Below are 54,731 nucleotides of genomic sequence, written 5' to 3' on the forward strand. Positions count from 1 at the left end.
GGCCTTACGGCAAGGGCGCGGAACCTAATCGGGCCGGCGGCAAAGTGCAAGCCCCCGCGAAAGCGATCTATAGATCCCTCCAACAACGGACTTGGGCGCCGGGCCAGGGGGTCGCTTCATAGACCCCGCGGGCCACAGCCCGGGCCAGGACATCGGCGGCCAGGGCGCCCAGGCGGGCAATGGTGAAGTCGCCTCCCTGCAGGGGCTGGCGGCCGGTGGACAGGGCGAAGACCACGTCTCCGTCGAAGGGGGCATGGATGGGCCGTATGGCGCGGGCCAGGCCGTCCTGGGCCATGATGGCCAGCCGTTTGGCCTGGGCCGGCGTGAGGGCCACATCAGTGGCGACGCAGGCGATGGTGGTGTTCATCCTCTGGCCGGGATCGGCCTTGGCCTGACCCCACTCATCCGGGGCGGCCCTGAGGTCTGAAGATCCAAGCCCCCCGAACTCATCGTCAATTTCATAGGGCGCCGCCCAGAAGCTGCGTCCGCCCGGGGCGACCACGGCGCCATAGCTGTTGACGCAGGCCAGGGCGCCGACGGTCATGCCGTCCACCGTGACCACCGAGGCGGTTCCGGTTCCGCCCTTCAGGCTGCCGGCCATGGCGCCATAGCCGGCGCCCACCGTGCCCTGGACGACATCAAGGCCCGCATTGATCACCGCCTCGCGGCCCAGCCGGCGATAGGGGGGCTCTTCAGCCCAGGCCTTTTCGCCGCCATTAGCCAGGTCATAGAGGATGGCGCCGGGAACCACCGGAGAGAGGGGCACGCCCGCACGCCCCAGCAGTCCATAGCCGCGCCCCTGCGCGCCCAGCCAGCCGACCACCCCGTCACCCGCCGCCAGGCCATAGACCGAGCCTCCGGACAGGACGATGGCGTCAATGGCTTCTACCAGGTTCTCCGGCGAAAGCGCGTCAGTCTCCCGGGTGCCAGGCCCGCCGCCGCGCACATCCACAGACGCTACGGCGCGGTCGTCTGGCAGGATCACCGTGACGCCCGTGCGGGCCGCCTCGTCCTGGGCCTGGCCCACCTTGAGGCCCGGCACGTCGGTGATGCTGTTGCGCGGGCCGGGCGCAGGCGCCGGAGGTCGGGTTTTGGGCGTTTGGCTCATAGGGGACCAAGAACATGCTGAGAGGATTGTTGTCCACGCGCAGTGACCATTTTCAGCCGAAGTGGCCACCGGTTCGGCGCGGAAAATGGTCACACCTCAAAAAGGAGAGATGAGGTTTTGATTACTGAAGATCAAAACCTCCTCGGGGACTATGGTGCGTTCAAATCTCAAACTGAAGCGTGGTTTTCCGTGTCGACATCCCGTTCCCTGAAGCTGGCCCTGTTTGCGGCCCTCACCCTTGGCGCCCTCCACAGCCCGGCGGAAGCCAGGACCAAGCCGCATCATGCTGCGGCAACTGCACCTGCAGCATCGAAGGGGATGGTGGCGGCGGCCAATCCGCTGGCGGTGGAAGCCGGGCTCAATGTCCTGCGCCGGGGCGGGTCAGCCGTCGACGCCGCGGTCGCCGTGCAGGCGGCCCTGGGCCTTGTGGAGCCGCAGAGCTCGGGCCTCGGCGGCGGGTCTTTCATGACCTATTACGACGCAAAGACCCGCAAGGTGGTGGCCTTCAACGGCCGTGAAAAGGCGCCCATGGGCGCCAGTTCCGACATGTTCATGGGGCCCGATGGCAAGCCCCTGCCCTTTGTCACCGCCGTGGTCAGCGGCCGGGCCACCGGCGTGCCCGGCGCCGTGGCCATGCTGCACATGGCCCAGAGCAGGTATGGCAAGTTGCCATGGTCCACCCTGTTCGTGGACTCCGAGCGCATGGCCGACCAGGGCTTCATTGTCAGCCCCCGCCTGGCCATGATGGCCAGCAGCCCCTTCCCCCAGGCCAACCAGCCCGACGCCGTAGCCTATTTCACCAAGCCTGATGGCAAGAAGATCCAGGCCGGCGACCTTCTGCGCAATCCGGCCTATGCCGCCACCGTCCGCAAGATCGCCGCCGAAGGCCCCAGGGCCCTGCTGGAAGGCTCCATCGCCGAGGCCATCGTCAAGCGCACCTCGGAGGGGACCCTGCCGGGAACCATGACCCTGGCGGACCTCAAGGCCTACAAGCCCATGATGACCGAGGCCCTCTGCCGGCCCTACCGGATCTATGTGGTCTGCACCCCGCCCGCCCCCTCCGGCGGCCCGGCTGTGCTCGAAGGCCTCGGCCTGCTGGAAAACACCGACATCGCCAGTCACGGCCCTACCACCGTCGAGGGCTGGTATCTCTTCTCCCAGGCCAGCCGGTTGATGTATGCCGACCGGGACCGCTATTTCGGCGACCCTGACTTCGTGGACGTGCCGGTGGCGGGTCTGCTGGACCCGGCCTACCTGAAGGCCCGGGCCGCCCTCATCAATCCCGACAAGGCCGGAGCGCCGCCCATGGCCGGCAACCCCAAGGGCGCCGGCATCCGCGGAACTGACCATACCCAGGAGCCAGGCGGCACCACCCACTTCGTCATTGTCGACGCCGCGGGCAATACCGTGTCCATGACCACGACGGTCGAGAGCATTTTCGGCACGGGCCGGATGGTGGGCGGCTTCTTCCTGAACAACCAGCTCACCGACTTCTCCTTCTCGCCGACTGAAAAGGACGGCGTGGCCGCCGCCAACGCCGTGGCGCCCGGCAAGCGCCCCCGCTCATCCATGGCGCCGGCCATTGTGCTGGACCGCAAGGGACGCCTCTACGCCGCCGTCGGTTCTCCGGGGGGCAATTCCATCCTCGCCTATAACCTCAAGGCCCTGGTGGGCGTGCTGGACTGGAAACTGCCCATGCAGGACGCCATCGCCCTGCCCAACCTGATCGCCCGCGGCGCGCCCTACAATTCAGAGCCCGACAAGTTCGCCCCCGGCGTGGTCGAAGGCCTTGCCGCCAAGGGGGTCAATCTCACCGCAGGTGGCGGCGCGGAAGGCTCGGGCCTGCACGGGGTCCTGATGACGGACAAGGGCCTGACCGGCGGTGCTGACCCCCGCCGGGAAGGCGTGGCCAGGGTCCCCTAGGACGGCGCCTTCGCCCGCCGCCTCCTGGGCTTGTCCAGGGGCGGCGCGAAGCCGGGCAGGCGCAGTTCGAAGCTCGTCCCCTCGGGGCCAGTCGATGCCAGGATGAGGTCACCGCCATGACCCTGGGCAAGCTCCCGGGCGATGGCGAGGCCCAGTCCCGCGCCCCCGGGTCGGCTGGACCCGGAAAAGGGCTGGAACAGCCGCTCCTGGGCGCGCTCCGGTATGCCGGGGCCATTGTCGCTGATGGTCAGTATGGCCTGGGCAGGCTCCTGGATGAAGACGACCCTCACCACACCGCCCGCAGCCGGCGCATGCTGTTCCAGGGCCTGACGTGCGTTGCGCATCAGGTTTGACAGTATGCGGTGCAGCTGGTCGGGGTCGGCCATGACCTGGGCGAGGGTATCCACCTCGGTGATCAGACGCACAGACCCGCCAAGCCGCGCCTCTTCGGCCGCCGCCTCCAGGGCGGGCAGGAGCGGGGCAGGACGGGCGTCAGGCGCGGCCTCCTGGGTCTTGCCATAGGTCAGGACGTCCGAGGCCAGCTTGACCGCGCGGTTCAGCGCCCGCTCCAGCCGGGGCACGGCCTGGGCGACGGTCGGATCGCGGACCGACGCCAGGCGCTCGGAGGCCAGCTGGGCGCTGGTCAGCATGTTGCGCAGGTCGTGATTGATCTTGGCCACCGCCTCGCCCAGGGCCGCAAGACGGGCGCGGGAGCTGAGGGCCGTGCGCAGGTCGGCCTGCATGAGGTCCAGCTCCACCTCGGCCCGACCGACCTCATCGCGACGGCCGGAGGGCTCGATGTGGGCGGCGGGATCGTCCGGATCGGCCCTGAACCGCTCCATGGCTATGGTGATGCGCTGCATGGGCCGGACAAGGAAATAGTTCAGCGACAGGAAGACCAGCAGGCCGGCGAGACCCGCGACCGTCGCCGTGGTCAGGACCAGACTCCAGAGATTGCGCGACAGTTCCTTGCGCAACTCGGCGTCCGGAGCGACCACCTCGATGAATTCCGCCTCACGGAAACGGGGCTCGGCGATCACTCGGACAGCCCGGCCCGGTCCGCCGGTGAGGGTCTGGAAAGGCGCCATCAGCCACGACAGGGTCGCCTGATGGCGCAGGTCGACCAGATAGGGCGCCTCGGCCCGCTTGGGACCCTGCAGGACCAGGCGACGCATGCCGTCAGACTGGATGGCGACCGTCTCGACCCCGGCGCCCACCAGCAGCTGGGTGGAGAGTTGTTCGGTGACCACCCGGTCGGGCGCCACTTCCGTGGCCAGGGAGGCCAGTTCCGCCGCCCGGACCCGGTCCAGGAGCCACTGCTCCTCCCGCGCCGCCAGGGCCGGGGGCAGGATCATGGCCCCCGCCAGGAGGATGAAGAGAGCCGTGAGGATCAGCAGGCGTGCGGACAGACCGCCGGGCCAGAAGAATCGGCGTCCGGACGTCCACTGCGTCACCGCAGACTTGGGGGCGTCAGCCATGACAATTCCCGTAAGCCATCAAGGGCCTATGGGCAATGACGGGGGCTGGCAGGTCTCTCATCAGGCTACTGGGCGCCAACAGCCTGGGCGACACCGGTGAAACCGTCAGCCTTCAACCGCGCCGCCAGATCCCTGGCGATGGTGGTCACCAGGCCTGGTCCCTTGAAGACCATGGCGGAATAGAGCTGGACCGCGCTGGCCCCTGCGCGGATCCGGGCATAGGCCTCGGCCCCTGAGCCGATGCCGCCAACCCCGATCAGGACCAGGCGCCCGGCCGCCGCCGCATGGAATTCCTTCAGCTTGCTCTGGGCCAGGTCCGTCAGGGGCGCGCCGGACAGGCCGCCGCTCTCGCTGGCGAAGGCCGAGCGCAGGGCTGGCCGCGACAGGGTGGTGTTGGAGACGATCAGGCCTGCAAGGCCCTGGGCGACAGAGGTCTCGACAATGGCTTCGATCTCATCGGCCTCGAGATCAGGCGCCACCTTGAGAAAGACGGGCGCCTTGCCTTCGGCCGGGAGGCTGTCGCGTTTTTCGGCCAGGCGGCCCAGCAGGTCCTCAAGGGCGGCGCGGGTCTGCAGCCCCCGCAGGCCCGGCGTATTGGGCGAGGAGATATTGACGGTGAAATAGTCCGCCATGCCCCACAGGCGCTCGAGGCCCGTCACATAGTCGGCGATGCGGTCTTCAGCTTCCTTGTTGGCCCCGATATTGGCGCCGACCACGCCAGCTCCGCGGCGGGCCAGCCGGGCGGCGAAGGCTTCAAGGCCCTCATTGTTGAAGCCCATCCGGTTGATCACCGCCTGATCCGGGGTCAGGCGGAAGAGCCTGGGCCTTGGATTGCCCGCCTGGGGCAGGGGCGTGACCGTGCCGCACTCAACGAAGCCGAAGCCTGAGGCGAGCATGGGGCCGAAGACCTCGGCGTTCTTGTCAAAGCCGGGCGCCAGACCGATGCAGTTGGGCAGGCTGATCCCGGCGATCTCGGTGGCGAGCATGGGGTGATGCGCCGGGGCGCGAGGACCCAGGCCCAGGGAAAGGCCCGCAATGGTGGCGCGGTGGGCGTCTTCCGGGTCCAGCAGGTGCAGGCCCCGGGCGATCAGATCGTGGGCCAGGGTCATGTGAGATCTCCCAGTTGCGGAACCCCATCCTCGCCCAGGGGCGCATCCCGCGCCTCCAGCACACGGCCACAGTCGAGGGCGCCGTAGAGGTGGGGAAAGAGGTCTCCGCCCCGGGACGGCTCCCACTTCAGGTCCGGGCCAAGGTCGTCCGCCTCCACGACCAGTACGGCGAGATCAGGCTTGCCCGCGAAATAACGGCGGGCGGTTTCAAGGGCCTGGGTCCCGGTGGAGAAGTGGATATAGCCGTCGGCGTGGTCGATGGCCGAGCCTTCGAACCGGCCCCTGGCCTGGGCCTCCATCCATTCGGTGCGGGGCAGGATCTTGTAGATCAGGGCCATGGCTAGCGCCGGTCCCGGGGATAGAAGAGCCCGTCATAGGTCGGCTGGCCGTTATCATTGATCAGGAAGACCGCCGCCCCCGCGGTGGGCAGGCCGGTGCGGATCCGGCTGATGGCGGACGACGGCGCCCCACCTTCGATCAGCATGCGGGTCGCCAGGTCCTGCAGTCCCGGATTATGGCCGACAATCATCAGGGTCTGGCACTTTGCGCCGCGCAGGGTGATGACGCTGCGCAGGAAGCCGGGCTCTGCGAGATAGAGCTCCTTCTCGAACTGGGGCTGTAGCCCGGGAAAGCTCCGGGCGACCTCCTCCCAGGTCTCACGCACCCGCACGGCGGCGGAGGCCACGACCAGGTCGGGTATCAGGCCCATCTCGTTGAGGGTTTGACCGGCGCCTTCGGATTCCCGACGCCCCAGATGGGTGAGACGCCGGTCGAAGTCATCGCCGCTTTCTGCGTCCCGTTCCGCGTCGCCGTGACGCAAGAGGATCAGCCTGTTCATGCTCGCTCCGTAAGCCCGAACCCTACATAGCCGGGGTTGCCGCTGACGCGAAGCGGTTGACAGACAAAGTGCTTGGCGCTCCAAGCGGGGCGATGCCCAAGTCCCTGCCCGCCATTACCGAAGTCGAGTCCCGAGGGGGAATCTGGCGCTTTCCGGCGGATCAGCCCCTGAAGCTGGATTCCGGCGCCGAATTCGCGCCCCTGGAAATGGCCTATCAGACCTATGGCGTGCTCAATGAGGACCGGTCCAACGCGGTCCTGGTGTGCCATGCCCTGACTGGCGACCAGCACCTGGCCTCGACTCACCCGGTGACCGGCAAGCCGGGCTGGTGGATGCGGGTGGTCGGCCCTGGCCTGCCCCTGGATCCCGAGCGGTACTTCATCATCTGCGCCAATGTGCTGGGGGGCTGCATGGGCTCATCCGGTCCGGCCTCGACCAATCCCGCGACCGGCGAGGTCTATGGCCTGTCCTTTCCGATGATCACCATTGGCGACATGGCCCGGGCGCAGTCCATGCTGGTCAAGGCCCTGGGCATCGACACCCTGTTCGCCGTGGTCGGGGCCTCCATGGGCGGGATGCAGGTCCTGCAGTGGGCGGCGGACTTCCCGGACCGGATCTTCTCGGCCGTCTGCATCGGCGCAGCGCCCCGGCACTCAGCCCAGAACATCGCATTCCATGAGGTCGGCCGTCAGGCGATCATGGCAGATCCGGACTGGCAGGGCGGCGCCTATGTGAAGGCCGGGGTCCGCCCGGAAAAGGGCCTGGCCGTGGCCCGCATGGCCGCCCACATCACCTATCTGTCCGAAACCGCCCTCCAGCGGAAGTTTGGCCGGGAACTGCAGAGCGACGGTCTGAGCTGGGGCTTCAACGCCGACTTCCAGGTGGAAAGCTATCTGCGGCACCAGGGGGCCAGTTTCGTCGACCGCTTTGACGCCAACTCCTATCTCTACATCACCCGGGCCCTGGACTATTTCGACCTGGCCTCCGAGCACGAAGGCGTCCTGGCCAAGGCCTTCCAGAAGGCCCGGGACGTAAGGTTCTGCGTCCTGTCCTTCTCGTCGGACTGGCTCTACGCCACCTCCGAAAGCCGCGACATTGTCCGGGCCCTGAACGCCGCCGGCTGCCGGGCCAGCTTTGCTGAAATCCAGACCGACAAGGGCCATGACGCCATCTTCCTGGAAGAGCCGGCCCTGGACTCGGCCTTGCGCGGCTTCCTGGCTTCGGCTGCCGAGAAGCGGGGCCTGAAGTGAGCCAGGTGCGCGAAGACTTCCGGGAGATCATCCGGCTTGTGGCGCCCGGCAGCCGCGTCCTCGATGTGGGCTGCGGCGAGGGCGAACTGCTGGAAATGTTGACCCGGGAAAAGCAGATCGACGGACAGGGTCTGGAAATCTCCAGCGAGGGGGTTTCAGCCTGTCTCGCCCGGGGACTGGCTGTGGTGCAGGGGGACGGCGACCGCGACTTGGACCATTTCCCCTCCAAGGCCTTTGACTACGCCATCCTCTCCAAGACCCTGCAGCAGATGCGCGACCCGCGCCACGTACTGTCGGAACTCCTCAGGATCGCTGACGAAGCGGTGGTTTCGGTGCCGAACTTCGGCCACTGGCGGGTGCGGTGGGCCCTGCTGGCCCGGGGGCGCATGCCCGAGACCTCCGCCCTGCCGGACCCCTGGTGGGCGACAGCGAATATCCACCTGTGCACCCTGCATGACTTCATCGCCCTGTGCGATGACCTGGACATCCGCATCGAAGCCTGCGCCGCCCTGTCCGAAGGTCAGCCCGCCCGGCCGATCAATCCCAAGCGGGCCATTGAAAACTGGCGGGCCGAGACAGCGCTCTTCCTGCTCAGCCGTCGCTCGCCCAGATAGGCTAGCCGGCGATGGCGGCGGCGTCGGTGTCGCCGGTGCGGATGCGCAGGGCCTTTTCCAGATCCAGGACGAAGACCTTGCCGTCGCCGATCTTGCCGGTATTGGCGGTCCGGGCCACAGCCTCGACAACGGCGTCGGCGATATCGGTGGGGACGGCGATCTCCAGCTTCACCTTGGGCAGGAGTTTCACTTCGTACTCTGCGCCGCGATAGACCTCGGTCTTGCCCCGTTGCCGGCCATAGCCGCGAACCTCGGTGACAGTCAGGCCAGAGGCTCCAGCCTCGGTGACCGCTTCCAGCACGGCGTCGAGGCGGCTGGGCTTTATGACCGCAATGATCATCTTCATGGGAGGTCTCCGCTTTAGGGATGAAGGAAGGCTAGGGCGATCCGAACCGGACTCCAAGTGTGTCTATGCTGATCAATCCCGACCATCCTTGATTTAGGCCTAAAGGTCGTCATTCGACCGGCCCAGGGACACTGGCGCCCGCCCGACGGGCGCCGGGCTGAGGACGGGGCGGGACAGGGGCGCACGAACACGCTGGCCGCGGGGCTTGACGGCGAAGGTCTGCTTCACCGCTTCCATCAGGACCAGACCCGAAAAGCTGGGCCAGACCCGCGAGCCGGCCTGCTCAAAGCCCTCGGCCCAGCCGACCATCCATTCAATGGGCGGCGCATAGAGGGCGCGGGTCCAGCCCGACGGCTCAAGTTCTGCGTCCCTCAGCAGGTCCGCCAGCTGATGACGGCTGAAGGGGCGGCCATGGCCAAAGGGCGTGGACTCTGAATTGGCCCAGGGACCGTTCCGGGCGGCGACCACAACGACCACGCGGCCGGAAGGCGCCATGACACGCCAGACCTCCCGCAGCATGGCCAGGGGATCGGGGCTTTCCTCAAGGGCGTGGACCAGCAGAATCCGGTCAAACATCGCATTTCGGAATGGCAGGCTGTCCTCACCTGTCAGGGCCGCCAGATTTGGCGCGCGTCCAGGCCAGACCTCCACCCCCTGCTGGGCGGGCATGGCGGCGATCACCCGACGGGCGCTGTCCTTGAGGGGGCCCAGAAACGGGGTGGCGTAGCCGACTCCAAGGACGTCGAGGCCCCGGGCGCCATCCCAGATTTCCGCAACCTTGCGCGCCGTCATTTCCCGGGCGATCCGGCCCAGGCGTGAGGCGTAGAACTGGCGGAGCTCAAGGACATCGCGACGCATGCCGTAGAGTTAGGCCTAGTCGAGGCCGTTCGCGAGCCTTACCTAGGAGATTAATTGCAATCCGCCGAGGCGACCATGTCGATCACTGTCTACCAGTTCCCCTGCCTGTCCGACAATTACGGCTATCTGGTCCGCGACGACGCCACAGGCCTGGCCGCCTGCATCGATACGCCGGACGCCAAGGTCATACTGGGGGAACTGGACAAGCTGGGCTGGAAACTGGCCCTGATCCTCAACACCCACTGGCACGCCGACCACGCGGGCGGAAACGAAGAGATCAAGGCGGCTACGGGCTGTGAAGTGGTCGGCCCGGCCGAGGTGGAGCGCCTGTCGCCGGTCGACCGCAAGGTCAGCGGCGGAGATACGGTCACACTCGGTGAAACCACCTTCCAGGTCATCGAATCCGGTGGCCACACCCTGCAGCACGTGGCCTTTTATTCTGCCCCTGACCACACGGCCTTTGTGGGAGACACCCTGTTCGCCCTGGGCTGCGGCCGGATGTTCGAAGGAACGGCGCCCCAGTTCTGGGACAGCCTCCAGCGCCTGGCCGCCCTGCCCGATGACACCAGGGTCTACTGCGCCCACGAGTATACGGCGTCCAACGCCCGCTTCGCCCTGTCAGTGGATCCGGATCCGGCCGTGAAAGCCCGGACGGACGAGATCTTCGACAAACGGAGCCGGGACGAATGGACTGTCCCCAGCACCATCGGGATCGAAAAGGCCACCAATCCCTTCCTGCGGGCGCCGGTCCTGCGTCCCGGGCTTGCACCGCACGAGGCCTTTGCGGCCATCCGGACGGCGAAGGACAACTTCAAGGGCTGAACCCCTGGATCAGTGACCCTCTGCGGTCGCAATGATCCTGTCGGAGGATGGCCGGCCAGCCAGGCCGTCCCGGGGTGACACTGTAATCTGGACAACGCCGCGGCTGATCTGCGCCTGGGCCTTACGGCCCTCCACAAGGCGGACCTTGCCGATTTTCGAAAGGACCACCTTGGCGTCCGGGCGCTTGGAGATCCGGATAATGGCCTCGGCGGCGATCATGGCTGCGTCGGCGGTCAGGGCTGAAGAGCCAGGCGAGGCGTCGGCTTCAAAGGGAATCAGACGGCGGGCCGCCCGGGTCGCCCGGGCGCTGGCCTGGGCCAGGCGTTCAAGCAGTTGCTGAGGGCCCAGCTGGGCCAGGCGCAGGGTCTGCCCTGCCCCAGCCGCGGCGGCGGCGGTGCCGCCAGGCCTGTCATTGGTGAACAGGGTCAGGCCGCCGAGACGGGTCGCCCGAAGGACCGGTTCGCCCAGATCATTCATGTAGAGGACATCGCCGCGAGGGGCGAGCTGGGGACGCAGGACCCAGACCTCCGGATTGTCGTCGAACTTCAGGAGCGGGCGCGGCTGGCTGCGATCCAGGACAAAGACGTCGCCCTCCTGGCTGACATAGCGCGCCACAGGCTGGGCCGCCCGGGGATCCGCGGCTGAAGGCCTGGCGCCGAACAGGCTTTCGCGCAGGGCGCCGGGCTCCAGGGCGTTGGCTGACGACCCAAGGCACACGGCGGTGAGGGCGGCGAGCGCCGCCATCCGTCGGGCCGGATATGTCGAGGGGACAGACATCAGGGGACGGCGTCTAGTCTTTGACTTGGGCGGTTTTTGGACCCCGGTCAAAGAATCTAGCCCGCCATGTATTGCCCGCCGTTCAGGGACAGGGTGGACCCCGTGACATAGCCTGCGTGCTCGCCGGCCAGGAAGGCCACCATGTCGGCGATCTCGTCGCCGCGCCCCAGACGCCCGACCGGGATCTGGCCAATAATGGCGGCCAGAACGTTCTCCGGCACGGCCTGAACCATTTCGGTGTCGATATAGCCGGGGCAGATGCAGTTCACGGTCACGCCCTTGCGGGCGTTCTCCAGGGCCAGGGCCTTGGTGAAGCCGATCACGCCGGCCTTGGCGGCCGAATAATTGGTCTGACCCATCTGGCCCTTCTGGCCGTTGATGGACGAGATGTTGATGATCCGGCCCCACTCACGCTCACGCATGCCTTCAATGACGTGACGGGTCATGTTGAAGACCGAGTCCATATTGACCCGGATCACTTCGGACCATTGCTCGGGGCGCATCTTGTGGAAGACGCCGTCCCGGGTAATGCCGGCATTGTTCACCAGCACATCCACCGGACCCAGTTCCGCCGTCACCGCCTCGATGGCGCGGGCGCAGTCGTCGAAATTACCGACATTGCCCTTGACCACCATGACGCCAAGTTCCTTTGCACAGGCGGCGGCGGCCTCCTCATTGCCGGAATAGCCGGCCGCAACCGCCATGCCATCGGCCTTGAGACGCTCGCAGATCGCCCGGCCAATGCCACGCGTTCCGCCGGTAACAAACGCAACCCTGCCCATGTCGTCGCTCCCAATCTGTCTGTTGTTGTCGCCGAGACGGCCCTAGAGCGCCTCGATACACATGGCCACGCCCATGCCGCCGCCGACGCAGAGGGTCGCCAGACCCTTCTTGCCGCCCGAACGCTTCAGCTCGTGGACAAGGGTAGTGAGGATGCGCGCGCCCGAGGCGCCGATGGGGTGGCCGATGGCGATGGCGCCGCCGTTCACATTGACCTTGGCGGGATCGAGACCAAGGTCCCGGACCACGCAGATGGACTGGGCTGCAAAGGCTTCGTTGGACTCCACAAGGTCCAGGTCGCTGACGGACCAGCCGGCCTTTTCCAGGGCCTTGCGGCTGGCGGGGATCGGGCCCGTTCCCATGATGTCGGGCGCAACGCCTGCCGAGGCCCAGGAGGCGATGCGGGCCAGGGGCGCAAGGCCACGGCGGGCGGCTTCATAAGCGCTCATCAGCACCAGGGCGGCGGCGCCGTCGTTGAGGCCCGAGGCGTTGGCGGCGGTGACAGAGCCTTCCTTGTTGAAGGCCGGGCGCAGGCCCGACACACTGTCGAGGGTGGCGCCATGTCGGATGTATTCGTCCTGATCGACCACCACGTCGCCCTTGCGGCCCTTGATGGTGACCGGGGCGATTTCGCCGGCGAACTTGCCGGCCTTCTGGGCGGCCTCGGCCTTGTTCTGGCTGGCGACGGCGAACTGGTCCTGCTCTTCCCGGGTGATCTGCCAACGCGAGGCGATGTTCTCGGCGGTGACGCCCATGTGATAGCCGTGGAAGGCGTCGATCAGGCCGTCGCGGATCATGGTGTCGACCATGGCCATGTCGCCCATCTTGGTCCCGACCCGCAGGCTGGCGGCGTGGGGCGCCTGGCTCATGCTCTCCTGACCGCCGGCAATGACAATGCTGACCGAGCCGTCGGCAATCTGCTGGGCGCCCAGGGCGACAGCCCGCAGACCCGAGCCGCACAGCTGGTTCAGGCTCCAGGCCGGGCTCTCAACCGGAATGCCGGCGTTCACGGCTGCCTGGCGGGCGGGACCTTGGCCGGCGCCGGCCTGAAGGACCTGGCCCATGATGACTTCATCGACGTCCGCGGCGGCGATGCCCGCCCGGTCAATGGCCGCCAGGATCGCGGTCTTGCCCAGTTCGTGGGCGGGCAGGGTGGAGAGGGCTCCGTTGAAAGAACCGACCGGCGTACGGGCGGCCGAGACAATGACGACATCAGTCATGAGGAGATCCTTTTTGCGGTTCCCCCTATCTATTTAGAACCCCCGGGGAATGGGCAAGTGCGGGAATCCGACTTCTTGTTTTTCCCGCACTTTGCGAACGCGCTCGCATCCGCGATACTGCAGTGCAAGAATGGTCCCGATCGGGATGGAATCTCAAGAGGAGCAGCCATGGCGGACCCAAAGACCGGCAAATCGCCCGACGATCGCGTCGTCATCAAGAAGTACGCCAACCGCCGTCTCTACAATACGGCGTCCAGCTCCTATGTGACCCTCGACCATCTGTCCGAGATGGTGAAGCAGGATGTCCACTTCGTGGTCTATGACGCCAAGACCAATGAGGACATCACCCGCTCGGTCCTGACCCAGATCATCGTGGAAGAGGAAGGACGGGACGGTCAGAACCTCCTGCCCATCCAGTTCCTGCGTCAGCTGATCGGCTTCTATGGCAATTCCATGCAGGCCTTCCTGCCCTCCTATCTGGAACTGTCCCTGTCGACCTTCGCCGAGCAGCAGGAGCGCATGCGCAGCCAGTTCTCCGGCCTCAGCCAGACCGGCGGTCTTGGCCTCTATGAGGAACAGATCCGTCAGAACATGGCGCTGTTTGACCGGGCCATGAAGATGTTCAGCCCCTTCACGCCGGGCCGCTTCGACGCCGCATCGCCCGCCAAGGCGCCTGAACCCGCTCCGGCGGCCCAGACCGACGACACCCTTTCGGATCTGAAGCGCCGCATGGAGGAAATGTCGGCCCAGATTGAAAAGCTGGCTTCGAAGTCTTGAGGTCGAGGGACTTTTAACCAAACACCGTCAGGGTCTGCTGCGATGACGTCGCCCATTGATCCCATCCGGAATACCGGCCGCTCCCGGCGAACCCTTCGCCCGAAGCGCGACGCGGTGGAATCCGCCAATGAGGTCGCAGAAGACCGCAGCCTGCCCGTGGTCACGGGCCCGGTGGTCACCCATGAGCCGGAACAGGCCACGGACAGCGCTTCGGTGTTCAAGGCCCAGCTGATGGGGCAGGACGGTCAGAAGCGCGGCCTGCGCGGCGGTCCACAGGTGATCGGCGCCGCCCATACGGCTTACGCCTCCACGGAATGGTCGGGACCTGTCGACCGGCGCACCCGCAAGGGCGGCGTCAAGAAGACCGACGTCTAGATCGCCTGGGAGGCAATTTTGCCGCCGTCGGTCCCGATGGGCCCGGCGAAAAACGCCTGATCCGCCTTGATCCCGGCCTGAGAGGGGCTTCATTCCGGCCCCTGGGCCTGGCCTGCCCGTTGGCCCGAGTCTTGCTGTCTCCCTTAGCGAACCTTCGCTTCGGGACACCCCATGGCCGCTCTCATCACACGGATCATCGATATCGCCGTGGTCACCCTGATCTTCACGGCCTTTACCTAGGGCGCGGCATTATCCCCGGTCATTGTTGAAGTCGATTTCCCGTCGGGCGGTCGAGATGGTCACGATGAAGCCGGCCAGCACATCCAGGACCACCATCAGGGTGAGCAGGAAGAAGGTCGAGGTCGCGAAGGCCGGAGCCAGCAGGAATTCCACCAGGCAGGCCACAAACAGCAGCATGGACAGGGCGTGATTGACGATCACCACCTTGTGGCTGGTGGTCGACTTCAGCAGTTCGATGAAGAGCACGATCAGGGCCACAGCCAGGACCAGATCCCCCGAGCTGATCGGCCATTCCACCCGACTGGTCATGGAAATGGAAAACAGGGGCTGGGTCAGCCGTGAACTGGCGTCCGCCGCCTTGAACCCCTGGGTGAAGGTCAGGGCCAGCAGATTGTAGATGACCACCGGCAGGGCCAGAAGGGGAAACGCCGCAAACATCCGTGAGCCTCTGAACCGAGGGTCCAATCCTTGAAGCGCGCGATCACGCTCCGTTCAAGCCATAGGGTTACCTGTTTTGCGGCCGGCCGCAAACGGGGTCAGAGTTCGGTGACATCCCTGGGGTTCCGCGCACGGCTCTGCAGCCACATGACGCCGAACAGGTCTGACAGCGAGGCCCACAGACGGCCCAGATTTGTGTACTTCGAAGCGCCCGTCTGGCGATGGCGATGGTTCACCGGCAGGAAGGCCACTTCATAACCCTCCCGCAGCATCAGGGCCGGAATGTAGCGGTGGATGTGATCAAAATAGGGAAGCCGCAGGAAGGCCTCCCGCCTGAAGGCCTTGAGGCCGCAGCCCGTGTCATTGGCCGTATCCTTCAGCAGGCGTTTGCGCACGCCATTGCCGAACCGCGAGGCGAACTTCTTGGCCAGGCTGTCCTGCCGTTTGACCCGCTCGCCGCCCACCAGGGCCAGGTTCGCTCCGCCCGCCAGCAGGGCGTCGACCAGCTTCGGACCATCAGCCGGGTCATTCTGTCCGTCGCCGTCCAGGGTGACGATCACGGCGCCCCGGGCCCCCAGAATGCCGGTGCGGACAGCGCGGCTCTGACCACTGTTGGCCTGGTGGGCCAGGACCCTCAGCTGGGGAATCTCGGCCTTGAGGTCGGTCAGGACCTTCCGGGTCTGGTCCCGGCTCCGGTCATCGACAAACACCATTTCATAGTTCCGCCCGGCGAAGGCGGCGGCGATTTCCCGCGCAAGATCCGGCGCAGCGCCTTCTTCGTCAAACACCGGGACGACAACAGAGATGTCGATTTGATCAGCAGGGGTCGATTTAGCCATACTACCTAATAGCGCAAACATGGGCGGACGAAAGGATCGTGCTATCAAGCGGTCCATGGGATTGATGAAATTCTTCGATGACTATGACCTGGCCGCCGCCCTTTCGCGGTGGAGCCGCAGCTGGCGCGGGCCGACCCTGGCCGCCCTGATCGCCCTGGTCGCCGGACTGCCCGGTCTCCTGGCCATGCCGCCCCTCGACCGGGACGAAAGCCGGTTCACCCAGGCCACAACCCAGATGCTGGAGCAGAACGACTTTGTCGTGATCCGCTACCAGGACCAGCCCCGGTTCAAGAAGCCGGTGGGCATATACTGGCTGCAGGCGGCCAGCGTTTCCCTGGTCTCATCGCCGGAGGCCCGCCAGATCTGGGCCTACCGCCTGCCCTCCCTGCTGGGCGCCATGATCGCCGCCGCCGCCTGCGCCTGGGGCGCCGCCGCCTTTTTCGGCGATCGGGCAGGATTGATCGCCGGCGCCCTTCTGGCCTCGGGCTTCCTGCTGTCTACAGAAGCCTTCATCGCCAAGACCGATGCGGTCCTGGCTGGCGCCACCACCCTGGCCCTGGCCTGCCTTGCCCGCCTCTACGCCGCCGAGCACGGAGGGCCTGCAGCCCGCCGCGGGACCAGAATCCTCTTCTGGACAGCCATGGGGCTCGGAACCCTGGTCAAGGGACCGATCACGCCCATGGTGGCGGGCCTGACCCTGCTGGCGCTCTGGGCCTGGGATCGCAAGGCCGGCTGGATCGCCCGCCTGGGATGGGCCTGGGGCCTGATCCTGTTCTTTACCATCGTCGGGCCCTGGGCCTGGGCGGTGACCGTCGCCACGGACGGCGCCTTCTGGAATGCGGCCATAGTCGGTGATCTGGCGCCCAAGCTGGCGGGTGGACAGGAAAGCCATGGGGGCCCGCCCGGCTATCACACCCTGGTCGCCTTCATTCAGACCTTCCCGGCGACCCTGCTCCTGCCGGCGGCCCTGGCCCTGGGATGGCGCGCCAGACATGAGCCGGGGGTCCGCTTCGCCCTCTGCTGGCTGGTCCCGGCCTGGCTGGTCTTCGAGCTCACGCCCACCAAGCTCTCCCATTACGCCCTGCCCTGCTACGGCGCCCTGGCCTGGCTGGCGGCTGCGGCCGTGACCCGGCCCATGGGAGCCCTGGCCCAGCGCCTTGGCGCAGGACTGCAGGCCCTGATCGGTGTCCTGCTGGCGGCCGTCGTCCTCTATCTGGCCAAGCTCTATGGCGATCCCGGCGACATTCCCTTTGTCTTTGCCACAGCCCTCCTTCTGGCGGCGGCTGGCCTGATCGGCGGCTGGGCCATGCTGCGCGGTCCTGCGGTGAAGGCCCTGGCCCTGTCCCTGCCCCTTGGCCTTCTGGGGCATGCGGCCCTGGTGGGAACCCTGGCGCCCAGGCTCGAACCCCTGCTCCTGTCCCAGAGAACCGAGGCCATGCTGGCCAGCGCCCATCTCCTGCCCCGTCAGGGCGTCTATCCTGGACCTGTCGCGGTTGCAGGATATGCTGAACCCAGCCTGGTCTTCGCCGTCGGCACCCGCACCCAGCTGGGGGACGCAAAGGAAGCTGCAGAGGCCCTGGCCGAGAACCGCCCGGCCGTGATCGAAGCCCGGCAGCAGGCGGCCTTCGATACCCTGGTAAAGGCCGCACGCCTGACCCCCCGGAAGATCGGGGAGATCAAGGGTCTGGACTATTCCAATGGCGACGACATGACCCTGACCGTCTATGCGCCCCAACCGGAGACAAGGCCGTGAGCCGTTTCATCGAGATTGTTGAAGTCGGCCCCCGGGACGGCCTGCAGAACGAGAAGACCAGCCTCAGCCCGGAGCAGAGGGTGGCCTTTATCCGCCGCCTGGAGGCTGCAGGCGCCCGGCGGATGGAAACCGTCTCCTTCGTGAACCCCAAGCGGGTGCCGCAGATGGCCGGCGCCGAAGAGGTGTCTGCAGCCCTGGCTCCCGATGTGAACCACAGCCGCATAGGCCTGGTCCTCAACATGCGCGGCTGGGAGCGGGCCGTGGCCGCCGGCTGCGACGAAGCCAATGTCGTGGTCTGCGCCACCGACGGTTTCGGCATCCGCAATCAGGGCGCCTCCAGCGCCGAGCAGATGACCGCCCTGGCCGAAATCACCGCCCGCCGTGCGGCGGAGGGCGGCCCGCCCATCACCGCCACCTTCTCGGTCGCCTTTGGCTGCCCCTTTGACGGCGAGGTCAGCCAGGACCATCTGGTCGCCCTGGCCCGGGATGCAGCGGCGACCGGGGTTTCTGAAATCGCCCTGGCCGACACCATTGGCGTCGCCGACCCCTGGACGGTCCGCGCCCGGGTCGAGGCCGTTCGCAAGGTCACGGGGGACATCCCACTGCGCCTGCACTTCCACGACACCCGCAATACCGGCCTGGCCAACGCCTTCGCCGGGATCGAAGCCGGGGTGACCATTCTGGACGCCAGCTGTGGCGGACTGGGCGGCTGCCCCTTCGCCCCCGACGCCACGGGCAACATCGGCACCGAGGATCTGGTCTACATGCTGGAACGGGCCGGCTTCGAAACCGGCTATGACATCTCCGCCCTGATCGAGACCTCGAAATGGATGGCGGAGATCCTTGGCAAGGCGCCGGCCGCCTCGGTCACCCGGGCGGGACTTTTTCCCGGCTAGGTAGCTTTCGATTCATCTTGGCGTGTGCGGTGATTTGTCGCACATTGGCTGCGGGAGGCCTGATCCATGGCCCTGCGCACCGTGGCTGTCATCGCTCGCAAGGGCGGAGCCGGAAAAACGACCGTATCGATCCACCTGGCCCTTGCAGCCTATCTGCGGGGCCAGCGCACCCTCCTTGCCGACATGGATCCCCAGCGTTCCGCCCTTGAGGTCTTCAAGGCGAGGAAGCGGGCAGGTCCCGACCGGATGGAATCCACGGGCGCCAAACTCTTTGCTCTGAAAACCAACGCGGCCCGTCAGGGTGTCGACACCCTGGTCGTCGATACGCCTGCCGGCGATGAGGCCGAAATGGCCAGCGCCATCGCCCTGTCAGACCTGTGCGTGATCGTCGTACGACCGACCTATCTGGACATAGCCTCCGCCCTGCAGAGCGTTGAGGTCGTACGGCGTCTGCGCAAGGCGGCCGTCCTGGTGGTCAATCAGGCCCAGTCTCCACGCAGGGGCGTCGAGCTGCCCGCCATGGAGCGGGCCAGACGCGCCCTCGAACTTCTGGGCCTGCCGGTCTGCCCGGTCATGCTGAGAACCCGCGCCGCCTACCAGAACGCCCTGGAACGCGGCTTCTCGGTTGAGGAGAGCGATGATCCGATCGCCAGGCAGGAAATCGGCGAACTCTGGCGGCGGATCGATCAGATGGTCACGGCGAACCTGATGTGCGCCCAGTCCCCGGTCAGGCCACCCGTCCCCGAACCCGCCACATCAAGGGCCGGATAACCGCCGTAAACACGATCAGGGGCGAGAGCACCCAGGCCGCCAGGGTCTGACCGCCCGTGCTGGCCCGCTTGCGGAAGAACCGGGCAAGACCCACTCCCTTGTGGAACTCCACCCGGATCGGGCTGGCGCGGCTGGTATGGCCCAGGTGGACCACCTCGGCCTTGGGCTGGAACAGGACGACCCCGCCGGCCTGACGCACCCGCCAGCAAAGGTCCACGTCCTCCACGTGCAGGAAATAGCTCTCGTCAAAGCCCTGGACGGCCTCGAAGTCTTCCCGGCGCATGCAGAAGCAGGCGCCTGAAATGGTCGGGATCGAGGTCACGCCCTCTGGCGGCAGTTCCTGCTCCCAGTGCACCTCATAACGCCGCCAGGCCGGGATCTTCTTGGCCAGGTGGCTGAGGCTCAGCAGGGCGCTCATCAGGGTGATGTCCCCCCGACGGGCGCCGCGCTGTTCAGAGCCGTCAGCATTCAGCACCCGGCCGCCGACGATGCAGGGTACGGGCCGTCCCTCGATGGCCGAGATCAGCTCGCCGACGCAGCCCGTCTGAAGGAAGGCGTCGGGGTTCAGGAAGATCAGGACATCGCCGGTGGCCCGTCGGGCGCCGAGATTGGCGCCCCTGGCGAAACCCACATTGCCCTGGCCATTGACCAGCACCACCCGGGGATCAGTTTCCGCAAAGCCCCTCAGCCGCGCCGCCTCGATGATCGACGACCCGTTGTCGACCACGACCAGCTCGTCCACCCGGGAATCGGCCAGGACACAGGCAAGACTCTCCGTCATGGCCTCGCCGGTCATGTAGATCACCATGACCACCGAGACTTTTGGCTTCGAGCGCTCAGTATCCTGGGCGATGTCGGCGACGATCGGTGCGGCTATGCCGTTCATCAGGCCTCCTCAGTGACCGCTCCGGAGGGGGCGGACCCTGAAATGATCGCGTTGCGGGCAAGATCAGGCGGCAAGGCTTCGCTGGCAAGTGACTTAACGGCTTCGGCCAGGGAAAGAATGGTCTGACCATCCGAACCCAGGCGCCGCAGGGCCACCTTGCCCTCCTCGGCTTCCCGACGTCCAACCACCGCAATGACCGGAGCCTTGGCCAGGGAGTGCTCACGGATCTTGTAGTTGATCTTCTCGTTGCGAAGATCGACCTCGACCCGCAGGCCTGCCGCGCGCAGTTCCGCCGCCGCCTTTTCCGCAAACTCCGCCGCATCCGACGTAATGGTCGCCACCACCACCTGGGTCGGCGCAAGCCACAAGGGGAAGGCCCCGGCATAGTTCTCGATCACCACGCCGATGAACCGCTCCATGGAGCCGCAGATCGCCCTGTGCAGCATGACCGGCCTCTGCTTGGAGCCGTCCTCCGCCGTGTATTCGGCGTCCAGACGCTCTGGCAGGACGAAGTCCAGCTGGTGGGTGCCGCACTGCCAGGTCCGGCCGATGGCGTCGCGCAGGTGGAATTCCAGCTTGGGGCCATAGAAGGCGCCTTCGCCGGGCAGCTGCTCGACTTCCATGTTCACCGCCTGGCGGGCGGCGCGGTCCAGCTTGGATTCGGCAATGTCCCAGATCTCGTCCGTACCGGCCCGCAGGTCCGGCCGCAGGGCCAGTTTGACGCTGTGCAGCTGCAGGTCGAAGTCGGCATAGACCGAGTTGAGCAGGCGCACGAACTTGGTCGTTTCCTCCTCGATCTGGTCCTCGCGGCAGAAGATGTGGGCGTCGTCCTGGGTAAAGGCGCGCAGGCGCATGATGCCGTGCAGGGCGCCCGACGGCTCGAACCGGTGGCAGGCGCCGAACTCGGCCATGCGCAGGGGCAGGTCCCGATAGCTCTTCTGGCCATAATTGAAGATCTGCACGTGACCGGGGCAGTTCATCGGCTTGACGGCCAGCTCTTCGCCCTCCGTCGTCTCGCAGGTGAACATGTTCTGGCCGAACTTTTCCCAGTGGCCGGATTTCTCCCACAGGCCACGGTCCATGATCTGCGGCGCCTTGACCTCCACATAGCCGTCCACATCCAGCCGGCGGCGCATATAGGCCTCGATGGTCCGGTAGAGGGTCCAGCCCTTGGGGTGCCAGAAGATCATGCCCTTGGCTTCTTCCTGCAGGTGGAAGAGGTCCATGGCCCGGCCGATCCGGCGGTGGTCGCGCTTCTCGGCTTCCTCAATGCGCTTCAGGTGCGCCTCGAGGTCGGCCTCGGAGGCCCAGGCCGTGCCATAGATCCGCTGGAGCTGGGCGTTGCGGTGATCGCCCCGCCAGTAGGCGCCGGCCAGCTTGGTCAGTTTGAAGGCCTTGCCCACGTGCTTGGTCGAGGGCAGGTGCGGCCCCAGGCACAGGTCCTTCCACTGGCCCTGGCGATAGACCGTGATCACCTCATCGCCCGGCAGATCGGAGATGATTTCGGCCTTGTAGTCCTCGCCGATCGACTTGAAGTGGGCGATGGCCTCCTTGCGGTCCCAGACCTCGCGGACGATCTTCTCGTCCCGGTCGACAATCTCCTTCATCCGCTGTTCGATCTTGGCCAGATCATCCAGGCTGAAGGGCGTTTCGCGGGCGAAGTCGTAATAGAAGCCGTCCTCGATGGCCGGACCGATGGTCACCTGGGTGCCGGGGAACAGCTCCTGCACCGCTTCGGCCATCACATGGCTGGCGTCGTGACGGATGGTGTCTAGGGCCTCGGGGCTCTCCCGCGTCAGGATTTCAAAGGCGCCGCCGCCGGGCAGGGCCCGGTCGAGGTCATAGAGGGCGCCGTCCAGCTTGATCAGCAGGGCGCGCTTTTCGAGGGACTTGGCGATGGAGGCCGCCACGTCCCGGCCCGAAACGCCGTCTTCGAACTGGCGCTTGGAGCCGTCGGGGAAAATCAGATCAATCATGTTTCACACGTCCATGTCCGGGCGGAGGTCCCATCAGGAGTCTCACCGCGCGGCGGGGGAACCGGATCATAGCCCGATCCTCCCCAGGGATTACAGCGACACAGGCGCCCCGCCGCCAGCATGGAGCCGCGCCAGGGACCGTGCCGGATCAGGGCCTGCTCCGCATACTCCGAACAGGTCGGAAGATAGCGGCACTGGCGCCCGATCAGGGGCGAGAGCGTCAGCTTGTAGGCGCGTATGGCGCCCCTGACGCAGAGTTCGTAGATTTTCATGCCGGCTCGCGATTATCGTGGGTCGGGAGACCCCGATCAAGCGACGCCGGCGCGGCGAGTTCGGGTGCTGGCCTGACGAACAGCGTCCACCGCAGCCTCGAACGCCAGAAGGGTCGAAGCGTGTCGGGCAGGATAGTCCTTCACTGGGGCGAGCATTGCGAGATCCGAGAAACGTCCGTTGGGCGGAGGTCCGCCGCCGCGAAGCATAGCGGAAAACTGATCGCGGGCCAACTCCAGCTCCGCAAGGCTGGCGCCCAGCACGTTTGACCCCAGGATCGAGGCCGAGGCCTGGCCCAGGGCGCAGGCCTTCACGTCCTGCCTGAAGTCCGAAACCAGGCCGTCGGTCAGGGCCACGTCCACCACGATCCGGCTGCCACAGAGCTTGGCGATCTTCTCCGACGAGCCCTCAGGCGCCTCCAGCCGGCCAAGGTGGGGCAGGTTCGCCGCCAGCTTCAGCAGTTTGGCCGAATAGAGGTCGTCGATCACTAGCGTCCGCCGCCGTTCTGCCACTGGGCCTCGGCCCGGGCGGCCAGGGCCTCGCTCATGGCGGTGAAGCCCTGGCGGATGGCGTGGCGCTTGGTGCGGGCGGCGGCGGGGCCCAGCAGGCCCTCGAAGATCTCGCCGTTCGACACAATGCAGCTGGACTCGCTGAGGGCCTCGATCTCGATATAGCGGACGGTCCGCACCAGGCCACGGGCCAGGCTCAGGGTCCAGTGGATCTGCTCAAGCGGCACCCATTCCAGCAGGACGGGATTGATCACCTGGGCCGGCTCGCCGGGCAGTTCCAGGGTGAATTCCAGGGGAGACCCGATCCGCAGCTCTCCTGCCCCCTTGGTGTAGGTGGGGTTCCAGTCTGACCAGGTCGCAAAGTCCGAGGCGATCTCCCAGATCACTTCGGCCGGCGCCTTTATGCCGATCCGGCTCTCGATCTTCATGGGCCCAGCCCCGGCCTTTCCGCCGAACATGAAGCCGGCGCCCACCTTGAACATCTGCGGAGGATTGAAGCCCATCAGGTCTCTCCTAAAGACGGCGCCTTAATGCGCCAGGTTGCGCCCGTCGGATTGTCCATGACTTCTACGTTGAGGTCGGTGAGTTCGTTACGGATGCGGTCCGCCGCCGCCCAGTCCTTGGCCGCCCGGGCCGCGACCCGCTCGGCGATCAGGCCGTCGATCTTAGCCCGCAGGGCGTCGTCCACCCCGGCCTGGAACCAGGATTCCGGCTCGGCGAACAGGAAGCCCAGAAGGTTGGCCGAGGCCAGCAGCTCGCCCTTGGCATAGGCGCGGTCATCACCCTTCGAGGTTTCCAGGGCCGTGGCCATGGCGAACAGCTCGGCCATGGCGGCCGGGGTGTTCAAGTCGTCCTCCAGCGCCGCCATGAATTCCACATTGGGGCCGGTGGACTCGGCCGGCACATCGGCTGCCCGGCGCAGGGCGCCATAGAGCCGGTCCAGGGCCTTCTTGGACTGCTCGATCAGGTCGGCCGTCCATTCCAGGGGCGCCCGATAATGACCCACCAGCAGGGCCCAGCGCAGGGCCTCGCCGGGAACCTGGTCGATCAGCTCATGGACCAGAACCACATTGCCCAGGCTCTTGGACATCTTCTCGTCGCCGAAGTTCAGGAAGCCGTTGTGCATCCAGTACTTGGCATAGCCCACCGAGTGGTCCCCATGGGCGCAGACCCCCTGGGCCATTTCGTTCTCGTGGTGCGGGAACAGCAGGTCGATGCCGCCCCCGTGAATGTCGATGGGCAGGCCCAGGGTCTGCTCGATCATGGCCGAGCATTCGATGTGCCAGCCAGGACGGCCCGGTCCCCAGGGGCTGTCCCACACCGGCTCGCCGGGCTTGGACGGCTTCCAGAGAACGAAGTCGGCGGGGTGCTGCTTGTAGGGCGCCACATCCACCCGGGCCCCGGCGATCATGTCGTCCATGGGGTGGCCCGACAGCTTGCCATAGTCGGCGAAGGTCTGGGTGTTGAACAGGACATGGCCCTCGGCGGCGTATGCCGAGGCATTGTCCACCAGCCGCCCGATCATGGCGATGATGGCGTCCATGGTCTCGGTGGCGCGGGGCTGATGGGTGGGCGCCAGGGCGCCCAGGGTCGCCATGTCCTGGTTATAGATACCGAGATAGCGGTCCGTGATGGTGGAGATGGGCACGCCCTCGGCGGCAGCCTTGGCGTTGATCTTGTCATCCACGTCCGTGACATTGGCCGCATAGATCACGGCGTCCTGCCCATAGGTGTGGCGCAGCAGGCGGAACAGGACGTCAAAGGCCACCACAGGCCGGGCGTTGCCGATGTGGGCGAAGTTGTAGACCGTTGGCCCGCAGACATACATCGTCACCCGCTTGCTATCGACGGGAACGAAGGGTCGCTTGGATCGCGACAGGGTGTCGTACAGGTGAAGGGTCATGAAACTCTTTGAAAACGTGACGCTGAGTAAGTGTTGCCGGACAAGGCTTTGGCCCCATATACAGTTTGCCGGGCCGGGAGGCCACGGGGCTTTATCGGCGGTCGGCCAGCAAATCGACGGCCAGTTTCGCGTTTCCTTCTCGGGGCCCCCGCCCCGGCGCGATCAAGCCCACTTTGGAATGGATACGACCCCATGGATGCTCCGAGCCGCGACAGGTCCCTCGACGCCGTGAAGCGTCCCACCCGGGAAGAAGCCATGGAGGCGGTCCGCACCCTGATCGCCTGGGCCGGCGACGACCCCCGTCGGGAAGGCGTCATCGACACCCCCAAGCGGGTGGTGGACGCTTATGGCGACTGGTTTGAGGGCTATACCATGGACCCGGCCAAGGAATTGTCCCGCACCTTTGAGGACGTCCAGGGCTATGACGACATCGTCATGCTCCGCGAGATCGAGGTGGAGAGCCACTGCGAGCACCACATGGCGCCCTTCCTGGGCAAGGCCTATGTGGCCTACATGCCCACCAACCGGGTGGTCGGCATTTCCAAGCTGGCCAAGGTGGTCGAGATCTTCGCCCGCCGTCTCCAGACCCAGGAGACCATGACCCAGCAGATCGCCGACGCCATCACCGACAGCCTCCGCCCCGCCGGCGTCGCCGTCCTGATCGACGCCGCCCACCAGTGCATGACGACACGGGGACTGCACCACCGCCATGTGACGACCATCACGACGCAGTTCACTGGCGTGTTCAAGACCGACCCGACGCTCCGGCAGCGGTTCCTGGATTTTGTGAACAGGCGGTAGTTGGGGGCCAACTGCGAAATGTAAGCGGGAGGATGGGCGATGGGGATGGCTGGAATGTTTTTGACGCCCGCGTTTGCCCTCTCACTTCTGGCGACGACCGGAGCAAAGGCTCAGATCACGCATCAATGGAGGAGTCTCGACGCCGACGAGGCCCAGGCTGTCTTCTTTGACCAGAACTCCTTGAAAAAGGTCGGACCGGACAGCGCCCGCGCCACCTTTGCGATCGCCTGGAAGCAGCCTGACGATGCGGTCTACCCAACCTTCAGAATTCGCAACGTGTCAGTTGTCGAAGAAGTCTTCGAGGGCGACTGCAAGGCTGGCACCATCGCCGTGGTTGACCGCATCTATTACTCAGAATCTGGCGAAAGACTTTTGGGAGTCAGGGCGGCGGTCACAGAGCCAAAGGTCCCAAAGTCACCGAGCACCGGTATGGAAATACTCAACCTGCTCTGCGGCGGCCCGCAATTGCTTGGTGCAGAATTTGATGTTGGGGCCGCTGGATTGGTGAAAATCGTCCGTGAATCCAAGGTTATGCCGAAAAATGGGGCGCCTACTCCGTAGCGCCAGAACGGCTGACCACGAGCCTGGCCGAATTCGCGAGGAAACAATCCTCATCCTGCTCTGAAACAACCGGCTCGCTCTCCTTCCAAGGTTCGAGCGAGAGGTAGAATCTGTCGTCGTCGGTCCAAAGGCACTTAACGAATGCAATTTGGTCCAGGATGTTATGGCTGTTGAAAGCGTATTCGAATTTGACGGCGCCACGCAGGGTCAGAACGTAGTGGTCGCCGTGAGCTCCCTGAGGAACGTTGAATGTCAGCTGGATCACGGGATCCCACTCAAACTCGCCCGGCAAGACTGACAATCCAACGAGGTTGCCGTCGCGGACGGTGTTCAACCCCGTGAGGAAACCCACAACGTCCTGATTTTCGAGCTGCATTGGCAACGCATCCATCCCGCCTTACCTTTGACCTCTGCGCCAGCTTCGAGAAAGCTAGCACACCCGGATCGCGGACTTACCCTTTGAAAGTTCTGGGTCAGATCGGCGATTTGCCGACGCCCATGGTGACCTATTTCGTACAGTTCATCGTAACCGAGCGTCTTGGATCCTCTTGACCAATAGACAACCCCCATAGGTTGCTGGATAGTTTTCCTGACGCTCAAGCGGTTTGAAGACCAATGAGGCATGGAAAGTGTTTTATCTAGAATACCTGGTCGCTAAGCCGCATTCTGGCGACCGCTATAAAGGCGCGATGCGTCCAGATCGAAAGAGCGCGGGCAGCCTTGTATTTGGAGGACTTTTCTTTGCCGCTATAAGCTTTCCTCTGCTCAATATGGAACCTTGGCTTATTGGTGCAGTCGGGGTCGTCTGTGGCCTCGCTATGGCTGGATTCATGGCGCCGTCACTTACCAATTGGCACCTGATCAGGTGGGACGCCGACAGCCTTGATGGCCCCTGCAGGACGCTGGGTCTGACCTTAAGCACTGCGCGCGCCACTATTCCCTGGGGCGAACTTGTCTCCAGTGGCCGCACAGCAAGCGGTTATTGGTATGTCGAATCCTCGACCGGCCACCGCATACATTGGAACGCCTTCTACAATGGGCACGGGGCGTTTGCGTCTGCGATTGTGCACTACCGTCCCGACCTGCCGCTCCCCAAGGGGGTACAGGAGGCCTAAGAGCAGCTCGCCAGTCGGGATCACGACAAATTAAGACCAATACGGGCATAGGATTGGCCTCACCACTATTACGTGCCTGTTGACGGAACTCAGGATGCGCGCCCGAAACATACTAGTTGTCATAGCTGCAATGGTCCTCGGGGCCTGTGCTCCTGAGGCAGTTGCCCAGTCAGATGCGGAAGCCACTTACCAAGAGGCCCTTAAATACGACCCGATCTATGGCCCCGCACCGGACGCCCTGAAGGCTGTGGCCCTATATGGAAAGGCTTGCGAAGCAGATCATGCAGCGGCCTGCAAGGGACTGGGCCTGATCTACATGCGGGCGCAGCCCGGATTTCAGAACGCATTTATTGCAAATGCCTTCTTCAAGAAATCCTGCGAGAACGGATACGCCCTCGGCTGTTTCAATCTCGGGGTGAACTTTGCAGAAGGCAAAGGACTTCTCGCCCCTGACCTGTTGAATGCGGCTCGGCTTTACGAAAAGGCCTGCGAGGGCGACGTCTATGATGGATGCACGAACCTCGGCGTCTTCTATGCGGAAGGACGCGGCGACCTGATTCCGGTCAATATTGAGCGCGCCAAAGCACTCTATCTGCGGGGGTGCGAACACGATGAGGCTTATAGCTGCTTCAATCTTGGAGACATGCTTCGTCGGGGGAAGAAGCTTGCGCGGGACGATCAAAAAGCCGCCTTATTTCTGGAAAAAGCCTGCATGCTTGGCATGCCCTATGCCTGTTCACTGGCCGGCTACATCATTGCTTCGGACCCTGGTCGCAACGGAAGCGCTGAGCATGCCGCGAGACTTAACAAAATGGGCTGCGATCTGGGTGGCGCCAAGTCCTGTGAATTTTTAGGATTTCATTACCTCTCAGGTCCTGCGATCGAGGAGAACTACTGGAAGTCTGTTGAAACATTCGGACGGGGTTGCGACGTCGAAGATCCAAGATTGTGCTTCCTCGCCGGCAGCATGTCCCTCAACACGCCAATCGATCCTAAGAATCCTCGCCAACGCCTGCACAAGAATCTGAAGGGCGCGATCACCTATTTTCAGAAAGGTTTGATGTTGAATCCTGATGACCAGGAGCTTGCACAAGGTCTGAGGGAGAACCTCAAGGCAGCGGAGCTGGAACTCAGGCAAGCCTCGACCCCAAAGCGCTAGCCTGAAGAGGCGAGCGCGTGTTGGAGAAATTGCTTTGGGACGTCTGCAGCCCAGAGCCGGAGAATCAGCGACGATGGCACCCTGTTTCACGTGAAACAAACAGGGAACAAACTAGTCCCGGTCAACCGCCTCCGGCCTGTGCACCACCGAGACCAACACGAAGCTCAGCATCATCAGCAGGTACCATGAGCCCAGCTTGGCCGGGCTGACCAGGCGCCAGTGGTCGGCCTGGTTGGGGTAGACCCAGGTTGAGGTGAAGGTGCCGACATTCTCGGCGAACCAGATGAAGAGGGCGACCAGGGCGAAACCCAGCAGCATAGGCATGCGCCGGGGTTTCAGGTCCGGAGTGAACTGGAAGCTGGCCCGTCCGAACAGGACCACGGAAAAGGCGAACAGGCCCCAACGCATGTCTGGCATGTAGTGGTGGCTGAAGAAGTTGATGTAGCTGAGCACGGCCAGCAGCCAGGGGCCCCAGAGGGGCGGATAGTTCTCGAACCTGATCTCGAACAGTCGCCAGGCGCGGGCGATGTAACTGCCTATGGCGGCGTACATGAAGCCCGAGAACAGGGGCACGCCGCCTATGCGCAGGAGGGAGGCCTCAGGATAGATCCATGAGCCGTGGGCGGTCTTGAACACTTCCATGGCCGTGCCGACCACATGGAAGATCAGTATGACCAGGGCCTCGTCCCAGCGCTCCAGTTTCGTGGCCAGGAACAGGCCCTGCAGGACTACCGCCGCCAGGACCAGGAAGTCATAGCGCGACAGGGCCGCGTCATGCGGCCAGAGGAAGTGGCTGGCGATCAGCAGGAAGACCATGGCGCCGCCGAACAGGCAGGCCCAGGCCTGCTTGAGGCCGAACAACAGGAACTCATAGGCGAAGGCGTTGAGCCGTGACCGCTTGGCCCAGGGCCGGGCGGCAGCGTCGAAGGCCAGGACCCGGCCCTTGATGATGTCCTTGAGACTTGTGGGTGGCAGGCTCATGCGCTCGATACTGCCCTTCCGCCCTGTCCAAGGCTATAAGGGGGCATGACCCAATCCTTCTTTTCGCAAGCCGAAAACAAAGAGGCCCTCGAGCGCGGGGAGAAGCTGACCCCGCGCTTTGACGCCAATGGCCTGATCGCCGCCATCGCCCAGCACGCCGAAACCGGCGAGATCCTGATGCTGGGCTGGATGAACGCCGAGGCCCTGAGCCAGACCCTGGACCTGGGCGAGGCGGTCTATTTCAGCCGGTCGCGCAATGAGCTCTGGCGCAAGGGCGCCACCAGCGGCCAGGTGCAGAAGATCGTCGAGCTGCGGGTGGACTGCGACCAGGACGCCGTCCTGCTGAAGGTCCTGCCCCAGGGGGACGGCGGCGCCTGCCATGTGGGCTTCCGGTCGTGCTTCTACCGGGTGGTCACCAATGGCAGGCTGGTGGAGCAGCCAGAGGCCTAGCTGACCTTCAGCGGGCCTATTCCCGTGGCGCCGTGCCGGGCGGTGAAGGTCTTCAGGGTCGAGACCGTGTAGGCCTTGTCCAGGATGGTCGAGACGGCGACCCATTCGCCCCTGGCCTCTGTCTTCGTCAGGGTCAGCAGGACGAAGCCCTTGGCGGACTGGTTGGAGTCGACCACCTCGCGGTTGGTCTTGGCCATGACGTCGCCCACCGGGAAGCCCTTGAGGTCATCGCCGGCGCCGGGGCTGGTGATGCCTGTCGCGCCGAACTCGACCGCCACAAGATTTCCGCCAACCGGGGCGTCATAGAGTTCATTAGACCAGAAGGCGTGGCTGTCGCCGGACACCACCACCACATTGGCCTTGGCCTCCTTGATCAGGCCATAGAGCCGCTGACGGTCGACGGGGTAACCGTCCCACATATCCAGGCCATAGGGCAGCTGCAGGGCGGCGATCCGGCCGGTATTGTCCACCCGGCGGCGGGCGCTGGCCGGCATGTCCGCCAGCAGCTTTTCCACGCTCTCCGCGCCCATGGCGCCGCGATAGTCAGGGGGAATGACCCGGGCCATGATCACTTCATTGCCGAGGATCTGCCAGGGACGGCCGGCCTTGACCGAGGCCTTGAGGCCAGCCCCCAGCCAGGCTTCCTGGGCCGCGCCCATCATGCGACGGGAGGGGTCGTTGAGCTTGGCCTTGAAAGCCTCCACGTCGGGCTTGCCGTCCGGGCCGAACTTCAGATCACGGTCATAGGTCACCTGACGATCCCGGGCGGTCAGGCGGGTTTCCAGCATGAACAGGCTGGCCAGATCGCCGAAGTGGAAGTCGCGGTTGATGGCGAAGCCATGATCGGCAGGCTCGCGGATCGGCATCCATTCGAAATAGGCCTTGATGGCCGCGGCCTTGCGGGCGTTCCAGTCGCCTTCCGTCGCCGGATTATGGTTCTGGGCGCCGTCCGCATAGCTGTCATTGGCGGTCTCGTGGTCGTCCCAGACGACGATCCACGGCGCCCGGGCGTGGGCGGCCTGCAGCTGGGCGTCGGCCTTGTAGCAGGCGTGACGGATACGGTAGTCGGCCAGGGTGACGATGTTATGGGCCGGCTCGGGGTGGCGGTTCAGCAGCTTGCCGGTCTCGAAGCCATAGCCTTCCGGCGCATACTCATAGATATAGTCGCCCAGGTGCAGGACGGCGTCGACCCGCTCCAGCTTGGCGATGGCTTCATAGGCGTTGAAATAGCCGCCGGAATAGAGAGCGCAGTTTGCGACGGCCAGGACCACATCCTTCACCGAGCCGGTGGGCAGGGTGCGGGTCCGGCCCATGGGCGATGTCACGCCATTGGCGGTAAATTCGTAGGTGTAGGACCGCGCGGGGTCCAGACCGGCCACGTCCACCTTGACCGTATAGTCGCGGCTGGCGTCGGTGACGCCGGAACCGGACTTTCCGCCGCCGGCCCGACGGTCCACCGGGGTCAGCTTCCAGCTGTAGGCGATGGAGCCGGCGTCTGCGGCCTGGGGGGTGATCCGTGTCCAGAGAATGACCCGGTCGGCAAGGGGGTCGCCCGAAGCAACGCCGTGCTTGAAGGCGACAGCGCCCGTGTATCCGGCGGCGCGCGCCATTCCGGGAGCGGCGGCTGAAAGGCCAAACAGGCTTAGGGCGTGGCGGCGACTCATACGCATCGGGGAGGCTCCGGTTGAAGTTTGGACTCACATATTGGCGAGGTATGACAGGCGTATGTCCAGCCCCGGCGCGTTTGCAAAGCCGTTACTTTGTCGCCGGCCTGTGGGATCATGGGGATAATGCCCCACCAGACACCCCCCGAGCCCGAAGACGACGAGACCGCCGAGGCCGTGACGGTCCAGGTGGTGGTGACCGAAGGCGGTGGTCGCCTGGACAAGGCTCTGGCTGATGCAGCGCCGGACCTGTCCCGGGGGCGGATCCAGGCCCTGATGGCCCAGGGCCAGGTGCGGTTTGGCGGACAGGCCCTGACCAACCTGTCGGCCAAGGCCACAGCGGGAACCTATGAGCTGACCCTGCCGCCGCCGACACCGGCCGAGCCCCAGCCCGAAAATATTCCGCTCACCGTTCTCTATGAGGACGCCCACCTGATCGTCGTCGACAAGCCGCCTGGCATGGCGGTCCACCCGGCGCCGGGCAGCGAGACCGGCACCCTGGTCAACGCCCTGCTTCACCATTGCGGCGCCAGCCTGTCGGGGATTGGCGGGGTGGCGCGGCCGGGCATTGTCCACCGGATCGACAAGGACACTTCGGGCATTGTGGTCTCGGCCAAGACCGACGCCGCCCATCAGGGTCTTTCGGCCCTCTTCGCCGCCCATGACATTGACCGGGTTTATGTGGCCATGGTCCGCGGCGCGCCGAAGCCCCGGGCCGGAACCCTGGAGACCCGGATCGGCCGCTCGAATTCCGACCGCAAGAAGATGGCGGTGCTGAAGGCTGGCGGCCGGGAAGCTATCACCCACTACGAAACCAGGACGATCTTCGGCCCGGAGGACAAGCCGGTCGCCGCCCTGGTGGCCTGCCGGCTTGAAACCGGCCGCACCCACCAGATCCGGGTGCACCTGGCCTCCCTGGGCGCGCCCTGTCTGGGAGACCCGGTCTATGGCGCCGGCGCACCGACCCAGAAGGTGAAGGAGGCCATGGCGGAGGCCGGTCTTACAAGGCAGGCCCTGCACGCCAGCGTCCTCGGATTTGTCCATCCGGTGACGGAAGAAACCCTGCGGTTCGAGAGTCCACTGCCCGCCGACATGGCCCGGCTTAGAGACAACCTGTCTGATTTGTAAGAAAGACTCTCAATCCGGCGCCTTGATCGCGCCATATGGCGTCACCAATCTATTGACCGGAGAGAACGGAACCTGCGCCGGGGGCGCGCGTTTCGAAGTGCAAAGGGGATAAGATCATGGCTTCGACTTCACTGACGGTGATGTCGCCGGAAGGCGGACTGAGCCGGTATCTGACAGAAATCCGCAAGTTCCCCATGCTGGCCCGGGACGAAGAGTTCATGCTGGCCAAACGCTGGAAGGAACACCAGGACCCCGAGGCCGCCCACCGCATGGTGACCAGCCACCTGCGTCTGGTGGCGAAGATCGCCATGGGCTATCGCGGCTATGGCCTGCCCATCGGCGAAGTGATTTCCGAAGGCAATGTCGGCCTGATGCAGGCGGTCAAGAAGTTCGAGCCGGACAAGGGCTTCCGCCTGGCCACCTACGCCATGTGGTGGATCCGCGCCTCCATCCAGGAATACATCCTGCGCTCCTGGTCCCTGGTGAAGATGGGGACCACGGCGGCCCAGAAGAAGCTGTTCTTCAACCTGCGCAAGGCCAAGGGCCAGATCTCGGCCTTCCAGGACGGCGACCTGCGCCCCGATCAGGTGAGCGAGATCGCCACCAAGCTGGGGGTGCTGGACGAGGAAGTGGTGTCCATGAACCGCCGCCTCTCGGGGCCGGACGGCTCGCTGAACGCCCCCATGCGGGCCGACGGCGAGAGCGAATGGCAGGACTGGCTGGAGGACAAGGACGCCGTCAGCCAGGAAACCCAGATCGCCGACAGCCAGGAATACACCCTGCGCATGAGCCTGCTGGAATCGGCCATGACCGAGCTGTCGGACCGTGAGCGGCACATCATCACCGAGCGCCGGCTGAAGGATGATCCGACCACCCTGGAGGACCTGGCCACCGAATATGGCGTCAGCCGCGAGCGGGTGCGTCAGATCGAGGTCCGGGCCTTTGAAAAGCTGCAGAAGGCCATGAAGGCCGCCGCCGTCGAGAAGCATCTCGTCGACGCCTGAGCCCCTTGGGGACTAGCTGGCCTTGGCGACGGGCCTCGGCTCGTCCTTGGGCAGGAGGGCCAGGAGCGGCCCGGCCTTGACCAGGGTGTCCCGGGGATTGAGGACGCCATTCTCCGTGGCGTCCACCAGGAACTCGTGGAAGACGCTCGCGGCTTCGGTGAGCACCGTATTGCCCACCTTCGGGCCCGAGGTCTTCAGGATCTCGGCCTGGGCGCGCAGGGAGCGCAGGGCCTGGGCCGGATCGGCGCCGATCGCCAGGAGCGAAGACTTGATGATCCTCAGGGCCTGATCGATCCGGGACTGGTCAGAGACCTCCAGGTCGGACTTGCGCTTCAGGGACCCGGAATAGTCGCCGGAGTTGAACCGCCGCCGGTCGGGACCGACATACTGCATGGCTTCAACCCACTCCCGCTGACGGAGGGTCACGGCCTCAAGCCGTCGCAGAAGGTCGCGGGTGTTGTAGGGTTTGCGCAGGAATTCGTGTACGCCGGAGTCCCGGGCGGCCATGATCAACTCGGCCGTGGGCTGGGAAATGATCGCAATGATCGGAGCCTTGCGGCAGGCGGTATAGCTGCGGCGGATCTTGCGGATCAGGTCTATGCCGTCCGAATGATCGGCCCCGATATCCACGAAGATCAGCTGTGGCTCCACCGTTCCGGCCATGGACAGGGCCGTCTTTCCGTCGGTGGCGTGAAAGGTCTGACCAGGAGAGATGCCGCGCATGTGCTCGGCGAGCATACGGGCGCTGCTCGTGGCGGAATCCACGATCATCACCTTCTGCAGGTGAGGCGCCATCTTGCGCACCAGCTTCTGTTCGTCCTCGATCACCTGACCGTGGTCTCCGTCCTGATCCACCATAAGTGGCGCAGGAGGGTAAATATCCGCTTATCGCGGTACTGCGACCTTCTGGCCTAGTCCCGGAAGGGGTCGCGGACCATGATGGTGTCGTCCCGCTGCGGGCTGGTGGAGACCATGGCGGCAGGCGCGCCGATCAGTTCCTCGACCCGGCGGACATATTTCACCGCATTGGCGGGCAGGTCCTTCCAGGAGCGGGCGCCCTGGGTGCTCTCGCTCCAGCCTTCCATCTCCTCATAGATGGGTTCGAGGGCTGACTGCGCCTTCAGGCCGGCCGGCAGATAGTCATAGACCTGGCCATTCAGGCGATAGCCGACGCAGATCTTCAGGGTCGGCAGGCCGTCCAGGACATCGAGCTTGGTCAAGGCAATGCCATCAATGCCATTGAGGATCACCGACTGGCGGACCAGGGCGGCGTCAAACCAGCCGCAACGGCGGGGACGGCCGGTGACTGTGCCGAATTCGTGGCCCCGCTCGCCCAGCCTCTGGCCGACCTCATCGAAGAGTTCGGTTGGGAAGGGCCCCTCGCCCACCCGGGTGGTGTAGGCCTTGACGATGCCCAGGACAAAACCCGGCCCCTTGGGGCCAAGACCCGAACCCGCCGCCGCCTGACCCGCCACGGTGTTGGATGAGGTGACATAGGGATAGGTGCCGTGATCCACGTCCAGCAGGGCGCCCTGGGCGCCTTCGAACAGGACCCGCTTTCCGGACTTCACCAGGCCGTCCAGCATTCGCCAGGCCGGCTGGGCGTAGACCAGGATCTTCGGCGCAATATCCAGCAGGGACTGCAACAGCTCCCCGCCGTCGTATTCTGCAAGGCCCAGGCCTCGACGCAGGGGGGTGTGGTGGGCCAGCAGGCGGTCGATCTTGGCTTCCAGGGCTTCACGGTCCGCCAGGTCGCCGACCCGGATGGCCCGGCGGCCAACCTTGTCCTCATAGGCCGGACCGATGCCGCGGCCGGTGGTGCCGATCTTGTTGGTCGCCGCCGCCTCCCGGGCCTGATCCAGGTCCCGGTGCAGGGGCAGGATCAGGGCGGCGTTGTCGGCCAGGACCAGGAGGTCCGGGGTGATCTTCACCCCCTGACCGCCCAGCTTCTCGATTTCGGACAGCAGGTGCCAGGGGTCGACCACCACGCCATTGCCGATCACCGACAGCTTGCCCTGGACCACGCCGGAGGGCAGCAGGGAGAGCTTGTAGACCTGATCACCGACCACCAGGGTGTGCCCGGCATTGTGACCACCCTGGAAGCGGACGACCACGTCGGCCCGGTTGGACAGCCAGTCCACCAGCTTGCCCTTGCCCTCATCGCCCCACTGGGCGCCGATAACGGTGACATTGGCCATGCAGATACGATCTCCCGGCCTGCCGCAGGGATCCAACCACGCCCTTCGACAGGCACTCGGCGGGTGGATTTGATCGATTTTCGCTGACTACGGCAGGGCCTTGGGCGCCTGCGGCGTAGTCAGGCGGGATAGACCTTGGACCGGGCTGCAGGTCAAGTCTTTTGGCGGCGGGCGACCTGGGGCAGACTGGGGTCATGACACACCCCCGCTTTCACCTCGCCTTCCCCGTCCGTGATCTCGAAGAAGCCCGCACCTTCTATGTGGGCCTGCTGGGCTGCGGCGAGGGCCGCTCCAGTCCCGACTGGATCGACTTTGACTTCTACGGTCACCAGATCGTCGCCCACCTCTCACCCGCTGAAGTGGGACACAGGTCGACCAGCGAGGTGGACGGCGAGGACGTGCCCGTGCGCCATTTCGGTGTGATCCTCGACCTGCCCACCTGGCAGGTCATGGCCGACCGGCTGAAGGCTGCCGGGACGAAGTTCATCATCGAGCCGCAGATCCGCTTCAAGGGTCAGCCCGGCGAGCAGGCGACCCTGTTCTTCCTGGATCCCTCGGGCAATGCCCTGGAGTTCAAGGCCTTTGCCGACGACGCCATGGTGTTCGCCAGATGACCATCGACTTTGCCGATATCGAAGCGGCCGCCCAGCGCATTGACGGCCTGGCCATCCGCACCCCCATCATCGAGAATCAGGCCCTCAACGACCTGCTGGGCCTGCGGGTTCTGATCAAGCCCGAGACCTTGCAACGGGTTGGCGCCTTCAAGTTTCGCGGCGCCTTCAACCGCCTCTCGCAGATTCCGACCGAGGGCAAGGCGGCGGGGGTGGTGGCCTTTTCCTCAGGCAATCACGCCCAGGGAGTCGCCCTGGCCGCAAGGATGCTGGGCATGCCGTCCCTGATCGTCATGCCGTCGGACGCCCCTCAGGTGAAGGTCGACGCCACCCGGGGCTATGGCGCCGAGATCCGCTTCTACGACCGGCTGAAGGATGACCGCATAGCCATCGCCGCCGAGATCGCCCAGGAACGGGGCGCGGTCACGGTTCCGGCCTTCGACGACTATGACGTGATCGCCGGTCAGGGAACCGTGGGTCTGGAACTGGTCCAGCAGGCGGCCGAGCGCGATCTCGAACTGGACATGTTCATCAGCCCGGTGGGGGGAGGCGGTCTACTGGCCGGCGCCTCCCTGGCGGTGAAGACCCTCTCGCCTGGAACCCTGGTGGTGGGGGTCGAACCCGCCGCCTTTGACGATACGAAGATCTCGTTTGAGTCCGGGGTGCGCCAGGGGATCTCGCCGACCACCCGGTCCCTGTGCGACGCCCTGGAGTCCCCTGCTCCCGGCGAGCTGACCTTCCCCATCCTGCAACAGACGGTGAAGGAAATCGCCGTGGTCACTGACGCTGAAGTGGCCGCCGGCATGCGGCTGGCCTTTTCGACCCTCAAGCTGGTGGTCGAGCCCGGCGGTGTGGTGGCCCTGGCCGCCCTGCTGGCCAAGAAGGTCGCCAGCGCCAAAAGGGGCCAGACCGTCGGTCTGGTCCTGTCCGGCGGCAATGTGGATCCCGAGCTTTTCGCCCAGGTCCTTCGCGGGGACTACTAGGCGGTGCGACCGGTCTCCTCAGGCGCCTTGCGCGGGGTGATCAGACGGGCCAGGCGGGGCTTGAGCCAGGACTCGAAGTCGTCGACGAATTCATAGACCACCGGCACCAGGACCAGGGACAGGATGGTCGAGGTGATCAGGCCGCCAATCACCGCCACAGCCATGGGCTGACGGAACTCGGCGCCCTTTTCCAGGGCGAAGGCTGTGGGCAGCATGCCCGCCGCCATGGCCATGGTGGTCATGACAATCGGCCGGGCCCGCTCGCGGCAGGCTTCGATCAGGGACTCTCTCTGGCTCAGCCCCTCGCGCTCGCGCTCGATGGCGTACTCCACCAGCAGGATGGAGTTCTTGGCGGCGAGACCCAGCAGCATCAGGAAGCCGATCAGGGACGGAACACTCAGGGACAGCCGGAAGGCCAGCAGGCCAATGAAGGCGCCGCCGACAGCCAGGGGCAGGGCTGAAAGGATGACCACGGGTTTGAAGAAGGACCTGAACAGCAGGACCAGCACGCCGTAGATCATGGACACACCGGCGAACAGGGCCATGCCGAAGGAGCTGAACAGCTCCTTCATGGCCTGCAGCTGGCCGCGGGCCGCCGGAGATACGCCCTTGGGGAGGTTCTGCATGATGGGCAGGTTGGCGATGGCCTTGGCCGCCGGGCCCTGGACCGATCCGTTGAGCTCGGCCTCGATGGACAGCTGGCGCTGACGGTTCAGGCGGCTGATGCGGGCCGGGCCGGCCTGGAACTCGATGTCGGCCACAGCGTCCAGGGTGGTCAGGCCGCCCGAGGCCATCGGCACCCGCAGGGCCTTGATCTGGGTGAGGTCAGACCTGGAGGTGGCGGGCAGACGGATGCGGATGGGAATACGCCGCTCGCCGGAGGTCAGCTTGGCCACATTGGCGTCGATGTCGCCCACAGTGGCGATGCGCGCCACCTGGGCGATGGCGTCCACCGAGACCCCCAAGCGGGAGGCGTCGGCGGCCCGGGGCCGGATGATGAGTTCCGGACCCGTGGGCGGTATGCCAGGCCGAGGATCGGCGATGATGTCGATGGTCCGCATCTGCCGCTCGAGTTCGCCGGCGGCGGCCTGCAGGGCGACGGGATCATTGCTGGTCAGCACCTGTTCAATGCCGGCGCCGCCCTGGAAGTCCAGGAAGGTGACCCGGGCGTCGGGGACCTCGCGAAGCATCTGCCGCGTCTGATTCTTCAGGGCGTCGCCCGAAATCGTGCGCTTTTCGTTCAGCAGGACGATGATGGTGCCCTGGCGGAGATCCGATCCGCCGCCACCACCAAAGCCGGGGCCGCCGGTTGCAGCTGTTGAGCCGACCTGGGTGAAGACGCCCCTGACGCCCTCACGTCCCTCGAAGATATTGGTGACGGTCTTGGCCGTATTCTCCATGGCCTGGACCGTGGCGCCGGGAGGACCCTGAATGCTGACATAGATGTAGTCAGGGTCTCCGGCCGGCTGGAAGCCCTGGGGCAGAAGCGGGGCCAGGGCGACCGAGGCGACGAACATGACGCCGCCGACGATCATGGCGACGATCCGGTGGTCGAGGGCCCATTCCAGAGCGTTGCGATAGAAGCCCTCGAAGGGCTTGCGGGGATGGGGCGTCGCGGCGGGCTTCAGCAGATAGGCCGCCATGAGCGGGGTCAGAAGCCTGGCGACCACCAGGGAGAACAGCACGGCGACCGAGACGGTCAGGCCGAATTCCCGGAAGAACTGACCGGCCATGCCCTTCATGAAGCTGACGGGGGTGAAGACCACGACAATGGCCATGGTGGTGGCCACCACGGCCAGGCCGATGGCGTCCGCGCCCAGAATGGCGGCGTCATAGGGTCTCAGACCCTGGGCCACCCGCTTCTCGATGTTCTCGATTTCCACAATGGCGTCGTCCACCAGGATCCCGACGACCAGGGTCAGGGCCAGCAGGGTGACCACGTTCAGCGAGAAGCCGAGCAGGTGCATGATGAAGAAGGTGGGGATCAGCGACACCGGCATGGCGAAGGCTGTGATCAGGGTCGAGCGCCAGTCCTTGAGGAAGGCGAAGACCACGATGGCCGCCAGCAGCATGCCTTCAAGCAGGACGTGCTTGGTGGCTTCGAAACTGGCGCGGGTTTCGTCCACGGACGAGAAGATCCGTACGAACTTGATTCCCGGGGTCGCCTTTTCGAGCTTGTTCAGGGCCTCGATGACGCCGTCATCGACGGTGACATCGCTGGAATCCCGGGTCTTCATCACCTGGAAACCGACAACCGGGCGGTTGTTGAACCGGGCGAAGCCGCGGGATTCCGAGGCTCCGTCGCCGACCTGGGCCACGTCGGTCAGTTTGACATACCGACCCTGGCCCGTGGGGATGGTCAGGTCGCGCAGCTTTTCCAGGGTGTTGACTGCGCCGAGGATGCGCAGGGTCTGTTCCCGGCCGCCCACCTGGACCCGGCCGCCAGCGGCGTCGAGGTCGAAACTGCGCAGGGCCGAGTTGATCGAGGCTGCTGTCAGGCCGCGGGCCGTCAGCTTGTCGGGGTCGATGACCACGTTGATTTCGCGATTGGCGCCGCCAACCCGGGAGATCTGCGATACCCCGGGCGCCTGCTGCATGGTCCGCGAGACCGTGTCGTCAATGAACCAGCTGAGCTCGGCGTCCGTCATGGACGGCGCCTCGACGGCGTAGGTCAGTATGGGTTGGCTGTCGAGTTCGACCCGGGTGACGGTAGGCTCATCGATTTCACGGGGGAGGACGGCGCGGGCCTGATCGATCCGCGACTGGACGTCGTCCTTCTTCTTCTGAAGGTCCTGACCCAGTTCAAATTCAATGCTGGTGACCGACACCCCCTGGCTGACCGAGGAGTACATGTTCTTGACGTTGGTAATACCCGCCAGGGCGTCCTCAACGGGTCGGGTGACCTGGGTCTCCAGTTCCGCCGCCGCAGCGCCGTTCTGGGTGACGGTCACCGTGACCAGGGGAAACTGGACATTGGGGAACTGTTTGACCGGCAGGCCACCATAGGCAATCAGCCCCGCCAGAATCATGGCGATGAAGAGCACCGCCACCGGAACGGGGTTGCGGATCGCCCAGCTGGAGATCGCGAAGCTGCGACCCTGTTCGTCCTCGTGAAGGCTCATTTCGCGGCTTCCAGCACCGGCCGGACCGTGTCGCCGTCAAGCAGGAAGGAGGCGGCGCTCTTGACCACCAGTGACCCGGCAGGCGGTCCCTTGACCAGGGCCACGAGGCCCGAGCCGCGGGCGCCCGCCGTAACAGGGACCCGCTTCACCACATTGTTCGACCCGACGACCATGACGCTGGCGCCGTCGGCGTCATAGCGGACGGCGGTTTCGGGGACGGCCAGGGTCTGGCCGCCAGCATCGGCGAAGGCGGCGCGGCCATAGCCGCCAGAGCGGATGTCAGACCGGACCGGCAGGTGGATGCGGACCGTTCCCAGCTTGGTCGTGCTCGACAGCTGCGGAGAGACAACCCGGATATAGCCCTCGGCAGTGGCGCCGCTGGTCAGGGTGACATTGGCCCTCTGGCCCGGCTTCACCCGGCCCAGGTCCTGCTCGGACAGGTCGGCCTTGAGTTCGATCTCGCCGCCCTGGGCCATGCGGAACCAGGGGCTTCCTGCCGCCGCGGCCAGATCACCGGGGCGGACATTGCGTTCCAGGATCAGTCCCGAAACCGGTGCGACAACGGTCAGCTTGCGGGCGCGGGTTTCGGTGTCGCGTGCTGCGGCGGCCTGGGCGTTGGCGGTGGCCCGGGCGGCGCGGGCCTGGAACCGGCGCTGGTCCAGCTGCTCCTGCGACAGCACACCCTGCCCGTCCAGGTCCTTGACCCGCATGGCCTGGGCTTCAGCCTGCTCGGCCTGGACCGCCGCCTGGGCGGCCAGGGCCTTCTGTTGTTCAAGCTGGGACTTGATCAGGGCGTGGTCGATTTCGACCAGGGGCTGCCCTGCATTTACGTACTGACCCTCATCCACCAGCACCCGGGCGACCCGGAAGCCGGAGACCTCTGGAATGATGGTCACTTCCTCGCGGGGAACAAGGACCCCATCGGCGCTGACCGATCCGGTGATCGGCCGGGGCTCGACCTTGATGACAGTCACGGCCCGGGCCCGCTCGGCGGCGGTTTCCTTCTTCATGACCTTCTTGCCGCAGGCCGCCAGGGGCGCTGCGGCAACGCTGACCATCAGGACGACCAGGGCGAGTTTCGATGCAGATCTTGTCACGGCTAACGGGCCTCTTTGTCGGTGGTCAGGACTGGCCAACCGCCGCCCAGAGCCTTGTAGGTTTGAACAGCGCGACGCAGGCCTTGAACCTGGGCGCTGGTAAGCTGGGTGCGGACCGCCCGCCAGGAGGCCTCGGCGCCCAGGGCGGACTGCAGATCGTCAAGGCCGGCCTTGTAACGGATGCGTCCGGCGTCCGCGGCGCGATGGGCCCGGGCTTCGCCATCGGTCAGCAGGGCGATGCGACGGGCGTCAGCGTCCAGGCGGACCAGGGCGTTATCAGCGTCGCCATAGGCGGACTGGACGGCCTTTTCATAGGCGATGACCGCCTGCTCGGTCCGGGCGTTCTGGGCCTTGAGATCGGTCAGCAGTCTGGGAATGGACAGGACGGGCTGGCTGACCGCCGCGCCGATGGACCAGAATTCGGTGGCTGACCGGAACCCTGGCTGGCTTGACCGGGAAAGACCGACCCCCGGGGTCAGGGTGAAGGTCGGGAAGAAGGCCAGCTGGCTGTAGGTCAGACGGCCGACCTGGGAAGCGACGCGGGCATGGGCCTCGCGCACATCCGGGCGGCGGGCCAGAAGGTCGCCAGGGACTGAGGCGGGAACCTGGGGCAGGGCCGGCAGGGCGGTGCGGATCTCGATGGCGCTCGACGGGTCAGCGCCGCGACCGATCAGGACCAGAAGGGTCCGCCGGGCAGCCTGCAGCTCGGCCTCGACACCGGCAGCCTGGCTGCGGGCCTGGGCAAGATCGCCGGCCACGCGGTCAGCATCAGCACGGGAGGCCAGGCCCCGGGCGAGCTTGGTGTCGGCGATCCGCTGGAACTCGGTCTGGATCCGCACGGTTTCCCGGGCGTCGGCCAGCTGGATGGCCAGGCCCTGGGTCTGGAAATAAACATCGGCCACATTGGCCGCCAGGCTGGTGCGGGTACCCTCAAAGTTGAACCGGGCGGCTGCGGAGTCGCCCCGGGCCGCCTTGGCCACGGCGAAGATCCGGCCAAACAGGTCCAGCTCCCAGCTGACATTCAGATTGGCGGACGAGGCTTCGCTCTGACCATTGTTCGAGAAGCCCGGAATATTGATCGTCGTTCCGGAGGTCTGGGTTGTGTGGGTTTCCTTGGTGGATCCCACGCCATTGCCCTGGGGCAGGAAGGCGATGAGGGCGCTGCCAGCCGTGGCCTGGGCTTCACGCAGACGGGCCGCCGCCGAACGGGCGTCCGGGCTGGATTTCAAGGCTTCCTCGACCAGGGCGTTCAGCTGGGCGTCGCCGAACTGTGTCCACCAGGTCTGCATGTCTGCAGAGGTAACCCCTGCCGAAACTGCCGCAGCCTGCGGCGCTTCGAAGGCGGCGGGCAGGCGCGTATTGGCCTTGTAGGGAGACGCGCAGCCCGTCAGAGACAGGCCGGCCAGTCCGAGGGCGATGTAAACGGCGGGGCGCATGGTCTCTTCAAATCGTGGACGAGCGGCGAATCACCCCTGGACAATACCAAGCGGATGACGGCGCGGCGCGGGCCGGGCTGATGTTTTCGTGCCTTGGGGTACATAACTGAACATTGATAGGTTTGCAGCTGCGAAACATTTGCATTGCAGCATTTTTAACCCGCCGGCTCAGGCTGGCGCACTGGCAGGGGAAATCCTAAGGTTCGCCAACCCTTCTGTTTCGCGAGCCTCACATGAAAAGACTCTTCCTCGCCGGCGTCTGCGCCTGGTCCCTGCTGGCCCAGCCTGTGGCGGCCACCGAGCTTGATCCCGCCCGGATCGCCCAGCACATCAAGGTCTTGTCCTCCGACGCCTATGAGGGCAGAGGCCCCGCGACAGCGGGCGAGACCAAGACCGTGGCCTACATGATTTCGCAGTTCAAGGCGGCGGGCCTGGCCCCCGGCGGCGATCCCATCAAGGGTGGCCGGGCCTGGACCCAGGACGTCCCCCTGGCCAAGTTCGACACCAAGGGCCCGGTCAAGACCACCGTGAAGGTTAATGGCGCCGTCCAGACCTGGGCCCAGGGCGAGCAGATCGCCATCCGCGCCACCCAGACCGGCCAGGATCATGTGAGCATTGCCGACGCCCCGGTGGTTTTTGTCGGCTATGGGGTCAAGGCGCCGGAGCGCAACTGGGACGACTTCAAGGGCGTCGACCTCAAGGGCAAGATCGCCCTGGTGCTGATCAATGACCCGGACTTCGAGACCGGCGAAGGCGACTTTGGCGGCAAGGCCATGACCTATTACGGCCGCTGGACCTACAAGTACGAAGAGGCCGCCCGCCAGGGCGCCGTCGGCTTCATCGTGGTCCACGAGACCGACCCCGCCTCCTATGGCTGGAACACCGTCAAGAACTCCAACACCAACACGGTCTTCGACATCATCCGGGCAAACCCCGGCGCCGCCCATGCGCCGATCGAGGCCTGGGTCCAGCGGGACGTGACGGTGGACCTGTTCAAGGCCGCCGGTCTCGACTTCGAGGCCCTCAAAAAGCAGGCCCAGACCCGGGACTTCAAGCCCGTCACCCTCAGCGGCGTCACCTTCTCGACGGACTTCGCCGTGGACGTCCAGAAGATCGTTTCCAAGAATGTGGTCGGTCGCCTGCTGGGGACCAAACACCCGAAGGAGACGGTGATCTACTCCTCCCACTGGGACCACCTGGGAGTCGGCCTGCCCGACGCAAAGGGCGACAGGATCTATAACGGCGCCGTCGACAATGCTGGCGGCTCGGCCATGATGATCGAAATCGCCCGCCAGTTCGCCAAGGCGCCGAGAACCGAGCGTTCGGTGGTCTTCCTGTCAGTGACCGCCGAGGAAAAGGGCCTGCTGGGCTCGGAATACTATGCCGCCAACCCGGTCTATCCCCTGGGGACCACTGTGGCCGACATCAATATGGACGGGGTCTCCACCTCGGGCCGCGCCCGTGACTTCACCACCTCGGGCAATGCGCCCCTGACCCTCCAGGACGACCTGATCGACGTGGCCAGGGGCTATGGCCGGACCTACAGCCCCGACCCGCGTCCCGGCGCCGGCAGCTTCTTCCGGTCAGACCACTTCCCCTTCGCCAAGCGCGGGGTTCCGGCCATTTCCTATGGCTCGGGTCAGGACCTGCTCAAGGGCGGCAAGGAACGGGGCGAGGCCCTGGCCAAGGACTATGTGACCTTTCGCTACCACCAGCCCGCCGACGAATACTCGGCTGACTGGGACCTGACCGGCGCTGCCGAGGACGGGGGCATTCTCTATGACCTTGGCCGCCGGCTGGCCAATTCCCGGACCTGGCCGGAATGGAAGGCCGGGTCGGAGTTCAAGGCCCCCCGCGAGGCCACGGCGGCTGACCGGAAATAGCGTGGGCGAGCGGGGAACATTCCGCGCCGGGATCGGGGGCTGGACCTTCGAACCCTGGCGCGGAGTCTTCTATCCCAGGGGGCTGAAACACGCCGCCGAACTGGCCTTCGCCAGCCGCGCCCTGAGCACCCTCGAGATCAACTCGACCTATCACACCAGCCAGAAGCCCGAGAGTTTCGCCAAATGGGCGGCGGCGACGCCCGACGACTTTGTCTTCACGGTCAAGGCCTCGCGGTTCGCCACCAACCGCAAGATCCTGAGCCAGGCCGGCGAGTCGGTGGAAAAGTTCCTTGGCCAGGGGCTGGAGGAGCTGGGGCCAAAGCTGGGGCCGATCCTCTGGCAGTTCATGCCCACCAAGAAGTTCGACCCTGACGATCTGGCCGGTTATCTCGACCTCCTGCCCCAGACCCTGAACGGGCTGAAGCTGCGCCACGTCCTTGAGCCCCGCCACGAGAGCTTTGCCGATCCGAAGTTCGTGCGCCTGTGCCGCGAGCGGAACATCGCCATCTGCGTTTCGGAAAATGAGGGCTATCCGGTCATTCCCGACATCACCGCCGACTTTGTCTACGCACGCCTGCTGAAGGGATCTGACGACATCGCCACCTGCTATCCCGCAGCAGAGCTGGACGCCTGGGCCGACCGGTTTGTGGCCTATGGCGCGGGCGATGTCCCGGCCGACTTCCAGCCCCTGGACCGCACCGGCCCGCCGCCGGGACCGCGGGAGGTCTTCGCCTTCCTGATCAGCGGCGGAAAGGTCAATGCGCCAGCGGGAGCACAGGCATTGATCCAGCGGATGGCGACCTAGTCGTCCTCATCCTCTTCCACCGCATCCACCACTGACGGGGCTTCCGGCAGGGGGACATTGCGGATGGAGATGATCTCGGCGCCTGGGAAGGCCGACATGACGGACTTCACGAAGGGGTCCTGGACGATTTCGTCGCGGGTTTCCTGCTGTTCGCGCTTCTGGCGTTCCCACTGGCTTTCGGCGCCGCCGCCGCCCTGGACGGTGATCAGCCAGGGGTGGCCGGTCCATTCCTTCAGCTTGCTCACCAGCCTCTGGGTCAGGTTGGCGGGCGCGCCGGGGGCGGGTTCGAACTCGATGGCGCCGACCCGGAAGCTGACCGGGCGGACAAACCGCTCCACATCCAGCCGCAGGGCGATGTCGCGCTTGGCGTCGATCAGGGCCACTACGTCGGCGAAGGACTGCAGGGTAGGCGCGGCGTCGGCCTGGGGCGCTGGCGCCGCCATGCGGACCTGACCGCCACCACTCATCTGGGCGCCGCCGCCACCGCTGCCGCCCGGACCGGGCGCAGACGATCCGCCGCCTGCCGGCTCGCCGGACTGCAGGCGTTTCAGGGCTTCTTCAGGACCGGGGAGATCAGCGGCATAGGCCAGCCGGATCAGGGCCATGTCCACGGCTGCAGCCGGGTCGGGCGCCCGGCGGACCTCGTCCTGGGCCCGCAGCAGCATCTGCCAGATCCGCGACAGGGTCCCGGCCGATATGGCCGCTCCCACCGCCGCCAGGCGTCCGGCCTGTTCCCTGGGCAGGACCAGGGCTTCGACGCCAATGGCCTTGGCCACCGAGGCGCCGTGCACGTGCTCCATCAGGTCCAGCATGATCTGGCCGGGGTCGGCGCCATAGCCATAGAGCTGGCGGAAGGTGTCGATGGCCTTGCCCGCTTCGCCGCGCAGGACCTCTTCGAACAGGGTGATGGTCTGGGCCCGGTCGGCCAGGCCCAGCATGTCGCGGATGATGGCGGCGGGCACGGTCTGGCCAGGCTCGCCCTGGACAATGGCCTGGTCGAGCATGGACTGGGCGTCGCGGACCGAGCCCTCGGCGGCCCGGGCGATCAGCATAAGGCCCTCGGCCTCGACCCGCACCCCCTCGGCCTCGCAGATCATTTCGAGGTTCCTGACGATGACGTCGGGCTCCACCCGCCGCAGGTCGAACCTCTGGCAGCGGGAGAGGATGGTCACCGGCACCTTGCGGATCTCGGTGGTGGCGAAGATGAACTTGGCGTGGGACGGCGGCTCTTCCAGGGTCTTGAGCAGGGCGTTGAAGGCCCCGGTCGAGAGCATGTGCACTTCGTCGATGATGTAGACCTTGTAGCGCGCCTCCACCGGGGCGTAGCGCACGCCGTCCAGCAGTTCGCGCATGTCGGCCACGCCGGTCCGGCTGGCGGCGTCCAGCTCCAGCACATCCATGTGCCGGCCTTCGATGATGGCCTTGCAGTGCCGGCCGTCGACGGTCAGGTCGAGGGTCGGCTCGTGGATCATATCGGTCTCATAGTTCAGGGCCCGGGCCAGCAGGCGGGCCGTGGTGGTCTTGCCCACCCCACGGACGCCGGTGAGCATGAAGGCGTGGGCGATGCGGCCGGTTCCGAAGGCGTTCTTCAGCGTCCGGACCATGGCCTCCTGGCCATAGAGGTCGTCAAAGGTCCGGGGCCGGTATTTACGGGCGATGACGGTATAGGCGGCTGACTCGGTCGAAACGACAGGCGCAGGCGCAGGGGCGCCGCCAAACATGTCCGCCGTATTGGGGTCACGCTCGGGGAGATCGGGCTCAAGCGTGAGGTCTTCGTCGGCCATTACCGCGCTTTAAAGAGGCTTTTGGGTGGAGACCGAACGACGACCCGAAGCGTGACTCGTTACGGCTGCTTCCTTCCGGACCTGACCGGGTTGGCGAGGCGTTCGCCCGTCGCCGATCTCCGCCCCCTATATCGCGGTCCGCGCGCCCATACGCAAGCATGACTCTTGTCGCAAAGGTGAGGTAATAGACTCACATGCCTCTGAACGCCTTCATGAACACCTTCGCCGGCAACCCCCTCAACCGGGCGAGCGACCGGCGCAAGGACGACGCCTGGATCGCTGAACGGTTCGCCTCTGACGAATCCCTGGCCTTCGTCCTGTGGAACGGCAAACCCTTCGTGGAGAAGTCCGCGGACGGCGGCCTGCAGATCGCTTACCTGCCGACCAAGATGGCCGACGGCCTGTCGGGCGGACCCGAGCGCCTGCTGTTCATGGGCCTGTGGAAAGACACCGCCATCTTCGCCGTCGACATGGAAGGTCCCGCCGATCCGGCCGACGGCCCCCTGCAGGGTCTGGGCAAGTTCGAGGACATGCGCGGCCTGGCCGCCCGCCTCCCCGCCGGCGACGCCGCCATACTGGGCACGGCCAAGGGCATGTTCGAGTGGCGCCGCAAGCACAAGTACTGCGCCGCCTGCGGCCAGCCCTCGGACGTGGCCGAGGGCGGCTGGAAGCGTCAGTGCCCCGCATGCCAGGCCGAACACTTCCCCCGCACTGACCCGGTGGTGATCATGCTGGCCGTGCACAAGGACCGCTGCATGCTGGGCCGCCAGGAAATGTGGCCCAAGGGCATGTTCTCGGCCCTGGCCGGCTTCCTCGAGCCCGGCGAGACCATTGAGGAAGCCTGCGCCCGGGAGTTGAACGAAGAGGCGGGCCTGACCACCGCCTCGGTCGCCTATCACTCCACCCAGCCCTGGCCCTTCCCCAACTCCCTGATGATCGGCCTGATCGCCCAGGTGGACGACGACAACGCCGCCCCCGACCAGACCGAGCTCTCTGAAGTACGCTGGTTCACCAAGGCCGAAGCCCGGGACCTGCTGGCCGGCAGGATCCCCGAGACCTTCGCCCCCGGCGGCATGGCCATAGCCCACCAGCTGATCAAGGCCTGGGCTGAGAGCGCGGACTAACTAATCTCGCTGGTCAGGTACTTTGTTGGCTGGCCTTGACGACCTGATGTGTTCATGTTTTGTTTCACGTGAAACACCTTACCCGGTCTGCTCAGTCTTGCTGTCACCGGCAAAAAATCGTATTGACGATGTATATACGTTCAATGGGAGCAGCGCGTGGCAAAGGTTCGACTCCCAGTCGCGGCGCAGTCTGGCCGCCTACCCGCAGCCGAAGCAAAAGGCGCTATCAATCTGCGCATTGAGGCTCACACGCGTCAGATCATCGACGACGCAGCTGCCGTGCTGGGCAAGACGCGCACGGAGTTCATGATCGAAAGCGCCAGGACTGAGGCCATAAATGTCCTGCTGGACCAGCGCCTTTTCGTCCTGGAGACCGAAGCCTATTCCGGCTTCGCCGAGGCGCTGGACAATCCACCAGAGGCCGGGCCCGCACTCACTTCCTTGATGCGCCGGGCGCCGGCATGGCGGGACTAGGGCGTAAAGCGCTGGCGTCGCCGACCCCCATCAGCGAAGCCCATGACCTGTCGGATTTTGACTGCGGCCAACCTGAGCTGAATGATTGGCTGCGCCATCGCGCCCTGAAGAATGAAAGCCGCTTCTCCCGAACCTATGTGGTTTGTTCGGTAAATCGGGTTGTGGGCTATGTCTGCATTTCGGCCGGATCGGTGGAGCGGGCAGCGGCGCCCGGTCGAGTGAGACGCAATGCGCCGGACGCGGTTCCGGTCTCGGTGATCGGGCGGCTGGCCGTCGATCGCACCATGGCGGGCAAAGGGTTGGGCGCCGACCTCCTCGCCGACGCCCTGCGCCGCATCGCCCTTGCATCGAGGACAATCGGCATTGCGGCGGTCCTGGTCCACGCCAAGGATGAAGCTGCAAAGGGCTTCTACCTCCGCTGGGCGGAGTTCATCGAGTTTCCGGGAGACAGCGGGGTCCTGTTTCTGCCGATCGAAACAGTGATCGCGGCCATGAGCTGAGGAGTCCTGCTGACAGACTGCTGTCACCAGGCCCGGCTAGGTTGGCCTTCACACAGGAGAACCAGGCCATGTCGAACGAACTCGTCCTCTACACCAATCCAATGTCCCGGGGCCGCACCATCCGCTGGGTGCTGGAAGAAATCGGCCAGCCCTATCGCACCGAGCTGCTGGACTATGGCTCGACCATCAAGGGCGCCGACTATCTGGCCATCAATCCCATGGGCAAGGTCCCGGCGATCAAGCATGGCGACACGGTGGTCACCGAAGCCGCCGCCATCCTGACCTATCTGGCCGACGCTTTTCCTCAGGCCGGGCTTGCCCCCGCCCTCGGTAGCGCAGACCGGGGCGCCTATTATCGCTGGATTTTCTTCGCCGCCGGCCCGCTGGAATCGGCCATGATCGCCAGGGCCTTTGGTTTCGACGCCCAGGGGGAACAGCAGCGCACGGCGGGCTGGGGCAGCTATGACCTGGCCATGGACACGGTCGAGGCCGCCGTCGCCGGGCGTCAGTTCATCGCCGGCGACAGGTTCAGCGCGGCGGACATCTATATGTCCGCGACCCTCGGCTGGGGTCTGCAGACCGGCGGCGTCCCGCAACGCGCAGCCTTCACCGACTATGTGGCCATCCATGCCTCACGACCGGCGGCTCTGCGGGCCCGGGAGATGGACGACGCCCTGCTGGCGGGGTGAGGATCAGGTCCGATCCCGGAACGGATCGGCCGGATAGACCCCCAGGATCTCGAACCGCTCGGAGAAGAACTGCAGTTCCTCGAAGGCCAGGGCCACGCCCCGGTCTTCGGGGCGGCCGTCGATCTCGGCGTAGAAGAAGGTCGCCGTGAAGGCGCCGTTCTCCATATAGCTCTCCAGCTTGGTCAGGTTGACCCCGTTGGTGGCGAAGCCGCCCATGGCCTTGTAGAGGGCGGCTGGCATGTTCCGCACCCGGAAGACAAAGCTGGTCATGCAGGGGCGGGAATGATCAGGCGCCGGGGGCTCCCCCTCCGCCGTCATGATCAGGAAGCGGGTGGTGTTGTTGTGGGTGTCCTCGATGTCCCGGACCAGGATTTTCAGGCCATAGAGCTCTGCCGCCAGGGCCGGTGAAATAGCTGCCCGGGTCGGGTCGGGATTGAGGGACAGGAGCTTGGCCGCCAGGGCCGTGTCGCCCACCGGCTCGGCGCGCAGCTTCAGCTGGCGGACCACCTTGCGACACTGGGCGAGCGCAATGGGCATGGAGGCGACGGTCGTCAGGTCCTCCAGCTTGACCCCTGGATTGGCCATCAGCTGGAAGTGAATGGGCTTGAACCGCTCGCCAATGATCTTCAGGCCGGAATCTGGCAGCAGGTGGTGCACATCGGCCACCCGGCCGGCGATGGAATTTTCCACCGGGATCATGCCCAGCTGGCAGTCGCCGGACTTGATCGCCTCGAAGGCCTCTTCGAAGGTGGCGTGGGGAACCGGAGTCATGTCCGGGAAGGCGGCGACGCAGGCCTCGTGGCTGTTGGCGCCCAGTTCGCCCTGGAAGGCTATGCGGCCCTTGGTCATGCCTGCTCCTTGATGGACCGGGCGAAGGCGCGGGCCCGCTCCAGATCCTCGGGATTGTCTACGGAGATGGGCGTGGCGTCGACGACGGCGGCCCAGATGGTCATGCCCAGCTCCATGGCCCGCAGCTGTTCCAGCTTTTCCAGGCGCTCCAGCGGCGAGGGCTGGGCGGCGGTGAAGCGCAGCAGGGCTTCCCGGCGATAGGCGTATATGCCGTGATGGTGCCAGACCGGGGCGTCGCCATAGAGGGTGGAGCGGGTGAAATAGAGGGCCCGGCCCGACCGGCGGTCCGGCATGAGGCTGAGCACGGCCTTGACCATGTCAGGATTTGTGCGGACGGCGGGCGAGGTCTCGGCCTCGACAATGGTGGCGATGTCGCAGGCCGGCTCGCGCTCCAGAATGGCCAGACAGTCGGTCAGGGCTACGGGCTGGACGAAGGGCATGTCGCCCTGGAGGTTGACCACCACGTCATGGCGGCCGTCCGGATCCAGTTCGGCCAGGGCCGCCACAAGCCGGTCGGAACCTGAAGGCAGGTCAGGGTCGGTGAGGACGGCGCGCCCCCCCGCCGCCGTGACCGCATCGACGATCTCCTGGTCCCCTGCCGCCACCGCCACGGGGCCGACACCGGCGGCCTCGGCCTGGCGCAGGACACGGACAATCATCGGCAGGCCTTCAATGTCGGCCAGAGGCTTGCCGGGCAGTCGGGTGGCCGCCATTCGGGCCGGGATGATGACGATTGGGTTCATATGCCGAGGACTTGGGCCAACTGGCCGGTTGCACCCGGGCCGGTAGCGTGTAAGAGACGCTGGCGCAATACGGGGCGGGGATTCCCGCGCTTAGGCCGGACGATTCGCCGGTCAAGAAGAGGGCCGAATTCAGGATTATGAGCGACCTGACGTTCAACAAAATCGCGGGCGCCGTCCTTGTGACGGCCCTTTCCATCGCTGGCCTGAAGGAACTGTCCTCGGCCATCTTCGAAAAAGAGCCGCCGGAAAAACCCGGTTACGCCATTGAAGTGGCCGAAGGTGGCGGCGAAGGCGGCGCGACCGCAGCCGATCTTCCCCCAGATTGGGGAACGGTTCTGCCTGTCGCTGACGTGAAGGCCGGCGAGGCCGTCTTCCAGAAGTGCAAGTCCTGCCACAGCATTGAAAATGGCGGCGCCAACGGCACCGGCCCAGGTCTCTGGGGCCTTCTCGGCCGCAAGCCGGGCAGCCATGCAGGCTTCGCTTATTCAGCCGGCATGACCGAGTTCGGCGGCAAGCAGCCCGCCTGGGATTTCGAGCATGTCTATGAGTTCGTCAAAGCGCCCCAGAAGTATATCGTGGGCACCAAGATGGGCTTTATCGGCCTGAAGAAGCAGGAAGATCGCATCAACCTGATCGCCTATCTTCAGACCCAGGGCTCTACCCTTTCCGTTCCGGCGCCCGCTCCGGCGGCTGCCGCTCCGGCCGCGCCTGCTGAAGGCGCCGAGCCGGCGGAAGGCGCAGCAGCCCCAGCGGCCCCCGCCGCGGCGCCTGCAGCGGCCCCAGCAAAGTAATCCCTTAAAGTCGCCGGTAGCCCACAGGTTCGCCTGTCGGCCCGGCGGCGATCCGGCCGATTGCGGCCTCCAGGGGCTCCATCGCCGTCGCCATGTGGTGGGCGTTGGCGTGAAGAAGCGTCGTCTGGTCGACCATCATGCCCACATGTCCTCGCCAGAAGACCAGGTCCCCGCGCCGAAGGTCCTTGAACCCGATGGCCCGCCCACAGGCGAGCTGCTGGTCAGTGTCCCTGGGCAGGGCGACGCCGCAGGCGAGCCAGGCCTGCTGGACCAGGCCGGAACAATCCAGACCAGAGGTTGATCGTCCTCCCCACAGATAACCGGCGCCCAGGACCTTCAGGGCCTCGGCCACAGGGTCAGATCGGGTGATCCCCACCGGCGTCAGGTGCTCCTCGACGATCCAGCCCGCGCCTTCTGCGAAACAGAACCGACCCTCTGTCCTGGTGACGCAGACCAGACTGTTCAGGGAAAATGGTCCGCTGGCCCGGGTCTTGATGTCCGGCCCGGCAAACCCGAATGTGTGGGGGACACTGATCCAGTGGGTCGGAGCAGGACCCGCCGCCTTGAGCGCCGCCCTGGGCGCATAGCCCACATAGCCGTCTCGCCTCCCCTGCCCCAGGACGAAGTCACCACAGTCACTCAGCACATCGAAGACCTCGCCAAACAGCAGCTGGGTCTGCTGCTCGGCCATGGGATCGGGCCGGTCAAATACCGGGGCATGCGGCAGGCAGGCCTGCATGGGCTGGGTGTCCGCAAAGGATTCAGCCGGGATCAGACCCTGCAGGGCCCGGGCGGCCAGGCCATCCCGCATCAGGGTCAAGCGTCGATCGGACGTCATGGGAAGCGCTTGCGAAGCAGGCTGTAGAGACCGCGAATGGCCTGGGCCTCGGCGCCTGAGGACCAACCGGGACGGTTGCGCGGGTTCCAGGCGAAGATGTCGAAGTGGGCCCAGGCTGTGGTCGGGGCGAACTTCTGCAGGAAGAGGGCCGCAGTGACTGAGCCAGCCTGGGCCCAGCCGTCAGGGTCGTTCTTGATGTCGGCTATGTCGGAGTCCAGAGCGTCCACATATCCCTTCCAAAGGGGCAGGCGCCAAACCGGGTCATGGGCCTCGATGGCGCAGGCTGCGATGTCCGTCGCCAGGGCTTCATCATCGGTGAAGAAGGGCGGCAGCTGCGGCCCCAGGGCTATGCGGGCGGCGCCGGTCAGGGTGGCCATGTCGAGGGTCAGGACCGGATCGAGCTCGGTGGCCCGGGTCAGGGCGTCGGCCAGGATCAGCCGGCCCTCAGCGTCGGTATTGCCCACTTCAATGGTCAGGCCCTTGCGGGAATTCAGGACATCCCCCGGCCGCATGGCGTCGCCGGAGATCGCATTCTCCACGGCGGGAACCAGAATGCTGAGGCGCACAGGCAGCTTGGCCGCCATGACCATCCGGCCCAGGGCCAGGACATGGGCTGCACCGCCCATATCCTTCTTCATCTGCCGCATGCCGGCCGATGGCTTGATGTCGAGGCCGCCGGTGTCAAAGGTCACGCCCTTGCCCACCAGAACCACGGACGGATTGTCTATCGAGCCCCAGGTGATCTCGATCATTCGTGGGGCGCGGTCAGGTGCTGCGGCGCGGCCTACTGCGTGGACCGCCGGATAGTTCTGCGCCAGCAGGTCATCGCCGACGATCACCGAGATTTCGGCGCCGAAGGCTTCGGCGATCTCCCGGGCGATGGTCTCGATCTGCAGGGGCCCAAGGTCGCTGGCGGGCGTATTGGTCATGTCCCGGGCCAGGGCGCAGGCCCGGACGATCTGGGCCGCCTCGACCACGTCGGAGTCTGGCGTCACGAGCCGCGGCCGATCTCCGCCCTTCTTCCTGTAGCGGTCAAACCGGTAGCCCCCCAGGCCGAACGCCAGGGCGACATCGTTGGGGTTCAGGGATGCCGGGCAGGTCTTGAGCTCATAGTCGCCCGCCGGAAGCTTCGCAGCCAGCCCCCTGAAGACCGTAGGGTCCGCGCCGGCGCCGACGCCGAACAAT

At 65.7% G+C, this 54,731-nt stretch carries 56 protein-coding genes and 1 other RNA gene (1 of these 57 cut by a window edge); 25 read left to right on the plus strand and 32 right to left on the minus strand.

What is annotated here, in order from left to right; all coding sequences use genetic code 11:
* Window positions 1-67 precede the first annotated feature (67 nt).
* The gene (locus CFE28_16295; GenBank protein OYU71411.1) at window positions 68-1,108 is read right to left on the minus strand and encodes a peptidase T4; all 1,041 of its coding nucleotides are present in this window, start codon (window positions 1,106-1,108) and stop codon (window positions 68-70) included.
* A 318-nt stretch (window positions 1,109-1,426) separates the two neighbouring features.
* Between CFE28_16295 and ggt the strand changes: the two genes are divergently transcribed.
* Window positions 1,427-3,031 (plus strand): gamma-glutamyltransferase, encoded by a 1,605-nt coding sequence (gene ggt, locus CFE28_16300; protein OYU71771.1) that lies wholly within the window; start codon window positions 1,427-1,429, stop codon window positions 3,029-3,031.
* Here ggt and CFE28_16305 read toward each other — a convergent pair.
* The 4 genes from CFE28_16305 to CFE28_16320 form a co-directional block, all read right to left on the minus strand.
* Window positions 3,028-4,509 carry a two-component sensor histidine kinase gene (locus CFE28_16305; protein ID OYU71412.1) on the minus strand — a complete coding sequence of 494 codons (1,482 nt, stop codon included), beginning with the start codon at window positions 4,507-4,509 and terminating at the stop codon, window positions 3,028-3,030. The two genes, ggt and CFE28_16305, sit on opposite strands and share 4 nt — an antisense overlap.
* A gap of 65 nt (window positions 4,510-4,574) precedes the next feature.
* Window positions 4,575-5,618, minus strand: coding sequence for a dihydroorotate dehydrogenase (quinone) (locus tag CFE28_16310; GenBank protein ID OYU71413.1), 1,044 nt, complete (start codon window positions 5,616-5,618; stop codon window positions 4,575-4,577).
* The gene (locus tag CFE28_16315; protein ID OYU71414.1) at window positions 5,615-5,956 is read right to left on the minus strand and encodes a dihydroorotate dehydrogenase; all 342 of its coding nucleotides are present in this window, start codon (window positions 5,954-5,956) and stop codon (window positions 5,615-5,617) included. Before CFE28_16315 ends, CFE28_16310 begins: the two co-directional genes overlap by 4 nt.
* A gap of 2 nt (window positions 5,957-5,958) precedes the next feature.
* Complete coding sequence (locus tag CFE28_16320) at window positions 5,959-6,456, minus strand: histidine phosphatase (GenBank protein ID OYU71415.1); 498 nt, start codon at window positions 6,454-6,456, stop codon at window positions 5,959-5,961.
* Window positions 6,457-6,548: 92 nt separating this feature from the next.
* Between CFE28_16320 and CFE28_16325 the strand changes: the two genes are divergently transcribed.
* Entirely contained in the window at window positions 6,549-7,706 is a 1,158-nt protein-coding gene (locus CFE28_16325; GenBank protein ID OYU71416.1) for a homoserine O-acetyltransferase, read from the plus strand.
* On the plus strand, window positions 7,703-8,320 hold the full coding sequence (metW, locus tag CFE28_16330) for a methionine biosynthesis protein MetW (protein OYU71417.1): 618 nt from the start codon (window positions 7,703-7,705) through the stop codon (window positions 8,318-8,320). The genes CFE28_16325 and metW overlap by 4 nt, the downstream gene beginning before the upstream one ends.
* Before the next feature lies 1 nt (window position 8,321).
* On the opposite strand, the gene CFE28_16335 is transcribed toward metW, so the two are convergent.
* A complete protein-coding gene (locus CFE28_16335; protein ID OYU71418.1) occupies window positions 8,322-8,666 on the minus strand; it encodes a transcriptional regulator in 345 nt (114 codons plus the stop codon).
* Window positions 8,667-8,765: 99 nt separating this feature from the next.
* The gene (locus CFE28_16340; protein OYU71419.1) at window positions 8,766-9,524 is read right to left on the minus strand and encodes a methyltransferase type 11; all 759 of its coding nucleotides are present in this window, start codon (window positions 9,522-9,524) and stop codon (window positions 8,766-8,768) included.
* A gap of 75 nt (window positions 9,525-9,599) precedes the next feature.
* Here CFE28_16340 and gloB point away from each other — a divergent pair, with 75 nt between their 5' ends.
* A complete protein-coding gene (gene gloB, locus CFE28_16345; protein OYU71772.1) occupies window positions 9,600-10,346 on the plus strand; it encodes a hydroxyacylglutathione hydrolase in 747 nt (248 codons plus the stop codon).
* A 9-nt stretch (window positions 10,347-10,355) separates the two neighbouring features.
* Here gloB and CFE28_16350 read toward each other — a convergent pair whose 3' ends face one another.
* The 3 genes from CFE28_16350 to CFE28_16360 are packed head-to-tail and all read right to left on the minus strand — an operon-like array spanning window position 10,356 to window position 13,123.
* On the minus strand, window positions 10,356-11,123 hold the full coding sequence (locus CFE28_16350) for a DUF4908 domain-containing protein (protein ID OYU71420.1): 768 nt from the start codon (window positions 11,121-11,123) through the stop codon (window positions 10,356-10,358).
* A gap of 56 nt (window positions 11,124-11,179) precedes the next feature.
* On the minus strand, window positions 11,180-11,905 hold the full coding sequence (locus CFE28_16355) for a beta-ketoacyl-ACP reductase (protein ID OYU71421.1): 726 nt from the start codon (window positions 11,903-11,905) through the stop codon (window positions 11,180-11,182).
* 42 nt (window positions 11,906-11,947) lie between these two features.
* The gene (locus CFE28_16360; GenBank protein ID OYU71422.1) at window positions 11,948-13,123 is read right to left on the minus strand and encodes an acetyl-CoA acetyltransferase; all 1,176 of its coding nucleotides are present in this window, start codon (window positions 13,121-13,123) and stop codon (window positions 11,948-11,950) included.
* A 168-nt stretch (window positions 13,124-13,291) separates the two neighbouring features.
* Here CFE28_16360 and phaR point away from each other — a divergent pair, with 168 nt between their 5' ends.
* Together phaR and CFE28_16370 are read left to right on the plus strand one after the other, a co-directional pair.
* Complete coding sequence (gene phaR / locus CFE28_16365) at window positions 13,292-13,900, plus strand: polyhydroxyalkanoate synthesis repressor PhaR (protein OYU71423.1); 609 nt, start codon at window positions 13,292-13,294, stop codon at window positions 13,898-13,900.
* Window positions 13,901-13,942: 42 nt separating this feature from the next.
* Window positions 13,943-14,275: a hypothetical protein gene (locus CFE28_16370; protein ID OYU71424.1), complete on the plus strand. Its 333-nt coding sequence runs from the start codon at window positions 13,943-13,945 to the stop codon at window positions 14,273-14,275.
* Window positions 14,276-14,524: 249 nt separating this feature from the next.
* On the opposite strand, the gene CFE28_16375 is transcribed toward CFE28_16370, so the two are convergent.
* Window positions 14,525-14,953 (minus strand): hypothetical protein, encoded by a 429-nt coding sequence (locus CFE28_16375; protein ID OYU71425.1) that lies wholly within the window; start codon window positions 14,951-14,953, stop codon window positions 14,525-14,527.
* A gap of 98 nt (window positions 14,954-15,051) precedes the next feature.
* Complete coding sequence (locus CFE28_16380) at window positions 15,052-15,792, minus strand: dolichol-phosphate mannosyltransferase (protein OYU71426.1); 741 nt, start codon at window positions 15,790-15,792, stop codon at window positions 15,052-15,054.
* 64 nt (window positions 15,793-15,856) lie between these two features.
* On the opposite strand from CFE28_16380, the gene CFE28_16385 reads away from it, so the two are divergent.
* The 3 genes from CFE28_16385 to CFE28_16395 all read left to right on the plus strand — a co-directional run bounded on the left by CFE28_16385 (window position 15,857) and on the right by CFE28_16395 (window position 19,212).
* Complete coding sequence (locus CFE28_16385; protein OYU71427.1) at window positions 15,857-17,545, plus strand: 4-amino-4-deoxy-L-arabinose transferase; 1,689 nt, start codon at window positions 15,857-15,859, stop codon at window positions 17,543-17,545.
* Entirely contained in the window at window positions 17,542-18,441 is a 900-nt protein-coding gene (locus CFE28_16390) for a hydroxymethylglutaryl-CoA lyase (protein ID OYU71428.1), read from the plus strand. Before CFE28_16385 ends, CFE28_16390 begins: the two co-directional genes overlap by 4 nt.
* A gap of 72 nt (window positions 18,442-18,513) precedes the next feature.
* On the plus strand, window positions 18,514-19,212 hold the full coding sequence (locus CFE28_16395; GenBank protein ID OYU71773.1) for a chromosome partitioning protein ParA: 699 nt from the start codon (window positions 18,514-18,516) through the stop codon (window positions 19,210-19,212).
* On the opposite strand, the gene CFE28_16400 is transcribed toward CFE28_16395, so the two are convergent.
* The 6 genes from CFE28_16400 to CFE28_16425 form a co-directional block, all read right to left on the minus strand.
* Window positions 19,169-20,098: a glycosyl transferase gene (locus tag CFE28_16400; GenBank protein OYU71429.1), complete on the minus strand. Its 930-nt coding sequence runs from the start codon at window positions 20,096-20,098 to the stop codon at window positions 19,169-19,171. The two genes, CFE28_16395 and CFE28_16400, sit on opposite strands and share 44 nt — an antisense overlap.
* Window positions 20,098-22,074 carry a threonine--tRNA ligase gene (locus CFE28_16405; protein OYU71430.1) on the minus strand — a complete coding sequence of 659 codons (1,977 nt, stop codon included), beginning with the start codon at window positions 22,072-22,074 and terminating at the stop codon, window positions 20,098-20,100. The genes CFE28_16400 and CFE28_16405 overlap by 1 nt, the downstream gene beginning before the upstream one ends.
* A complete protein-coding gene (locus CFE28_16410) occupies window positions 22,071-22,346 on the minus strand; it encodes a membrane protein insertion efficiency factor YidD (protein ID OYU71431.1) in 276 nt (91 codons plus the stop codon). Before CFE28_16410 ends, CFE28_16405 begins: the two co-directional genes overlap by 4 nt.
* A 36-nt stretch (window positions 22,347-22,382) precedes the next feature.
* Window positions 22,383-22,832 carry an iron-sulfur cluster assembly scaffold protein gene (locus CFE28_16415; GenBank protein ID OYU71432.1) on the minus strand — a complete coding sequence of 150 codons (450 nt, stop codon included), beginning with the start codon at window positions 22,830-22,832 and terminating at the stop codon, window positions 22,383-22,385.
* Window positions 22,832-23,275 (minus strand): cyclase, encoded by a 444-nt coding sequence (locus tag CFE28_16420; protein OYU71774.1) that lies wholly within the window; start codon window positions 23,273-23,275, stop codon window positions 22,832-22,834. Before CFE28_16420 ends, CFE28_16415 begins: the two co-directional genes overlap by 1 nt.
* Before the next feature lie 80 nt (window positions 23,276-23,355).
* Window positions 23,356-24,756, minus strand: coding sequence for a cysteine--tRNA ligase (locus CFE28_16425; protein ID OYU71433.1), 1,401 nt, complete (start codon window positions 24,754-24,756; stop codon window positions 23,356-23,358).
* Between the two features lie 192 nt (window positions 24,757-24,948).
* On the opposite strand from CFE28_16425, the gene folE reads away from it, so the two are divergent.
* On the plus strand, window positions 24,949-25,557 hold the full coding sequence (gene folE / locus CFE28_16430) for a GTP cyclohydrolase I FolE (protein OYU71434.1): 609 nt from the start codon (window positions 24,949-24,951) through the stop codon (window positions 25,555-25,557).
* Window positions 25,558-25,596: 39 nt separating this feature from the next.
* Window positions 25,597-26,118 carry a hypothetical protein gene (locus tag CFE28_16435; GenBank protein ID OYU71435.1) on the plus strand — a complete coding sequence of 174 codons (522 nt, stop codon included), beginning with the start codon at window positions 25,597-25,599 and terminating at the stop codon, window positions 26,116-26,118.
* Here the strand turns inward: CFE28_16435 and CFE28_16440 are convergent.
* Window positions 26,108-26,509 carry a hypothetical protein gene (locus CFE28_16440; protein ID OYU71436.1) on the minus strand — a complete coding sequence of 134 codons (402 nt, stop codon included), beginning with the start codon at window positions 26,507-26,509 and terminating at the stop codon, window positions 26,108-26,110. The genes CFE28_16435 and CFE28_16440 overlap by 11 nt on opposite strands.
* A 214-nt stretch (window positions 26,510-26,723) precedes the next feature.
* Here CFE28_16440 and CFE28_16445 point away from each other — a divergent pair, with 214 nt between their 5' ends.
* On the plus strand, window positions 26,724-27,233 hold the full coding sequence (locus CFE28_16445; GenBank protein ID OYU71437.1) for a hypothetical protein: 510 nt from the start codon (window positions 26,724-26,726) through the stop codon (window positions 27,231-27,233).
* Window positions 27,234-27,327: 94 nt separating this feature from the next.
* The gene (locus CFE28_16450; GenBank protein ID OYU71438.1) at window positions 27,328-28,392 is read left to right on the plus strand and encodes a hypothetical protein; all 1,065 of its coding nucleotides are present in this window, start codon (window positions 27,328-27,330) and stop codon (window positions 28,390-28,392) included.
* A 111-nt stretch (window positions 28,393-28,503) separates the two neighbouring features.
* Here CFE28_16450 and CFE28_16455 read toward each other — a convergent pair whose 3' ends face one another.
* Entirely contained in the window at window positions 28,504-29,373 is an 870-nt protein-coding gene (locus CFE28_16455; GenBank protein OYU71439.1) for a hypothetical protein, read from the minus strand.
* A gap of 45 nt (window positions 29,374-29,418) precedes the next feature.
* On the opposite strand from CFE28_16455, the gene CFE28_16460 reads away from it, so the two are divergent.
* Window positions 29,419-29,823 carry a phosphoribosyl-AMP cyclohydrolase gene (locus tag CFE28_16460; GenBank protein ID OYU71440.1) on the plus strand — a complete coding sequence of 135 codons (405 nt, stop codon included), beginning with the start codon at window positions 29,419-29,421 and terminating at the stop codon, window positions 29,821-29,823.
* Here the strand turns inward: CFE28_16460 and CFE28_16465 are convergent.
* Window positions 29,820-31,493: an alkaline phosphatase gene (locus CFE28_16465; protein ID OYU71441.1), complete on the minus strand. Its 1,674-nt coding sequence runs from the start codon at window positions 31,491-31,493 to the stop codon at window positions 29,820-29,822. The two genes, CFE28_16460 and CFE28_16465, sit on opposite strands and share 4 nt — an antisense overlap.
* Window positions 31,494-31,613: 120 nt before the next feature.
* On the opposite strand from CFE28_16465, the gene CFE28_16470 reads away from it, so the two are divergent.
* Together CFE28_16470 and rpoH are read left to right on the plus strand one after the other, a co-directional pair.
* The gene (locus CFE28_16470) at window positions 31,614-32,615 is read left to right on the plus strand and encodes an RNA pseudouridine synthase (protein ID OYU71442.1); all 1,002 of its coding nucleotides are present in this window, start codon (window positions 31,614-31,616) and stop codon (window positions 32,613-32,615) included.
* Between the two features lie 116 nt (window positions 32,616-32,731).
* Window positions 32,732-33,619: an RNA polymerase sigma factor RpoH gene (gene rpoH, locus CFE28_16475; protein OYU71443.1), complete on the plus strand. Its 888-nt coding sequence runs from the start codon at window positions 32,732-32,734 to the stop codon at window positions 33,617-33,619.
* Between the two features lie 12 nt (window positions 33,620-33,631).
* On the opposite strand, the gene CFE28_16480 is transcribed toward rpoH, so the two are convergent.
* Complete coding sequence (locus CFE28_16480; GenBank protein OYU71444.1) at window positions 33,632-34,477, minus strand: hypothetical protein; 846 nt, start codon at window positions 34,475-34,477, stop codon at window positions 33,632-33,634.
* A gap of 53 nt (window positions 34,478-34,530) precedes the next feature.
* A complete protein-coding gene (locus CFE28_16485; GenBank protein OYU71445.1) occupies window positions 34,531-35,817 on the minus strand; it encodes an adenylosuccinate synthase in 1,287 nt (428 codons plus the stop codon).
* 194 nt (window positions 35,818-36,011) lie between these two features.
* Here CFE28_16485 and CFE28_16490 point away from each other — a divergent pair, with 194 nt between their 5' ends.
* Both CFE28_16490 and CFE28_16495 read left to right on the plus strand, forming a co-directional pair.
* Window positions 36,012-36,431 carry a glyoxalase gene (locus tag CFE28_16490; GenBank protein OYU71775.1) on the plus strand — a complete coding sequence of 140 codons (420 nt, stop codon included), beginning with the start codon at window positions 36,012-36,014 and terminating at the stop codon, window positions 36,429-36,431.
* The gene (locus CFE28_16495) at window positions 36,428-37,411 is read left to right on the plus strand and encodes a pyridoxal-5'-phosphate-dependent protein (GenBank protein OYU71446.1); all 984 of its coding nucleotides are present in this window, start codon (window positions 36,428-36,430) and stop codon (window positions 37,409-37,411) included. Before CFE28_16490 ends, CFE28_16495 begins: the two co-directional genes overlap by 4 nt.
* Here CFE28_16495 and CFE28_16500 read toward each other — a convergent pair.
* Genes CFE28_16500 through CFE28_16510 form a run of 3 tightly spaced genes read right to left on the minus strand, consistent with a single transcriptional unit; the run spans window position 37,408 to window position 43,066 of the window.
* Complete coding sequence (locus tag CFE28_16500; protein ID OYU71447.1) at window positions 37,408-40,533, minus strand: multidrug transporter AcrB; 3,126 nt, start codon at window positions 40,531-40,533, stop codon at window positions 37,408-37,410. The genes CFE28_16495 and CFE28_16500 overlap by 4 nt on opposite strands.
* A complete protein-coding gene (locus tag CFE28_16505) occupies window positions 40,530-41,591 on the minus strand; it encodes an efflux transporter periplasmic adaptor subunit (GenBank protein ID OYU71448.1) in 1,062 nt (353 codons plus the stop codon). The genes CFE28_16500 and CFE28_16505 overlap by 4 nt, the downstream gene beginning before the upstream one ends.
* A 41-nt stretch (window positions 41,592-41,632) precedes the next feature.
* Entirely contained in the window at window positions 41,633-43,066 is a 1,434-nt protein-coding gene (locus tag CFE28_16510) for a transporter (GenBank protein ID OYU71449.1), read from the minus strand.
* Between the two features lie 233 nt (window positions 43,067-43,299).
* On the opposite strand from CFE28_16510, the gene CFE28_16515 reads away from it, so the two are divergent.
* Both CFE28_16515 and CFE28_16520 read left to right on the plus strand, forming a co-directional pair.
* Window positions 43,300-44,949, plus strand: coding sequence for a peptidase M20 (locus CFE28_16515; GenBank protein OYU71450.1), 1,650 nt, complete (start codon window positions 43,300-43,302; stop codon window positions 44,947-44,949).
* Window positions 44,846-45,754 (plus strand): hypothetical protein, encoded by a 909-nt coding sequence (locus CFE28_16520; protein ID OYU71451.1) that lies wholly within the window; start codon window positions 44,846-44,848, stop codon window positions 45,752-45,754. Before CFE28_16515 ends, CFE28_16520 begins: the two co-directional genes overlap by 104 nt.
* Here the strand turns inward: CFE28_16520 and CFE28_16525 are convergent.
* Both CFE28_16525 and ffs read right to left on the minus strand, forming a co-directional pair.
* Window positions 45,751-47,538 carry a DNA polymerase III subunit gamma/tau gene (locus CFE28_16525; protein OYU71452.1) on the minus strand — a complete coding sequence of 596 codons (1,788 nt, stop codon included), beginning with the start codon at window positions 47,536-47,538 and terminating at the stop codon, window positions 45,751-45,753. The two genes, CFE28_16520 and CFE28_16525, sit on opposite strands and share 4 nt — an antisense overlap.
* Window positions 47,539-47,561: 23 nt before the next feature.
* Window positions 47,562-47,660, minus strand: an RNA gene (gene ffs, locus CFE28_16530) — signal recognition particle sRNA small type.
* A 72-nt stretch (window positions 47,661-47,732) separates the two neighbouring features.
* Between ffs and CFE28_16535 the strand changes: the two genes are divergently transcribed.
* The 4 genes from CFE28_16535 (at window position 47,733) to CFE28_16550 (ending at window position 50,325) form a co-directional block, all read left to right on the plus strand.
* Window positions 47,733-48,662: an NADH pyrophosphatase gene (locus CFE28_16535; protein ID OYU71453.1), complete on the plus strand. Its 930-nt coding sequence runs from the start codon at window positions 47,733-47,735 to the stop codon at window positions 48,660-48,662.
* Window positions 48,663-48,818: 156 nt separating this feature from the next.
* Window positions 48,819-49,136, plus strand: a complete 318-nt coding sequence (locus tag CFE28_16540; protein OYU71454.1) for an antitoxin — start codon at window positions 48,819-48,821, stop codon at window positions 49,134-49,136.
* A complete protein-coding gene (locus tag CFE28_16545; GenBank protein ID OYU71455.1) occupies window positions 49,124-49,636 on the plus strand; it encodes a GNAT family N-acetyltransferase in 513 nt (170 codons plus the stop codon). The genes CFE28_16540 and CFE28_16545 overlap by 13 nt, the downstream gene beginning before the upstream one ends.
* 68 nt (window positions 49,637-49,704) lie before the next feature.
* Window positions 49,705-50,325: a glutathione S-transferase gene (locus tag CFE28_16550; protein ID OYU71456.1), complete on the plus strand. Its 621-nt coding sequence runs from the start codon at window positions 49,705-49,707 to the stop codon at window positions 50,323-50,325.
* A gap of 3 nt (window positions 50,326-50,328) precedes the next feature.
* Here CFE28_16550 and CFE28_16555 read toward each other — a convergent pair whose 3' ends face one another.
* Together CFE28_16555 and CFE28_16560 are read right to left on the minus strand one after the other, a co-directional pair.
* Entirely contained in the window at window positions 50,329-51,174 is an 846-nt protein-coding gene (locus tag CFE28_16555) for a prephenate dehydratase (GenBank protein ID OYU71457.1), read from the minus strand.
* The gene (locus tag CFE28_16560; GenBank protein ID OYU71458.1) at window positions 51,171-51,917 is read right to left on the minus strand and encodes a 3-deoxy-manno-octulosonate cytidylyltransferase; all 747 of its coding nucleotides are present in this window, start codon (window positions 51,915-51,917) and stop codon (window positions 51,171-51,173) included. The genes CFE28_16555 and CFE28_16560 overlap by 4 nt, the downstream gene beginning before the upstream one ends.
* A gap of 137 nt (window positions 51,918-52,054) precedes the next feature.
* Here CFE28_16560 and CFE28_16565 point away from each other — a divergent pair, with 137 nt between their 5' ends.
* Window positions 52,055-52,708: a cytochrome c family protein gene (locus CFE28_16565; protein OYU71459.1), complete on the plus strand. Its 654-nt coding sequence runs from the start codon at window positions 52,055-52,057 to the stop codon at window positions 52,706-52,708.
* A 4-nt stretch (window positions 52,709-52,712) separates the two neighbouring features.
* Here CFE28_16565 and CFE28_16570 read toward each other — a convergent pair whose 3' ends face one another.
* Window positions 52,713-53,546 (minus strand): hydrolase Nlp/P60, encoded by an 834-nt coding sequence (locus tag CFE28_16570; GenBank protein ID OYU71460.1) that lies wholly within the window; start codon window positions 53,544-53,546, stop codon window positions 52,713-52,715.
* Window positions 53,543-54,731: the 3' portion of an aminopeptidase gene (locus tag CFE28_16575; GenBank protein ID OYU71461.1), read on the minus strand. 191 nt of this gene lie beyond the right edge of the window; 1,189 of the gene's 1,380 nt are visible here — the last part of the coding sequence; the start codon falls outside the window, past its right edge — the gene reads right to left on this strand; the stop codon is at window positions 53,543-53,545. Before CFE28_16575 ends, CFE28_16570 begins: the two co-directional genes overlap by 4 nt.

This window comes from Alphaproteobacteria bacterium PA2, from assembly GCA_002256425.1.
Lineage (GTDB): Bacteria > Pseudomonadota > Alphaproteobacteria > Caulobacterales > Caulobacteraceae > Phenylobacterium.

What these genes read in the sequence shown, in the direction of transcription:
- CFE28_16490 (OYU71775.1), top strand. Translation starts at nt 36,012, where the DNA reads ATGACACACCCCCGCTTTCACCTCGCCTTCCCCGTCCGTGATCTCGAA.
- CFE28_16310 (OYU71413.1), bottom strand. Translation starts at nt 5,618, where the DNA reads ATGACCCTGGCCCACGATCTGATCGCCCGGGGCCTGCACCTGCTGGAC.
- CFE28_16335 (OYU71418.1), bottom strand. Translation starts at nt 8,666, where the DNA reads ATGAAGATGATCATTGCGGTCATAAAGCCCAGCCGCCTCGACGCCGTG.
- CFE28_16325 (OYU71416.1), top strand. Translation starts at nt 6,549, where the DNA reads ATGCCCAAGTCCCTGCCCGCCATTACCGAAGTCGAGTCCCGAGGGGGA.
- CFE28_16400 (OYU71429.1), bottom strand. Translation starts at nt 20,098, where the DNA reads ATGAACGGCATAGCCGCACCGATCGTCGCCGACATCGCCCAGGATACT.
- CFE28_16560 (OYU71458.1), bottom strand. Translation starts at nt 51,917, where the DNA reads ATGAACCCAATCGTCATCATCCCGGCCCGAATGGCGGCCACCCGACTG.
- CFE28_16485 (OYU71445.1), bottom strand. Translation starts at nt 35,817, where the DNA reads ATGGCCAATGTCACCGTTATCGGCGCCCAGTGGGGCGATGAGGGCAAG.
- CFE28_16360 (OYU71422.1), bottom strand. Translation starts at nt 13,123, where the DNA reads ATGACTGATGTCGTCATTGTCTCGGCCGCCCGTACGCCGGTCGGTTCT.
- CFE28_16520 (OYU71451.1), top strand. Translation starts at nt 44,846, where the DNA reads ATGACCTTGGCCGCCGGCTGGCCAATTCCCGGACCTGGCCGGAATGGA.
- CFE28_16470 (OYU71442.1), top strand. Translation starts at nt 31,614, where the DNA reads ATGCCCCACCAGACACCCCCCGAGCCCGAAGACGACGAGACCGCCGAG.
- CFE28_16535 (OYU71453.1), top strand. Translation starts at nt 47,733, where the DNA reads ATGCCTCTGAACGCCTTCATGAACACCTTCGCCGGCAACCCCCTCAAC.
- folE (OYU71434.1), top strand. Translation starts at nt 24,949, where the DNA reads ATGGATGCTCCGAGCCGCGACAGGTCCCTCGACGCCGTGAAGCGTCCC.
- CFE28_16305 (OYU71412.1), bottom strand. Translation starts at nt 4,509, where the DNA reads ATGGCTGACGCCCCCAAGTCTGCGGTGACGCAGTGGACGTCCGGACGC.
- CFE28_16455 (OYU71439.1), bottom strand. Translation starts at nt 29,373, where the DNA reads ATGAGCCTGCCACCCACAAGTCTCAAGGACATCATCAAGGGCCGGGTC.
- CFE28_16340 (OYU71419.1), bottom strand. Translation starts at nt 9,524, where the DNA reads ATGCGTCGCGATGTCCTTGAGCTCCGCCAGTTCTACGCCTCACGCCTG.
- CFE28_16515 (OYU71450.1), top strand. Translation starts at nt 43,300, where the DNA reads ATGAAAAGACTCTTCCTCGCCGGCGTCTGCGCCTGGTCCCTGCTGGCC.
- CFE28_16480 (OYU71444.1), bottom strand. Translation starts at nt 34,477, where the DNA reads ATGGTGGATCAGGACGGAGACCACGGTCAGGTGATCGAGGACGAACAG.
- CFE28_16435 (OYU71435.1), top strand. Translation starts at nt 25,597, where the DNA reads ATGGGGATGGCTGGAATGTTTTTGACGCCCGCGTTTGCCCTCTCACTT.
- CFE28_16320 (OYU71415.1), bottom strand. Translation starts at nt 6,456, where the DNA reads ATGAACAGGCTGATCCTCTTGCGTCACGGCGACGCGGAACGGGACGCA.
- gloB (OYU71772.1), top strand. Translation starts at nt 9,600, where the DNA reads ATGTCGATCACTGTCTACCAGTTCCCCTGCCTGTCCGACAATTACGGC.
- CFE28_16410 (OYU71431.1), bottom strand. Translation starts at nt 22,346, where the DNA reads ATGAAAATCTACGAACTCTGCGTCAGGGGCGCCATACGCGCCTACAAG.
- CFE28_16545 (OYU71455.1), top strand. Translation starts at nt 49,124, where the DNA reads ATGGCGGGACTAGGGCGTAAAGCGCTGGCGTCGCCGACCCCCATCAGC.
- CFE28_16295 (OYU71411.1), bottom strand. Translation starts at nt 1,108, where the DNA reads ATGAGCCAAACGCCCAAAACCCGACCTCCGGCGCCTGCGCCCGGCCCG.
- CFE28_16350 (OYU71420.1), bottom strand. Translation starts at nt 11,123, where the DNA reads ATGTCTGTCCCCTCGACATATCCGGCCCGACGGATGGCGGCGCTCGCC.
- ggt (OYU71771.1), top strand. Translation starts at nt 1,427, where the DNA reads ATGGTGGCGGCGGCCAATCCGCTGGCGGTGGAAGCCGGGCTCAATGTC.
- rpoH (OYU71443.1), top strand. Translation starts at nt 32,732, where the DNA reads ATGGCTTCGACTTCACTGACGGTGATGTCGCCGGAAGGCGGACTGAGC.
- CFE28_16500 (OYU71447.1), bottom strand. Translation starts at nt 40,533, where the DNA reads ATGAGCCTTCACGAGGACGAACAGGGTCGCAGCTTCGCGATCTCCAGC.
- CFE28_16370 (OYU71424.1), top strand. Translation starts at nt 13,943, where the DNA reads ATGACGTCGCCCATTGATCCCATCCGGAATACCGGCCGCTCCCGGCGA.
- CFE28_16555 (OYU71457.1), bottom strand. Translation starts at nt 51,174, where the DNA reads ATGACCAAGGGCCGCATAGCCTTCCAGGGCGAACTGGGCGCCAACAGC.
- CFE28_16465 (OYU71441.1), bottom strand. Translation starts at nt 31,493, where the DNA reads ATGCGTATGAGTCGCCGCCACGCCCTAAGCCTGTTTGGCCTTTCAGCC.
- CFE28_16510 (OYU71449.1), bottom strand. Translation starts at nt 43,066, where the DNA reads ATGCGCCCCGCCGTTTACATCGCCCTCGGACTGGCCGGCCTGTCTCTG.
- CFE28_16505 (OYU71448.1), bottom strand. Translation starts at nt 41,591, where the DNA reads ATGGTCAGCGTTGCCGCAGCGCCCCTGGCGGCCTGCGGCAAGAAGGTC.
- CFE28_16315 (OYU71414.1), bottom strand. Translation starts at nt 5,956, where the DNA reads ATGGCCCTGATCTACAAGATCCTGCCCCGCACCGAATGGATGGAGGCC.
- phaR (OYU71423.1), top strand. Translation starts at nt 13,292, where the DNA reads ATGGCGGACCCAAAGACCGGCAAATCGCCCGACGATCGCGTCGTCATC.
- CFE28_16550 (OYU71456.1), top strand. Translation starts at nt 49,705, where the DNA reads ATGTCGAACGAACTCGTCCTCTACACCAATCCAATGTCCCGGGGCCGC.
- CFE28_16380 (OYU71426.1), bottom strand. Translation starts at nt 15,792, where the DNA reads ATGGCTAAATCGACCCCTGCTGATCAAATCGACATCTCTGTTGTCGTC.
- CFE28_16425 (OYU71433.1), bottom strand. Translation starts at nt 24,756, where the DNA reads ATGACCCTTCACCTGTACGACACCCTGTCGCGATCCAAGCGACCCTTC.
- CFE28_16440 (OYU71436.1), bottom strand. Translation starts at nt 26,509, where the DNA reads ATGGATGCGTTGCCAATGCAGCTCGAAAATCAGGACGTTGTGGGTTTC.
- CFE28_16375 (OYU71425.1), bottom strand. Translation starts at nt 14,953, where the DNA reads ATGTTTGCGGCGTTTCCCCTTCTGGCCCTGCCGGTGGTCATCTACAAT.
- CFE28_16460 (OYU71440.1), top strand. Translation starts at nt 29,419, where the DNA reads ATGACCCAATCCTTCTTTTCGCAAGCCGAAAACAAAGAGGCCCTCGAG.
- CFE28_16565 (OYU71459.1), top strand. Translation starts at nt 52,055, where the DNA reads ATGAGCGACCTGACGTTCAACAAAATCGCGGGCGCCGTCCTTGTGACG.
- CFE28_16385 (OYU71427.1), top strand. Translation starts at nt 15,857, where the DNA reads ATGAAATTCTTCGATGACTATGACCTGGCCGCCGCCCTTTCGCGGTGG.
- CFE28_16355 (OYU71421.1), bottom strand. Translation starts at nt 11,905, where the DNA reads ATGGGCAGGGTTGCGTTTGTTACCGGCGGAACGCGTGGCATTGGCCGG.
- CFE28_16450 (OYU71438.1), top strand. Translation starts at nt 27,328, where the DNA reads ATGCGCGCCCGAAACATACTAGTTGTCATAGCTGCAATGGTCCTCGGG.
- CFE28_16525 (OYU71452.1), bottom strand. Translation starts at nt 47,538, where the DNA reads ATGGCCGACGAAGACCTCACGCTTGAGCCCGATCTCCCCGAGCGTGAC.
- CFE28_16570 (OYU71460.1), bottom strand. Translation starts at nt 53,546, where the DNA reads ATGACGTCCGATCGACGCTTGACCCTGATGCGGGATGGCCTGGCCGCC.
- CFE28_16495 (OYU71446.1), top strand. Translation starts at nt 36,428, where the DNA reads ATGACCATCGACTTTGCCGATATCGAAGCGGCCGCCCAGCGCATTGAC.
- CFE28_16405 (OYU71430.1), bottom strand. Translation starts at nt 22,074, where the DNA reads ATGATTGATCTGATTTTCCCCGACGGCTCCAAGCGCCAGTTCGAAGAC.